This window comes from Segetibacter sp., assembly GCF_025963695.1.
Lineage (GTDB): Bacteria > Bacteroidota > Bacteroidia > Chitinophagales > Chitinophagaceae > Segetibacter.
In genome coordinates, this window is record NZ_JAOQAH010000018.1 from 1 (window position 1) to 44,006 (window position 44,006).

Annotated in this window: 33 protein-coding genes; 12 read left to right on the top strand and 21 right to left on the bottom strand. The window is 40.5% G+C overall.

Annotated features, from left to right (window positions below; genetic code table 11):
* Positions 1–249: 249 nt before the first annotated feature.
* Positions 250–2,400, top strand: coding sequence for an elongation factor G (gene fusA, locus JWR87_RS01985; RefSeq protein WP_297814888.1), 2,151 nt, complete (start codon positions 250–252; stop codon positions 2,398–2,400).
* A 256-nt stretch (positions 2,401–2,656) separates the two neighbouring features.
* Here the strand turns inward: fusA and malQ are convergent, their stop codons facing one another.
* From malQ to JWR87_RS02045, 13 genes are all read right to left on the bottom strand, one after another.
* Positions 2,657–4,165: a 4-alpha-glucanotransferase gene (gene malQ, locus JWR87_RS01990; RefSeq protein WP_297814890.1), complete on the bottom strand. Its 1,509-nt coding sequence runs from the start codon at positions 4,163–4,165 to the stop codon at positions 2,657–2,659.
* Positions 4,166–4,167: 2 nt separating this feature from the next.
* Positions 4,168–6,888, bottom strand: a complete 2,721-nt coding sequence (treY, locus tag JWR87_RS01995; RefSeq protein ID WP_297814892.1) for a malto-oligosyltrehalose synthase — start codon at positions 6,886–6,888, stop codon at positions 4,168–4,170.
* The gene (treZ, locus tag JWR87_RS02000; RefSeq protein ID WP_297814893.1) at positions 6,881–8,719 is read right to left on the bottom strand and encodes a malto-oligosyltrehalose trehalohydrolase; all 1,839 of its coding nucleotides are present in this window, start codon (positions 8,717–8,719) and stop codon (positions 6,881–6,883) included. The genes treY and treZ overlap by 8 nt, the downstream gene beginning before the upstream one ends.
* A gap of 237 nt (positions 8,720–8,956) precedes the next feature.
* A complete protein-coding gene (gene glgX / locus JWR87_RS02005) occupies positions 8,957–11,083 on the bottom strand; it encodes a glycogen debranching protein GlgX (protein ID WP_297814894.1) in 2,127 nt (708 codons plus the stop codon).
* A 434-nt stretch (positions 11,084–11,517) separates the two neighbouring features.
* Entirely contained in the window at positions 11,518–12,612 is a 1,095-nt protein-coding gene (gene ilvC / locus JWR87_RS02010; protein WP_297814896.1) for a ketol-acid reductoisomerase, read from the bottom strand.
* A gap of 251 nt (positions 12,613–12,863) precedes the next feature.
* Positions 12,864–13,454: an acetolactate synthase small subunit gene (gene ilvN, locus JWR87_RS02015; RefSeq protein ID WP_297814898.1), complete on the bottom strand. Its 591-nt coding sequence runs from the start codon at positions 13,452–13,454 to the stop codon at positions 12,864–12,866.
* A gap of 19 nt (positions 13,455–13,473) precedes the next feature.
* Positions 13,474–13,764 carry an antibiotic biosynthesis monooxygenase gene (locus JWR87_RS02020; protein ID WP_297814900.1) on the bottom strand — a complete coding sequence of 97 codons (291 nt, stop codon included), beginning with the start codon at positions 13,762–13,764 and terminating at the stop codon, positions 13,474–13,476.
* Positions 13,765–13,935: 171 nt separating this feature from the next.
* Positions 13,936–15,702 (bottom strand): biosynthetic-type acetolactate synthase large subunit, encoded by a 1,767-nt coding sequence (gene ilvB, locus JWR87_RS02025; RefSeq protein ID WP_297814902.1) that lies wholly within the window; start codon positions 15,700–15,702, stop codon positions 13,936–13,938.
* Between the two features lie 232 nt (positions 15,703–15,934).
* Positions 15,935–16,129 (bottom strand): hypothetical protein, encoded by a 195-nt coding sequence (locus tag JWR87_RS02030; RefSeq protein WP_297814904.1) that lies wholly within the window; start codon positions 16,127–16,129, stop codon positions 15,935–15,937.
* A 2-nt stretch (positions 16,130–16,131) separates the two neighbouring features.
* Positions 16,132–16,284 (bottom strand): ORF6N domain-containing protein, encoded by a 153-nt coding sequence (locus JWR87_RS20215; protein ID WP_366090004.1) that lies wholly within the window; start codon positions 16,282–16,284, stop codon positions 16,132–16,134.
* Between the two features lie 9 nt (positions 16,285–16,293).
* The gene (gene ilvD, locus JWR87_RS02035) at positions 16,294–17,976 is read right to left on the bottom strand and encodes a dihydroxy-acid dehydratase (protein ID WP_297814906.1); all 1,683 of its coding nucleotides are present in this window, start codon (positions 17,974–17,976) and stop codon (positions 16,294–16,296) included.
* A 55-nt stretch (positions 17,977–18,031) separates the two neighbouring features.
* A complete protein-coding gene (gene leuB, locus JWR87_RS02040; RefSeq protein ID WP_297814908.1) occupies positions 18,032–19,144 on the bottom strand; it encodes a 3-isopropylmalate dehydrogenase in 1,113 nt (370 codons plus the stop codon).
* 193 nt (positions 19,145–19,337) lie between these two features.
* The gene (locus JWR87_RS02045) at positions 19,338–20,510 is read right to left on the bottom strand and encodes a 2-isopropylmalate synthase (protein ID WP_297814910.1); all 1,173 of its coding nucleotides are present in this window, start codon (positions 20,508–20,510) and stop codon (positions 19,338–19,340) included.
* 126 nt (positions 20,511–20,636) lie between these two features.
* Between JWR87_RS02045 and JWR87_RS02050 the strand changes: the two genes are divergently transcribed.
* Positions 20,637–22,280: a hypothetical protein gene (locus tag JWR87_RS02050; RefSeq protein ID WP_297814912.1), complete on the top strand. Its 1,644-nt coding sequence runs from the start codon at positions 20,637–20,639 to the stop codon at positions 22,278–22,280.
* A gap of 473 nt (positions 22,281–22,753) precedes the next feature.
* Here JWR87_RS02050 and JWR87_RS02055 read toward each other — a convergent pair whose 3' ends face one another.
* On the bottom strand, positions 22,754–23,044 hold the full coding sequence (locus JWR87_RS02055) for an isoamylase early set domain-containing protein (RefSeq protein ID WP_297814914.1): 291 nt from the start codon (positions 23,042–23,044) through the stop codon (positions 22,754–22,756).
* A gap of 216 nt (positions 23,045–23,260) precedes the next feature.
* Between JWR87_RS02055 and JWR87_RS02060 the strand changes: the two genes are divergently transcribed.
* Complete coding sequence (locus JWR87_RS02060; protein ID WP_297814916.1) at positions 23,261–24,217, top strand: glycoside hydrolase family 5 protein; 957 nt, start codon at positions 23,261–23,263, stop codon at positions 24,215–24,217.
* 184 nt (positions 24,218–24,401) lie between these two features.
* Here the strand turns inward: JWR87_RS02060 and JWR87_RS02065 are convergent, their stop codons facing one another.
* Entirely contained in the window at positions 24,402–25,421 is a 1,020-nt protein-coding gene (locus tag JWR87_RS02065) for an aldo/keto reductase (RefSeq protein ID WP_297814918.1), read from the bottom strand.
* 543 nt (positions 25,422–25,964) lie between these two features.
* Between JWR87_RS02065 and JWR87_RS02070 the strand changes: the two genes are divergently transcribed.
* From JWR87_RS02070 to JWR87_RS02090, 5 genes are all read left to right on the top strand, one after another.
* Positions 25,965–26,963, top strand: a complete 999-nt coding sequence (locus JWR87_RS02070) for a MoxR family ATPase (RefSeq protein ID WP_297814920.1) — start codon at positions 25,965–25,967, stop codon at positions 26,961–26,963.
* Between the two features lie 250 nt (positions 26,964–27,213).
* Entirely contained in the window at positions 27,214–27,351 is a 138-nt protein-coding gene (locus tag JWR87_RS20220; protein ID WP_366090006.1) for a hypothetical protein, read from the top strand.
* A 128-nt stretch (positions 27,352–27,479) separates the two neighbouring features.
* Positions 27,480–28,346: a DUF58 domain-containing protein gene (locus JWR87_RS02080; RefSeq protein ID WP_297814924.1), complete on the top strand. Its 867-nt coding sequence runs from the start codon at positions 27,480–27,482 to the stop codon at positions 28,344–28,346.
* Positions 28,347–29,279: a hypothetical protein gene (locus JWR87_RS02085; protein ID WP_297814926.1), complete on the top strand. Its 933-nt coding sequence runs from the start codon at positions 28,347–28,349 to the stop codon at positions 29,277–29,279.
* Positions 29,279–30,286 carry a VWA domain-containing protein gene (locus tag JWR87_RS02090; protein ID WP_297814927.1) on the top strand — a complete coding sequence of 336 codons (1,008 nt, stop codon included), beginning with the start codon at positions 29,279–29,281 and terminating at the stop codon, positions 30,284–30,286. Before JWR87_RS02085 ends, JWR87_RS02090 begins: the two co-directional genes overlap by 1 nt.
* 100 nt (positions 30,287–30,386) lie before the next feature.
* On the opposite strand, the gene JWR87_RS02095 is transcribed toward JWR87_RS02090, so the two are convergent.
* Positions 30,387–31,295, bottom strand: coding sequence for an LD-carboxypeptidase (locus JWR87_RS02095; RefSeq protein WP_297814929.1), 909 nt, complete (start codon positions 31,293–31,295; stop codon positions 30,387–30,389).
* Positions 31,296–31,974: 679 nt separating this feature from the next.
* Here JWR87_RS02095 and metG point away from each other — a divergent pair.
* From metG to JWR87_RS02115, 4 genes are all read left to right on the top strand, one after another.
* Complete coding sequence (metG, locus tag JWR87_RS02100; protein WP_297814931.1) at positions 31,975–34,305, top strand: methionine--tRNA ligase; 2,331 nt, start codon at positions 31,975–31,977, stop codon at positions 34,303–34,305.
* Positions 34,306–34,379: 74 nt separating this feature from the next.
* A complete protein-coding gene (locus JWR87_RS02105) occupies positions 34,380–35,843 on the top strand; it encodes a DUF6056 family protein (protein ID WP_297814935.1) in 1,464 nt (487 codons plus the stop codon).
* A gap of 49 nt (positions 35,844–35,892) precedes the next feature.
* Positions 35,893–36,714, top strand: a complete 822-nt coding sequence (locus JWR87_RS02110; protein ID WP_297814938.1) for an SDR family oxidoreductase — start codon at positions 35,893–35,895, stop codon at positions 36,712–36,714.
* 259 nt (positions 36,715–36,973) lie between these two features.
* The gene (locus JWR87_RS02115) at positions 36,974–38,005 is read left to right on the top strand and encodes a sugar kinase (protein ID WP_297814941.1); all 1,032 of its coding nucleotides are present in this window, start codon (positions 36,974–36,976) and stop codon (positions 38,003–38,005) included.
* Positions 38,006–38,318: 313 nt separating this feature from the next.
* On the opposite strand, the gene JWR87_RS02120 is transcribed toward JWR87_RS02115, so the two are convergent.
* From JWR87_RS02120 to JWR87_RS02140, 5 genes are all read right to left on the bottom strand, one after another.
* On the bottom strand, positions 38,319–38,765 hold the full coding sequence (locus JWR87_RS02120) for a YhcH/YjgK/YiaL family protein (protein ID WP_297814944.1): 447 nt from the start codon (positions 38,763–38,765) through the stop codon (positions 38,319–38,321).
* Between the two features lie 177 nt (positions 38,766–38,942).
* A complete protein-coding gene (locus JWR87_RS02125) occupies positions 38,943–39,968 on the bottom strand; it encodes a sugar kinase (protein ID WP_297814947.1) in 1,026 nt (341 codons plus the stop codon).
* A 184-nt stretch (positions 39,969–40,152) separates the two neighbouring features.
* Positions 40,153–40,845, bottom strand: coding sequence for a phosphatase PAP2 family protein (locus tag JWR87_RS02130; RefSeq protein ID WP_297814950.1), 693 nt, complete (start codon positions 40,843–40,845; stop codon positions 40,153–40,155).
* A gap of 67 nt (positions 40,846–40,912) precedes the next feature.
* Entirely contained in the window at positions 40,913–41,878 is a 966-nt protein-coding gene (locus JWR87_RS02135) for a phosphatase PAP2 family protein (protein WP_297814954.1), read from the bottom strand.
* Between the two features lie 804 nt (positions 41,879–42,682).
* The gene (locus tag JWR87_RS02140; RefSeq protein ID WP_297814957.1) at positions 42,683–43,627 is read right to left on the bottom strand and encodes an isoaspartyl peptidase/L-asparaginase; all 945 of its coding nucleotides are present in this window, start codon (positions 43,625–43,627) and stop codon (positions 42,683–42,685) included.
* Positions 43,628–44,006: the final 379 nt, after the last annotated feature.

Consider the following 44,006-nt stretch of genomic DNA (forward strand, 5'->3'; position numbering starts at 1 on the left):
AACTTTCGACATTTATTAACGCACGCTTCCTCTTTTTAAACTTCTAATCCTTACCTTTGCGCCTCGAATCTAATTTCCCTTATTTCAGCATACATGTAAATAGGATTGCCGGTTACAAGTACTGCAATTGTATTTTTAAAAAGGTGAGAAAAGATTTTCAGTACAAGGGAGTGACACAACAATGTTCAATTAACAGTTCAATGTTGGTTACGTCAATAACAAGTCAATAACAATTACAAATAAAAAGTCATGGGCGACTTAAGATATCAACGGAACTTCGGTATTGCCGCGCATATTGATGCCGGTAAGACAACGACTACAGAGCGAATTCTGTACTATACTGGTGTGAACCATAAAATTGGTGAAGTGCATGATGGCGCTGCTACAATGGATTGGATGGCACAGGAGCAGGAGAGGGGTATTACCATTACTTCGGCTGCGACAACTTGTTTTTGGAATTTTCCTACCACGCAGGGTGTGAAAAATGACTTGACAAAATTATACAAATTCAACATTATTGATACTCCGGGTCACGTTGACTTTACTGTTGAGGTAGAGCGTTCGTTGCGTGTACTGGATGGTTTATTAGCGTTGTTCTGTGCAGTTTCTGGGGTTGAACCTCAGTCAGAAACTGTATGGCGCCAGGCTAACAGGTATAAAGTACCAAGAATTGGTTTCGTAAACAAAATGGATCGTAGTGGTGCAGACTTCTTAAACGTAGTTAAGCAGGTACGTGAAATGTTGGGCGCTAAAGCAGTTCCGCTTCAATTGCCAATTGGTGCTGAAGATCATTTTAAAGGTGTGGTTGATTTGATTACCATGAAAGGAATTATCTGGGATGAAGAATCTCGCGGTATGACCTTTAAAGAAGTGCCTATTCCTGCGGATATGCAGGAAGAGGTTGATCAATACCGCCAGGAGTTGATTGAGGCAGTTGCTGATTACGATGATAAATTATTGGAGAAATTCTTCGAAGATCCTAATACAATAACTGAGGAAGAAATTCATGAAGCTATTCGTAAAGCGACCATTGATCTTTCTATCATCCCCATGATGTGCGGCTCATCTTTTAAAAACAAAGGTGTACAAACAGCTTTAGATGCGGTAGTAAGATATTTACCTGGTCCTTTGGATATTGCGGCTGTGAAAGGTACAAATCCCGATACTGGTGAAGAAGTGCTTCGTCACGCTGATCCAAAAGGTCCGTTTGCTGCATTGGCTTTCAAAATCATGACTGACCCATTCGTAGGTCGTCTTGCATTCTTCCGGGCTTATTCTGGTCGTTTGGACTCCGGTTCTTATGTGTTGAACGTACGTACAGGAAAGAACGAGCGTATCAGCCGTATTATGCAGATGCACGCTAACAAGCAAAACCCGGTAGATTTCATCGAAGCTGGTGATATCGGAGCTGCTGTTGGTTTCAAAGATATTAAGACTGGTGATACGCTTTGCGATGAGAAGTTTCCTGTAGCTCTTGAAAGTATGACTTTCCCTGAGCCGGTTATCTCTGTTGCAATTGAGCCTAAAACACAGGCGGACGTTGACAAAATGGGTATGGCGATTGCCAAACTGGTTGAAGAAGATCCTACACTTAGAGTGAAGACTGACGAGGAAACCGGCCAGACAATTCTTAGTGGAATGGGTGAATTACACCTTGAGATCATCGTAGACCGTATGCGTCGCGAATTTAAAGTCGAAATTAACCAGGGTGCTCCCCAGGTTGCTTATAAAGAAGCTTTCACTCAAAAAGTGGAGCATAGAGAGACCCTAAAAAAGCAAACAGGTGGTCGTGGTAAATTCGCTGATATCGTGTTCGAGATCGGACCCGCAGATGAAGAATTTTTAAAAGAAGGAAAAGGAAGCTACCAATTTGTAAATGACATTTTTGGTGGATCTATCCCTCGTGAATTTGTTCCTGCAATCCAAAAAGGTTTCGAGCAATCAATGAACACTGGTGTGCTTGCAGCTTACCCTGTTGAAAGCATGAAAGTGCGCGTATTCGATGGTTCATTCCACGCAGTTGACTCTGATGCCATGTCGTTTGAGCTTTGTGCTCGCCAGGCATTCCGTGCTGCTGGTAAAAAAGCCAAGCCGGTATTACTTGAACCAATCATGAAAGTTGAGGTAACTACACCAGACCAATACATGGGTGATGTAACAGGTGACCTTAACCGTCGTCGTGGTATGTTGGAAGGTATGGATAGCCGTGCAGGTTTGCAGGTTATCAAGGCTAAAGTTCCACTGAGCGAAATGTTTGGTTATGTAACCCAACTTCGTTCCCTGTCTTCTGGCCGTGCAACTTCAACGATGGAGTTCAGCAATTACAATCCAGCTCCAAATAACGTTGCTGAGACTGTAATGTCTAAGCAGAAAGGTAAATTGAAAGTAGAAGAAGAATAACTCTTTTAATGGTGGATTATATTTAAGCCCCGCTGGTAAAGCGGGGCTTTTTTGTGTCGTTTTGGTGATTCTAATAATACCATCATCTGCATTTCATAGCGGCGTGGTTGCGTCGCAATCACTTCATCTGTTGTCAATTAAACATCTTCAGTTTTTACTAAAAGGGTGCCGAAAAACCAGATAGTTTCGGCGAGGCATAAAAAAAACTCCTGCCGCTTTGCAGGAGTTTTTTATGCCAGTTTAAGTATTGCATTATTTAGACTCTGTTATACATTATCGTCCATTCCTTAAGTAAGTTTTCCGCATCCCCGGTTACCTGGTTTGGCATCAAACGCCACTGCCAGTTATTGTCACCAGAGGCAGGGGTATTCATTCGGGCTATTTCATCGAGACCTAATACATCCTGAATAGGTAAAATGGCAATGTTTGCAACAGAAGCATACGCAAGGCGGCCAAAAGTTACCGGTATGTCGTCTTCAGTTAATGACCTTCCGACATACTGTTCAATTTGCTGCTGGTTTTTGTTTCCTTCCTGCCGGTACCAACCTCGAATTGTGTTGTTGTCGTGGGTGCCTGTGTAAGCCACAAAGTTTTCAGCATAGTTATGTGGAATGTAAGGGTTCTGAGGCATGCCTTTACCAAAAGCGAACTGCAAAACTTTCATTCCCGGGAATGCAAATTCATCTCTCAATTCATATACTGCATCATTGATCTCTCCGAGATCCTCAGCTATAAAAGGAACTTTGCCAAGCGCTTTATTTACAGCCTTAAACAGGTCACCCCGTGGCCCAGGCTTCCATGTTCCTTTTTTTGCAGTTTCTTCATCTGCGCCAACTTCCCAATAATCTGCAAAGGCTCTAAAGTGGTCAAGTCGCAATATGTCAAACAGTTCAAGGTTCTTTTTAAAGCGTTCTATCCACCAGTCATAATTGTGTTGTTTTAAAACATCCCACAAAAAAACCGGCATACCCCAAAGCTGACCATCTTCACTAAATGCATCTGGTGGCACCCCAGCTACGCCAATCATATTTCCATTCGCGTCAAGGCTAAAAATATCTCGGTGAGACCAAACATCAACCGAATCGTAACTGACATAAAAAGGAAGATCGCCGAAAAGTTTTATGTTTAAGCTGTTGCAGTACTTTCTTAACTCGTGCCATTGCTTAAAGAAAAGGAATTGAAGAAACTTTGTTTTATCTACGTCATCCTTATTTTCTGTTACGATTTTTTTTATAGCCGCCTTATCTCTAAGCTTATAGTCGTCGCTCCACCTGAACCATGGCTGACTTTCATTTTGCTTTTTTAGCAGCATATATAGGGCAAAGTCATCCATCCAGTAGGCTTCTTTTTCACAAAACCTTGTAAAGTCGGCTTCCAAAATCTTTCCTTTCCCCTGTTTGAAGTTTTGCCATGCCTTCTCAAAAATTTCTGCTTTAACCCGTTCTACTTCAGCAAAGTCGGTTTTTCCTGCCTGTGGTAAATGGTATTGCTTAATATCTTCACCATCCAATAGATCATCCTTAACGAGTAATTCGGGGCTTATCAAAAGAGTGTTACCAGCCCTGCTACTGATAGAACTATAAGGGGAATACCCCTGTCCCTGCTCAATTGGATTTAGCGGAAGCAGTTGCCAGTATTTTTGGTTGCTACGGTTTAAGAAGTCAGCAAAGGCGCATGCTTCAGGACCCAGATCACCAATTCCAAATGGAGATGCAAGAGAAGATATATGAAGCAGGATACCCGCCCCTCTTTTATTTTCGGTCATAATTATTTTGATTTAAGTACTGCCAGCGGCAGGCATTTAAAAATTTCTTTAAGGGCTATTTCTTTTTGATGGGTTCCAGCTTTTTTTAAAAAAAGATGTTGATAACTGGTGGGAGCTTCTGTTGGTAAAACAATTCGGGTATCCTTCCAATCAACAGCTAGTATTTCCTGCTGTTGCTGCTTGCACAGGCAGGCAAGATGGAGTGGAACAGCAATTACGTACCAATTGTTTTGAAGATGGCGGGCATAAGCAAGTACGTTTGAAGCATATTCTCCATCGACCGTTAAAGGAATATATTCGGCATGGGCAAAAAACTTGTCATTTTCTTTGCGCTCGTTCAATAAAGCATGCGTCAGCCATAACTTAATTTTCGCGCTGTACCTATTTTCCCATAAATGCGACATCAGGTTTTCATGTTCTTCGTTTGCCTGTGCCTCCAATTCATTCATTAATTGCTGCCGGAGTTCATAATCTACCGGCCTTCGATTGTCGGGATCTACAAGGCTAAAATCCCAAAATTCTGTTCCCTGGTAAACATCCGGAATACCGGGTGCAGTAAACTTAACAAGTACTTGTGCAAGTGAGTTAACAACTCCAAAGTCTGAAAGCTTTTTATGGAATTTTTCGAAATTCTTCCAAAAAGGGGTGTTTGTATCCAATAGTTTTACAGCAAAATCTTTTGTCGCTGCTTCGTATTCTTCGTTGGGCGTTGTCCAGTTAGAATGCGTCTTTGCTTCGCGCAGAGCTTTCTGTAAATATTCCTGAACCCGGTTTTTAAAGTCGTCGTCCCCTTGGGTAGGCATAGGGTAAGCTCCAACAAGCGTTTGATAAATCAAGTATTCATCGTTCGCATCGGGCTTGCCTTGTTCTTTTAATTCTTTATTTAATTCCTTCCATTCTTTTACAGCAGACAGCCATTCGTCGGGTAGATCGGTTAGTACATTTAATCTTGCCCGAACATCTTCGCCACGTTTTGTATCGTGCGTAGATGTTCCATTCATACTTAGCGGCCACTTTTCCTGCCGGTCAAGCATCTTTTGATGGAACTCTTCAGGGCTGTTACCAAAAGCTTCAGGAGAATCGCCGACTTCGTTATGACCAATAAAACGATTGTAGGTGTACATTAAAGTGTCTTCAACCCCTTTGGCCATAAGTGGACCGGTAAATTGCATACATCTTTGATAAAACCTGAGGGCTCGTGCATTGTACGCTTTGTCACCTTCTTTCGGCCGGTGTAGCAATGCAGTTTCGAGCAGAGGAATGGCGGTAGCGAGTTCCGGTTTGCTTTGCTTTATCCTATTTAAGATGTCTTGAACGTCTCCGGCTTCAGTTTCATCTAACGGAAGTCTGTTACCGTAATATCTATATACCGGACATTGAATAAGAAATTCACCAATTGCTTCTTTCAGTATTTCAGGCGTAGCCTTGCTTAACTCATTATCCTCCACCAAATTCATGTCTTCGAAAAGATGGTGCAGGTTTGATAATTCGCCGCCCATATTCTCATGCAGAATATAAGATTTCTTGTCGTGCAGTTGCTGGTGAATTGACCTGTCATCCTTTACCAGGTTCTTATAATATTCTGTAAAATCGTTTTCACTCGCTTTGTTTGTAAATGCATTATTTACTATTCCAAGAAAATCATATCCAGTGTTTCCTTCAATTGGCCAATAGCCAGGTAGGCCCTCACCCGGTTCCAGAATTTTTTCAACCACTATATACGTTTCTTCGCCCACCAGCTCTCTTAACTGCTGTAAATATCGGGTTGGATCAAAAAGGCCATCTATATGATCAATTCTTAATCCCTGGAACACACCTTTATCCAGCAATTCCTTAATGTATTTGTGATAATACAAAAAGACGTCATTGTCCTGCATGTTGAGGCATATCAAGCCATTAACTGTAAAAAAGCGCCTGAAGTTGATTTTGTGATCGGTCTTTTGCCAATTCACCAATTGATATACCTGCTCGTCTGCGATCTTCCTGATCACTTCTTGATCCTCGTTTACTTTTTGCAGGCAGCTTTCCAGGTAGCCTTTAGTCGTTTCGTTTTTAACCAAAGCACTTAACTGTAGTTGAAACTCGTGCAAAGTCTCTTTATACGCTTCGGGTTCTTCTGACCGTTGAATGTCTTTGACCTGGTCTAGTAACTGTTGTACTGCCTGGTTTGGTTCACCAGCCCCTGCCTGCAGGATGGTGATATAAGAACGCAGCCTTAGCGGGTAAGTACTATCATAATATTTTAAAACAAATCGTGGTTCTTCGAAAGATACTTTGAGCTCCCCATTTTTTATCACCTCCTGTAATGGACTGCCTAAAAACGGGATCATTATTTTACCATGATAAATCTTACCCGTCCATGGCACGTCAAAGAATGAAGCATACACCGATTTTTGGCCTTTCTCCAATACATCTTTTAACCATGGATTGTTGGGATCAAAGGCCATGTGATTGGGGACAATGTCCTGTAGCCATTTTATCCCTAATTCCTTCAGCCTTTGGCTAATAGTAAATAGTTGCGCTTCAGTACCTATTTCAGGATTTATTTTATGGGGATTAACGCCATCGTACCCATGTACACTTCCAGGCGTTGCTTCAAAAACAGGTGAAGCATAAATAGTTCCCACACCCAGTTTGGTCAAATAAGGAATAATCTTTTCAAAATCTGAAAATGTAAAGTCTTTATGAAATTGGAGACGATATGTAGATATTGGATTATGCATGACTGTTCTTATAAATTAAAATGGATTCTGGCTGAATGGTAACTGCCGCGCCACTAAGATTTTCACTAGTTGCTGGACCGTTCCAAATTGCGTCGGCAGAGTTCAATAGCTTTTTCCATTCGTTTTTAAATGTAGGCAGTGTTGCCTGTTGCTGTACTTTCGAAAAATTCATGAGGCACAAAATGTGTTCACCTTCGTGCCAGCGGTGCAACAAAAGCGTTTGATTCTGCTCGTTTTCTTCCACATTCAGTTGGTTTCTGCTTAAATGCTTTAAAGCGGGTTCTTGCTTTCTCAAGCTAATCAGCGTCTTGTAGAACTCAAGCATTGTCTTATGTTTAGGCTGTTTCAATAAATCCCATTGAAGCTTCGATTCTTCAAACGTTTTTTCGTCTACCGGATCGGGCGCTTCGCCTTGCGAATGAAACGCAGCAAATTCAGCTTTCCTTCCTTTTCTAACAGCATCTGCCAAGTCAGGATCGGTATGACTTACAAAATATAGAAATGGATGTGGCTCGCTGTACTCTTCACCCATAAACAACATTGGCAGGTACGGGCTTACTATTACTGCAGCCGCCATTAATTTTTGCATTTCAAAGCTTACCAGTGAACTGGTTCGTTCACCCAGCATTCGGTTTCCAACCTGGTCGTGATTTTGAGAAAAGACTACAAATTGTTTTCCCGCATTATTCTCTGCTTTTATTCCAAAGGTTTTCTTTCTGTGAGGAGAGTATTGCCCATCGAAAACATAGGCATCTCTGTAAGACTTGGCAAGATGCGCCAACCCATTAAAGTCACTATAATAGCCACTTCTTGATTCACCTGCTGTAACTCTTAAAGCGTGATGGAACTCATCCACCCACTGTCCATCCATTCCGAAACCCTGCTGCTCCAAAGGGTTGATGAAACGATTATCGTTGAGGTCAAGTTCTACTATTAAATAATGTGTACGTCCTGTTGCCGCCATCAGCTTATTGACGTGTTGTTTTATCTCCCGCAGAATATGGGTTGCACTAAAGTCTTTGATGGCATGAACTGCATCCATCCGCAGCGCATCAATGTGAAAATCGCGGAACCACATCAGCACATTTTCTACAAAGTATTTTCTAACTCCGTCGCACCACTCATCGTCAAAGTTTATAGCATTACCCCAGGGAGTATTGTACTTATCTGTAAAGTAAGGGCCGAAAGCACCGAGGTAGTTTCCCTCAGGCCCCAGGTGGTTGTAAACCACGTCAAGGATAACTGCAATGCCAATATCGTGGCAAGCTTGCACCAGGTGTTTCAACCCGTTTGCGCCGCCATAAGTATTTTGAACAGCATAAGGAAAAACTCCGTCATAACCCCAATTTCTTCCGCCAGGAAACTGCGAGACCGGCATAATCTCTATGGCATTTATGCCCAGTTCTTTTAAATAGGGCAACTTTTCTTCCAAAGCAGCAAACGTTCCCTTGTTGGTAAACGTTCCCGTATGCAATTCGTACAACACATAATCTTCCAGCGGCAAATTATTCCAGTTGTTGTTGTTCCATTTGAATTGCTGAATGTCCACTGCTTCTGAAAAACCATGCACGCCTTCGGGCTGACTTACAGATGCAGGGTCGGGAAAAACCTTGTCTTCTCCCAGCGAAACTTTGTATAAGTCTCCTACTTTAATCTCTTTTGTGACCGTTTTCCAATATCCGAAATCGTCCTTTGTAAGTTTAACAGTCTTATTGTTTTGTAAAATGATTTGAACATCCCCGAGCAGAGGCGCCCAAATGGCTACGTCTGCTTCACCTCTGTCATTAAAATTTACTCCTAATGATCTTCTATTAATGTCTGTTTGAATCATGGGTTTTATACTTCTCTATTAACCATTTTTGTTTTTGTGTAAGGGCTGCCGTTCACTATCAGCCCCGGTTGTGTCACTCACTTTTACTGTATCTTTTCAAATCATCGTCTTTCCACATCATGCTTCCGGCTGAAAAAAGAAAATAATGTTGAAGAGTGCGACGCAAGAATGCTTAATAGTAGCAATACAGTATTGGCTCCCGTATAAAAATTACGATCAAAAACCGCTGAACTATAATTAATCAAGTTGTTTTAAAACTACCACTGACCGTCCTTCGACTACAATTACTTCACCTGCTGCGAAATAGCCTTCCTCAGTCGTCATCGTACTTTTACTTGTATCTATTATCTTGGTCCACTGTTTTCCGTATTTTTTTGGAGGAAGTGCATAATCTAGTCTATCGTGATAGGCATTAAAAATGACATAAAAGCTGTCGTCAATTATTTGCTCGCCTTTAGGTCCAACGGTTCTTATACCATGCCCGTTTAAATAAACTCCCAGTGATTTTGCGTAATCATGTAACCAATTCTCCTGTGTCATTTTAGTACCTTCCGGCAAGAACCATTCAATGTCTTCCACATCTCCCTGCTTGTGTACCGGTTCACCCTGAAACCATCGACGACGACGAAAAACCGGGTGATTTCTGCGGAAATGAATAATCTGTCGCGAAAACTCTAATAACTCTTTGTCGGCATTTTCCCAATCGATCCACGAAATTTCATTGTCCTGGCAGTAAGCATTGTTGTTTCCTTGCTGGGTTCTGCCTAACTCGTCTCCGGCAACAATCATCGGAACGCCCTGCGACAAGAACAGCGACGCCAGAAAGTTTCTTTTTTGCTGCAGCCGTAATTGAATAATATCAGGGTCTTCTGTGGGGCCTTCTGCACCGCAGTTCCACGAACGGTTGTGGCTTTCGCCATCGTTGTTGTCTTCTCCATTGGCCATGTTGTGTTTCTCATTATACGATACAAGATCATGTAATGTGAACCCGTCATGAGCAGTGATGAAGTTGATGCTGGCTGTTGGTTTTCGGTAATCATTCTGGTATAAGTCAGGGCTTCCGGTAAAACGTTGTGCAAATTCGCCAAGCATACTATCGGCTCCCCGCCAGTAATCTCTCAGGCAGTCCCGGTATTTGCCATTCCACTCGGCCCAGCCCGGAGGAAACTTGCCTACCATATAGCCGCCTTCACCAATGTCCCACGGTTCTGCTATAAGTTTTACCTGCGATATAATAGGATCCTGGTGGATGATGTCGAAGAAAGAGCCAAGCCTGTCTACTGCATGCAGTTCGCGAGCAAGGGTCGAAGCCAGGTCGAATCTAAAACCGTCAACGTGCATCTCAAGAATCCAATACCGTAGACTATCCATAATCAGCCGAAGAACGTTGGGCATCATTACATTCAGTGTGTTTCCTGTTCCTGTATAGTCCATACAGAAACGCTTGTCTTCGGTAAGCCTATAATAAGAGGAATTGTCAATACCGCGAAACGAAATGGTTGGGCCCATATGGTTTCCTTCCCCGGTATGGTTGTAAACCACATCGAGAATAACTTCAATTCCTGCTTTGTGCAGTTCTTTTACCATGGTCTTAAACTCAGCCACCTGGCCGCCTTCGGGTCCGTTTCCTGAGTAACGAACGTCGGGGGCAAAAAAGCCGATGGAGTTATAGCCCCAATAATTGCCTAAACCTCTTTCTGCCAAATGCCGGTCGAGTACGAAATGATGAACCGGCATTAGTTCGATTGCTGTTATACCCAGATCCTTCAGATATTTAATGCAAACGGGATGACCAAGCGCAGCATAAGTTCCTTTTATTTCTTCAGGAATATCGGGATGAAGCTTTGTGAAGCCCTTTACATGAGTTTCGTAAATAACTGTTTTGTGATACGAGACTTTTGGAGGTTTGTCGCCTTCCCAGTCATAATTCGGATCTACTACAACTGATTTTGGTACATATGGTGCACTGTCGGTTGTGCTGAAACTAAGGTCAGCATCAGGATGTCCTAACTCGTAGCCAAAAAGTGAGTCGTGCCAGGCGATGGTGCCAGCAATTGCCTTTGCATAAGGATCAATTAAAAGTTTGTTGGCATTATACCTGTGTCCATTTCGGGGATCGTAGGGGCCATGAACTCTATAACCATATAACTGACCCGATTTCGCATTTGGAAGGTATATGTGCCAAATCTGGTGAGTTCTTTCTGTAAGTTGAATTTTCGCTGATTCCTTTTTATCTGTGTTCTTGTTGAAAAGGCATAGTTCTACTGCCGTTGCATTGTCAGCATAAAGGGCAAAGTTTACTCCTTTTCCATCCCACGTTGCTCCCAACGGATACGGGTGACCAGGATAAGCTTTTATATCCATTAAATAAAATTTTAGGATGTTTGGTGAGATTTTTTCCCATACTCCAACAACATTTTTGCTGCTGGAGCCAAACAATAAGGGTTTAAATTATATGTATAAAGGTAGAACAGGCAATCTTTTAGTTGTAAACATAGCCTTTTCTAACTTTCTACACTTTCGTAATTTCTTACGGCTGTTCACTGTAATTCAATATTCCTGCCACTACAATTTTTAGAGATTAAAATGCTTGCGGAGGTATTTCTTGTGGAAATGTAACGATAGGAGAGTTGCCGTGCATGCAGAAAAGATATTTGGCAAACGGCTAGTATGATAACTAGTGGCTGTTAACGTGGCAGTGTAAAAAAAAAATCACGATTTATTAGAGTGCGATTAATATTTCTATCAATTGCTTTACTCTAATAAATCGTGATTCCTATAATCTCTAATCCCGGTTCTTAAATAACCGCTTCTACAAATTCTTCCTGATTTTCTTCAGCTGCAGGTTCCTGGTTTTCTGGTCGTAAACTTCTTACGGTTTTACCTGCACGCCACATTTCGCTATCGCGAAGTTCTGCCAACTCAACTTCTAACTTTTCACGGTAATCTGATTTGCTGTTACTTTCAATTGATTTTGCAGCTTCTTTTCCTGCAGCAACGCTTTCATATAAATCGGTAAATACCGGTAAAGTTGCATCACGAAACTTTTTCCACCAATCCAATGCGCCTCGCTGAGCAGTTGTTGAGCAGTTAGCGTACATCCAATCCATTCCATTTTCTGCAACTAATGGCATCAATGATTGGGTAAGCTCTTCAACTGTTTCGTTAAACGACTCAGAAGGAGAGTGGCCTTTTGATCTCAATACCTGGTATTGCGCTGCAAAAATTCCCTGGATCGCGCCCATTAAAGTACCGCGCTCGCCGGTAAGGTCAGAAAAAACCTCTTTTCTAAAATCTGTTTCAAAAAGGTATCCGCTACCAATTGCAATTCCTAAAGCAACCACTCTTTCGTATGCACGACCTGTTGCATCCTGAAAAATTGCATAGCTGCTATTCAGTCCACGACCTTGTAAAAACATTCGGCGAAGAGATGTTCCTGAACCTTTTGGTGCTACCAGGAAAACGTCAACATCTTTGGGAGGAATAATTCCTGTTTGCTCATTATAAGTAATGCCAAAGCCATGAGAAAAATAAAGGGCTTTTCCGGCAGTTAAATGTTTTTTAACTGTAGGCCATAATTGAATTTGGGCTGCATCGCTAAGTAAGTAGCAGATAATTGTACCACGCTCTAACGCTTCTTCAATATCAAACAAAGTTAGTCCTGGTACAAAACCATCAGAAACAGCTTTATCCCACGATTTTGAATTTTTACGCTGACCAACAATTACGTTAACACCGTTTTCCTTTTGGTTTAAAGCTTGTCCGGGACCTTGAACACCATAGCCAATTACTGCTACCACTTCATCTTTTAAGACTTCCTGTGCTTTAGCCAAAGGAAATTCGTCGCGTGTTACTACGTTTTCTTCAACACCGCCAAAATTTAATCTTGCCATTGTTTTTGAGTTTTTTGTTATGTTATTTTTGGTGGTCCGCAATACTTCGTTTCTCAACTTTTCTTGCGTCGCACGCTTGTACTATTTGTTATTTTATCGACAATTAGGTTAAATTTTTTTGTAGTTCTTCTATTTGATATTGAAATTGGTGGTTGATCACTTGAGAATTTTTTTTGCCAGGGGCTAGAAAATTCTCAAGTGATGAATGTACCGCGATCGTATTAGAGGAGCAATAATTTGTACATTCAAGATCACATACTAAACACCTCTTCCTGCTTATTTAAGTATTCGTTTTCTACCGCTTCTTCACCGGGTTGTGCTTCTTCGAATTCTTTCAATTTTTCGTGGAAACCACTGCTTGCTTTTATGATAGCAACCCTTGCGCTTCTCACAAACTCAATAAGGCCGTAAGGGCTTAAAAAATCTATTAATTTGTCAGTCTCTTCCCTGTGCCCACTTGCTTCAAAAACTGTGTAATCTTTTCTAATCACAACTGCCCTTGCGCCGTATTGCCGAAGGAGGCGTTCTACCTGTACTTTTTCAGCTATTTGGTCGGTGCTTACTTTATACATAGCCAGTTCCTGCCAAACAATTTCGTCGTTAGTATTATAGTAAACTTTTAATACTTCCACCTGTTTTTCAATTTGGCGGGCCACCTTTTTCACTACTTCCTCGGTTTCATGTATAACTATGGTAAAGCGTGAAATGCTTTCAATTTCTGATGGAGAAACATTGAAACTTTCAATATTTATCTTTCTTCTCGAAAAAATAATAGCGATACGGACCAGTAAGCCTACCTGGTTCTCTGAATATATGGTAAAAGTAAATTCCTGGTTTTGCATAAACTCTTTTTTTCTTCCGCTAAAAAACTTTTTTATAATGCTCTACTGTAGGAAAAGGATCGTAAAAATGATGTAATAACTTTTTCCATTCCTGGTATTCGTTACTTTTTCTGAAACCTTCTGTATGATGCTCCAAGGTTTGCCATTGAACCAACAGCAGGTATTTATCCTCTTCTTCAATACATTTTTGAAGCTCGTGGTATTTATAGCCTTTCATGTTCGCTATAATTTTCTGCGCCTCAGAGAAGGCCGTTTCAAAGGCCTCCGATTGTTGATCCCGTATTTTTAGAAGAGCTATTTCTGTTATCATACCCCAACCCCTAAAGGGGCTTTTTACGATGCAAATTAAACTGCTGCTTTTTTTGTTATCGTTCAGGTGTGCGACGCAACGAAAGCTTAATTAAGAAACGGTTGCAGGCTCCACAATAATTCTTCTCATCTCGCCGCTATCATTTCAAATCCTATCAATGGTGGTTCCGAACTACGACAATCTGATCTCGCTCACACTGCACCCCTGCGGAACCATTGGAAATACGTTGTCTTCTTTGCCCACCATCACTTCCAAAAGGTATGAACCGTTGTGCTCAAGCATTGTTTTGATAGCATTTTGCAAATCTGGTCTGGCCGAAATTTTCTGACCTTCTACGCCATAGCCTTTTGCAACCATTATGTAATCGGGGCTAGCGATGTCGACAAATGAATAGCGTTTGTCGTGAAACAATTGCTGCCACTGTCGTACCATTCCCAGAAATTCATTATTCAGAATAACAATTTTTACGTTTACCTCCGTTTGCATTATCGTTCCCAGTTCCTGTATTGTCATTTGAATACCACCATCACCAATGATGGCTATGACTGTGCGTTCTGGTGCACCAAACTTTGCACCAATTGCAGCTGGCAAACCAAAGCCCATTGTACCTGCACCGCCGGATGTGATATTGCTTTTTGACTGATTGAATTTTGCATAACGGCATGTGACCATTTGGTGCTGACCTACATCGGTTACCATTATTGCATTGCCACCGGTCAGCTGGTTAATGACGTTAATAACCTCACCCATGGTTAGCTTTTCACCTTCGGGATTTAGTTCTTTGCGTATTACCGTTTCCTCTTCAATTTGCTTGTGTTCGTTAAACCTTTTTAACCATTCGGGATGTTGCTTTGCTTGGATGAGTTGAGTAAGGATTGGTAAAGTTTCTTTGCAATCTCCCCAAATTCCGACAGTGGCTTTTACGTTCTTGTCAATTTCTGAAGGATCTATATCGAGGTGAATCACTTTTGCCTGTTTGGCGTATTTATCAAGACGGCCAGTAACGCGGTCATCGAAACGCATACCGATTGCAATTAAAACATCGCAGTCATTGGTTAGCACGTTTGGTCCGTAGTTACCGTGCATTCCCAGCATACCGACATTTAACGGATGGTCTGTTGGAATTGCACTTGCACCAAGAATGGTCCATGCAGCAGGAATACCACTTTTCTCAATAAAGGCTTTAAACTCTTTTTCTGCTTTGCCTAATATCACTCCCTGTCCCCAGAGTATAAACGGCTTTTTCGCTTCGTTAATCAGCTTGGCTGCCTCTTCTATATATTCTTTTCTTACAACTGGTTTAGGGCGGTAGCTACGAATATGATCGCAACGTTTGTAACCTTCGTAAACGAATTTGTCTAGCTGTGCATTTTTTGTAATATCTATCAGCACAGGTCCTGGTCGGCCCGTTTTCGCAATATGAAAGGCTTTTGCCATAACAGATGGTATTTCTGCAGCATCGGTTACCTGGTAGTTCCATTTCGTAATAGGTGTCGTTATGTTGATTACGTCCACTTCCTGGAAAGCATCTGTGCCCAAAAGGTGCGCATATACCTGCCCGGTAATACAAACCAGTGGAGTGCTATCGATCATGGCATCAGCTAAACCTGTGACGAGGTTAGTTGCACCGGGACCGCTGGTTGCGAAAACTACCCCAACACGCCCTGAAGCACGGGCAAAACCTTGCGCCGCGTGAATACCTCCCTGCTCATGACGAACAAGAATATGTTGTAGCTTTTTGCTGTAATCATATAAAGCGTCATAAATTGGCATAATCGCTCCGCCGGGATAACCAAAAATGGTATCAACCCCTTCTGCGATAAATGCTTCAAGGACAGCTTGTGAGCCACTTAGTTTTCCCGGCTCTTTGGCTGGTGCTTTTGGAGCGGTACCAGGTTTTATCAGAATTTGTTCTTCTACGTCAAGTATCGAATTCATGTTCTACGTTTTTGTGCCATATCCTAATTGGATAGGAAAATTATAGGTACGTTTCTCGTTTCAATTTAAAAACTCATGGCCAATTGCTTACCCCTTGATAAACCTTCTCCCACGGATTACTTTCAATCTTTTGGTATAACAAGTTTTATATCGCATCGTAGATCAGGTTCAACTTGGTGTCGTGGTTCCCGATCCGTTCCCGCAAATCGATTAATTAGTTCAGTCGGTCGCTCTATTGTGTTGCAAATTTCCTTAAGGCAATAAATGCTCTAACGATTGCAATATTCATCTTTCTTGCTGTTGCACTTTTCAACGCACTTGCTAACATTGTTACTCCGTGCTTAGTAAAGGCATATACTTTCCTGTCCTGTTCTTTTGCAGTTTTTTCATCATCATAATTTGTGATGATGAAATCTTTAGTCCACACCTCTATTCTAAGTGTAAATCCGAAATCGTCGGGAAACTAGCAGGGTTTCGCTTTATCGCTTGATGTAAAGTACTTGTTTCCACTTTATACAGCCTGGCAAAATCAAATTCAGGTATAACTTTTTGACCTCTTATAGCAAATATGTTTTGCCGTATAAATTTTAACTAAGCCTCATCTGTCACACATCCTTCTGCCGCGTTTTTTACACTTTTTGCATATTTAAATAAAATCCCTTTTGTCGCTTTTAATGCGGGTTGTTGCCATTTGGCTTTTCTTTCTGCAATGATTGTGTCATCAACTTTTAAATTGATGGTATTTTTAATTGCATCAAGCTCAATGATATCATCATCTTCTACAACGGCGATTAAACCGCCTTCATAAGCTTCAGGTGTAATGTGACCAACGACGAAACCATGAGTGCCACCGCTGAATCTTCCATCGGTAATTAAGGCAACACTTTTGCCAAGACCCGCGCCTATGATTGCACCTGTTGGCTTCAGCATTTCAGGCATTCCGGGTGCACCTTTGGGGCCAATGTTTCTTATTACTACAACATCACCATGTTTAACTTTGCCGCTTGAAAGACCTTCTATCAAATGCTTTTCTCCGTCGAATACTCTTGCGGGCCCTTCGAAACGCTCGCCTTCTTTACCACTTATTTTTGCTACGCTTCCACCTTCTGCAAGGTTCCCGTATAGAATTTGCAGATGCCCTGTAACCTTTAGTGGTGTTTCAAGGGGCATAATTATTTTCTGCTGCTCAAAATCAAGGTCGGGTGCATTAGCTAAATTTTCTGCAACTGTTTTTCCTGTTACCGTTAGGCAATGGCCATGCAACAGACCTTTACTAAGTAAATATTTCATAACAGCAGGCACACCACCGTATTGATGCAGGTCCTCCATTAAATATTTACCGCTTGGTTTAAAGTCGGCTAAAACAGGAATCTTATCACTGATCTTTTGGAAGTCGTCTTGGGTTAAAGGCACGTCTACACTTTTTGCCATTGCAATCAGGTGCAATACAGCATTGGTACTTCCGCCTAAAACCATAATGACCGTAATGGCATTTTCAAATGCTTCACGAGTCATGATATCACGAGGCTTAATATCTTTTTCGAGTAATATTTTTATGGCCGCACCAACTGCTTCACATTCTATTTGTTTTTCGGGGCTGAGGGCAGGGTTTGACGATGAATTTGGCAAACTCATGCCCATGGCTTCGATGGCACTAGCCATAGTGTTGGCGGTATACATTCCACCGCAAGCCCCGGCACCCGGACATGAATTTTTCACGATGCCTCTAAAATCAGCTTCGCTCAAATTGCCGGCAATCTTTTGCCCCAGCGCTTCAAAAGCACTTACGATATTTAAATCTTCTCCTTTATAATGTCCGGGGGCGATGGTGCCGCCGTAAAGCATTATTGAAGGACGATTTAACCTGCCCATTGCCATGATAGACCCCGGCATGTTTTTATCGCAGCCAGGTATGGCAATAATTGCGTCGTAATATTGTGCCCCTGCATTTGTTTCAATGCTGTCAGCTATCAGGTCACGACTTACAAGGCTATAGCGCATTCCATCTGTGCCCATGCTAATACCATCACTTACGCCAATAGTATAAAAACGCAGACCGAGTAGATCGTCAGTTTTATTGATATTCTCGCGCACCACCGTAGCAAGATCGTTGAGGTGCATATTGCATGGATTACCATCCCATCCCATACTTACAATTCCAACCTGCGCTTTATTAAAATCTTCTTCTTTAAAACCAATTGCATACAACATGGCCTGTGCGGCTGGTTGTGTTACGTCCTGAGTTATTGTTTTGCTGTATTTGTTTAATTCCATGGAGCCAATTGGTTTTAGTTGCCTGTTACCGCTTAACCGGCAACAGGTATCTCTTTTATATTATCGTCGATTTACTTATTACCATATTCTCTTTATTCATCCTTGATGGGATCCTGTTTTCAACGTAGTCAGAAATAAGGTCACCAATTGTTGCGGTTGAATAATTGTTTATAGGGTCGATGTCTTTCGTTACAAATCCATTTGCTAAATTCCACATTACGGCTTCCCTCACAAGTTCGGCTTCTTCTGATAATCCAAAGTGATCCAACATCATAGCTGCGGATAAAATAGAGCCATTTGGATTAGCAATATTCTTTCCCGCAGCTTGAGGATAACTTCCATGAACTGGTTCAAACAAAGCCCGTTTATTTCCAACAGACGCTGAAGGTAATAAACCAATCGAACCAGTGATAACGCCTGCTTCATCGCTAATAATATCGCCAAACATATTTTCTGTCAGTATAACATCAAATTGTTTTGGGTTGATAATTATTTGCATGGCGGCATTATTTACAAACAGGTAATTAACTGTAACATCAGGATATTGAGCAGCAATTTCCTGCACAACTTTTCTCCATAGTCTTGATGTTTCCAGCACATTGGCTTTGTCAACCAATGTAAGCACTTTTTTTCTTCTTTTGGCATAGGAAAAAGCAAGGTGTGCAATTCTTGCTATTTCATCCTTTTGGTAAACGCAATCGTCAGAGGCCTGTGTTTGGTCTTCGTTAAGATGCTTCTTGCCGAAGTATATTCCACCGGTTAGTTCCCGGAAAATAATAAAGTCGACCCCTTCAATCCTGTTACTTTTTAAAGGGGATAAATGATGCAAAGGAGCGTAAGAAGTGATGGGCCTGATATTGGCAAAAAGGCCTAATTCCTTTCTTAGTTTAAGTAAGCCATGTTCTGGGCTTACATGGGCAGAAGGATTATCATACCTGGGATGCGCTGTGGCTCCAGATAAAATAGCGTCACTTCTATGGCACACTTCTAACGTTTCATCTGGTAAGGAATTTCCTGTTTTGTCAATTGCCATTGCACCCATTAAGCCGTATTCATAAAAGAACTGGTGGTTAAACTGACGTGAAACTGCATCCAGAACTTTGATTGATTGTTGCGTTACTTCGGGTCCTATACCATCTCCTAATATTACCGCTATCTTCTTTTGCATATACCTCTCCAGCTCCCCTTAAGCGAAGAGCTTCCGTGTTTTGTTAAGATAAATTAGTTGCCACTCTTTTCCGTTTCACTTGTTTTTGTTCGCTTTGGTAAAAGCTAAATAGGGTTGTTACATATGAACGTATTGCGACGCAACGATGTTTAATAGCAGCAATCTGTTTGTAACTAAAAAAATATAAAATACTCTACAATGCTGTTGACATTGCCGGTTGATATTGTTCAGCGAGTTTACGTAAGTCTGCTTCTTCAATTTCCTTCTTTTTGTCGGCAAGCTGTAAAAAGCTTTGATACAATACATCTATATCGTTACGGGTAAAGTCAAAACCAATTTTTTGAAAACGGTGAGCTAAAGCGCTTCTTCCACTGCGGGCAGTTAAAACAATTTTACTTCCATCGGCACCAACATCATCAGGATTGATGGTTTCATAGGTAGAGGAGTCTTTTAAAAATCCGTCCTGGTGAATGCCCGAGGAATGTGAAAAAGCGTTTGCCCCTACAATCGCCTTGTTGGGTTGAACCGGCACGCGCATTGTATCAGCAACCAAACGGCTTAAAGGATTTAGTTGGGTAGTTTTAATATTGGTAAAAAAGCCAAGGTCTTTGTGCTGTTTTATAATCATCACCACCTCTTCGAGAGAAGTGTTTCCTGCTCTTTCTCCAAGTCCGTTGATGGTGCACTCTACTTGTCGTGCGCCGCTAATAACACCTGAAATTGCATTTGCAGTTGCCAGGCCAAGGTCGTTGTGACAATGGCACGAAATAATTGCTTTGTCTATATTGGAGACATTATTTTTTAGGTATGCGATTTTTGCCCCGTACTGAGATGGAAGGCAATACCCCGTTGTATCAGGAATATTTACAGTGGTTGCACCGGCTTTAATAACGGCCTCAATTACTCTTGCAAGATATTCATTTTCTGTGCGGCCTGCATCTTCGGCATAAAATTCAACATCATCAGTAAAATTTCTTGCCCATTTTACACACTGAATAGCTCTTTGTAAAATGTCTTCCCTGTTTGAGTTGAATTTGCCTTTTATGTGATATTCGGAGGTGCCAATACCAGTATGTATCCTTGGACGTTTGGCATATTTTAGTGCTTCGCCAGCAACTTCAATATCTTTTTGAACTGCCCTGGATAATCCGCAAACCACGGAATTTTTTATGGTCTTGGATATTAAGTTCACAGATTCAAAATCACCGGGGCTCGAGATTGGGAAGCCCGCTTCAATAATATCCACACCTAATTCTTCAAGCCTTTTTGCCAGATCTACTTTTTCATGCGCGTTCAGCTTACAACCGGGTACCTGTTCGCCGTCGCGCAAAGTTGTATCAAAAATATAGACCTGATCGCCTGCCATAAAGGAAATTTTATAAAGATGAAAGCGGGCAGTTTATATTTGCAACAACTCTATAACTAGTTATGTTACAGCTAAACTACTATAATAGCTAAATTAGCGACGATTACATGCAGGGTCAAATTATAGTTGAATCTTTTATACACTAATGAAATAAGCAATACTTCTGCTACAACCCTTGCTGGTATTGGCTTTTATAATAAAAATACTACGATGCCCAACAGGTCGACCGATGCGTTGTTTCAATTAATCCACACATTGGAGAAGTCTGAAAAGCGCAACTTTAAATTATATGTAACGCGAAACACTGCTACAGAAGATCTAAAGATCATACAGGTATTTGATGCTTTAGATAAAATGAGTGAATATGATGAAGAGTTGCTGCTTAAGAAAAACCCCTCTGTAAAAAAGCAACAATTGTCTAATATAAAGGCACATTTGTACAAGCAATTATTAGCCAGCCTAAGAGTATTAAAAACAACAGATAATATACAAATTCAACTGCATGAGCAACTAGATTATGCAAACTTGCTGTACAATAAGGGTCTTTATTTGCAGAGTTTGAAAATGCTTGAAAAGCTGAAAGAGACTGCAAAAGAATATAGCCAGGTAACATTCATGATGCAGGCTCTTTTTCTTGAAAAAAATATTGAGGTACTTCATATTACCCGAAGTCTCGAGGACAGGGCAGAGGTACTGGCCTCCGAAGCGGAGCAGTCTACCCGTAGGCTTGGGAGAATAACACAATTGTCGAACCTTGCATTAAAACTATATAGCTGGTACATAAAACATGGTCATGCAAGGAACGAACAGGATGCGCAAGCCATAAAGCAATACTTTGAGGAGTCGCTTCCGTTTGAGGGCGAGCAGGCTACTGGCTTTTATGAGAAGCTTTACTTTTTTCAAAGCTATAGCTGGTTCGGTTTCATCTTGCAGGACTTTCTCATGTATTACCGGTACACGCAAAAATGGGTAGACCTTTTCGAAAAGGAACGGTTCATGATCGGCATAGAAACGGCCCATTATATAAAAGGAATGCACAACCTGATCAGTGCAAATTTCGATTTGAAGAATGGTAAAAAATTTAATGAGTACCTGGAGAAGTTTGAGCGATTTTCGGAAACAGATCTTGTAACCGGAAATGATAACAACAGGGTTCAGGCTTTTGTGTACATCCATATTGCAAAGCTGAACAAGCATTTTATGGAAGGCACCTTTACTGAAGGTTTAGAACTGGTGCCTCACATTGAACAGAAAATTAAGGAGTATTGGTTATATCTCGACCGGCACCGCATACTTGTCTTTTACTACAAAATCAGTTCGCTTTACTTTGGAAGTGGCGATTACGACAACACCATTACTTATTTAAATAAAATTATTAACTGGAAGGTAGACTTGCGGACAGATCTGCAATGTTATGCCCGCCTGCTGCACCTCATTGCGCACTATGAAATCGGCAATTTTGATATTCTCGAATACCTGATAAAATCGGTTTATCGTTTCATGGCAAAAATGGAGAATTTGAGTATCGTAGAAGAGGAGATCTTCAAGTTCTTGCGCAATTCATTTCACCTTAGTTACCGAAAGCTAAGGCCTGAATTTGAGAAGTTATTGATGAAATTAAAAAGCATCGAGAACAATCGATTTGAAACACGTGCCTTTTCGTATTTAGACATCATCTCATGGTTAGAAAGCAAGGTGTATCAAAAGCCGCTTCAGGCCATTATAAAAGAGAAGAGTGATAAGACATACCAGGGAAGCCAGCAGAATTAGTCTTTGCAACAATCTACTTAGTTATAACCAACGAATTTATGAGCCAAACCAAGTAATACTGTTTAGCATTGTTGCGTCGCGCTCTTGTACCAATTTTTCTATGTTCAGCATTATCTACAAGTAGCAAATGTTCGGGCCTAGATTTTTCAATCGTTTAGTTTGTTGTTTCCCCGGTAACAATTTGCGGCAGAAGAAATTTCTAAGATAGTGCTAATCGTTGCGGTTAGAAACGGATAACGTAACTAACCCCTTAATAAAAATTTCCTTCGCATTAGCAGGCATACTATATACGCCTGAACGCCCGGCAAATAATTATAAAGATTTCAGCAAAGCCATAGAAAAAAAAAGCTGTAAAATAAAGGTCTATGGAACAAACAGTTATTTTACAGCCTGGGGCACTTGCATTCTAAAAATCTTCCTAATACTTCAAGAGAAATAAAAGTAGATTTAGATAAGGTTTAATCTATATATTTTTAGAGAACTATTACGCTGTTAACACCTCCAAATTCGTTGTGGTGTTGACTGTCAGCCTCAGGCTCGTTGATCCACTCAGTCTCGTTCACACGATATTTAAATTCATGCTGACTGTTTTTAGGTAATGAAACATCGGCGCTAAAAGTGCCATCTTTTTTCTTGCTCATTACAACTGAATTTTCCCAATCACTATTTAATCCTAGAATTTCTACGGTTTCCGCATCTTCAAGGTTAAGCGCAAATTTCACTTTACAATAGTCTTTTGTCTTAAAATATGTTTTCTGTACCATTTTTATATGTTTATTAAAGGTTAACTGTTAATACAAATAATAAAAAAAGGTAACCCAAACGTTAAAACGTTTGGAAAGCGAATTTGAAGGAATGTGCGAGCACATCTTCTTACATGTTGTCCATTTTTGCCGAAAAAAGTTTCAAAGCTTCTATTTAACTCATAACTAAACTATTTGTAATGGTGACTTATATTCGCTCCACTTTAATTACTACTTATGAAAATACTTATAACATTCTTTTACCTGCTGATATTTCACTTACAACCTACAGCTCAGCCTGTTAAAGCCCATGGACCGCTACGGGTTGATGGTACTAAGCTGGTGGACAAAAAAGGAAATGCTGTTGTACTTAGAGGAATGAGTTTTGGCTGGCACAACTTCTGGCCGCGCTTTTATAACCCGGAAGCGGTAAAGTGGCTGCATACGGATTGGGAATGTACAGTAGTAAGGGCTGCAATGGGTGTTGAGCCAAAAAATGGTTATATAGAAAAGCCTCAAGAGTCTACAGCCAAGGTAAAAGCAGTTGTAGATGCTGCTATAAAGGAAGGCATTTATGTAATTATTGACTGGCATAGTCATAATATACACTTGAATGAGGCAAAAAAGTTTTTTGCCGAAATGGCTAAAGCATACGGAAAGTATCCAAACGTGATTTACGAAATCTTTAACGAGCCCGACCAGGAGTCCTGGAAGGAGGTAAAGGACTATTCACGGGAAGTTATTTCTACTATCAGGGCAATTGATCCCGATAATATTATACTTGTCGGCAACCCTCATTGGGACCAGGACATTCATACCGTTGCTGACGATCCGCTTACAGGTTTTACTAACCTAATGTACACGGTTCATTTTTATGCTGCTACACATAAGCAGCAATTGCGCGACAGGTGCGATTATGCTTTGAAGAAAGGCATCCCTATTTTCATTTCGGAATCGGCCGGCATGGAAGCCAGCGGCAACGGTCCTTTAAATATGGACGAGTGGGGCAAATGGATTGATTGGTCAGAAAAGAATAAGGTTAGCTGGGTCACGTGGTCGGTGTCGGATAAAAACGAAACATGTTCGGTACTGCTGCCATCTGCCGGTTCAGAAGGCAAGTGGGAGGAAAAGGATTTGAGGGACTCCGGAAAAGAAACGCGGAAGCTATTAAGAAGCTACGCCAACAAAAAATAGGTTAAATTTTTATACAAGGCTAATAACCACAGATGAAACTTTTGTTGCGACGCATTTCGTTCATCTGCAGCACTGCACTCCACTTTGGTTTTAAAATAAAAGGTCGCCCCATTTGTGGCGACCTTTTATTAAGTATACATTAGATTTTTGTAAGTAGCGAAAAGGGGTGTGTAAATGCTCTTTATCACGCTTTTCTATCCTGCCCTTGCCGTTCAAGCATCCAACCCGGGTACTCGGGTTGCAACTGGCTTACTTCGTTCAGCTTTTCAAGTTCTTCTGCTGTAAGCTGTACATCAACAGCCTTAATGTTATCTTCAAGTTGCGCTGTTTTTTTTGCACCAATAATAACGCTCGTAACAGCAGGTTGATGAAGCAGCCATGCCAATGCCAGCTGTGCAACTGAAATTCCTTTTTGTTGCGCTATGGGCTGCATCACGTCTATAATGTCAAATGCCTTTTCTTTATTTACGGGTGGAAAGTCAAAATTAAGCCGCCTGCTGTCTTCCGGTCCTTGCATATTACGTCCATATTTTCCGCTTAGTAATCCCCCCGCTAAAGGACTCCAAACCATTAAGCCAACTCCTTGATCATTTAACAATGGTACAAGCTCACGTTCCAGGTCGCGGCCTGCGATGGTATAATAAGCTTGTAGTGAAACAAATTTTGCGACTTTATTATAGGTTGAATAAGAAAGCGCCTTCATTAATTGCCATGCAGCCAGGTTGCTACAGCCAATGTACCTGACCTTTCCACTTTTAACGAGGTCATCTAAAGCCCAAAGGGTTTCTTCAAGTGGAGTAAGCGGATCGTAGCCGTGTATTTGATAAAGGTCAATATAATCTACATTAAGGCGTTTGAGGCTTTCTTCGGCCTGTTGCATAATGTGTTTTCTTGTGAGGCCCGCACTATTAGGTCCCTCGTCCATTTTGCCCCTCACCTTAGTGGCAATTACAAGGTCATCTCTTTTAAGCCCGAGGTTTCTTATGGCTTTGCCAGTCATCTCTTCGGATAAACCTTCTGAATAAACATTGGCAGTATCTATAAAGTTGATACCTGCATCTACAGACCGTTTTACCAATTCATCAACTGGTTCTTGTGGTACCTGTCCAATTGCAGTCCAGTAGCCTTTTCCGCCAAAGGTCATAGTGCCAAGGCACAGCTCTGAAACTTTCAGACCCGTATTTCCTAAAATTTTATATTTCATTTAATTTCTTTTTAAAATGTTTTAATGAATAGCTAACTGCACAAATATCAGGCTAGGCAAAAGTTTGGGGAATTGAGAGCTGCCTTGTTACACAAAGGTTGGTTTTGCAAAACCTTATCCGTGTCACCGTTTGTTGCCCCATTTGGTTCGTTAGTACACGGGTGCGACGCAACAAAAGATCAATTGTAAAACAAATGCCTGCTACAAAAAATCTCTTTCTTAAATTGCCGGCTTTAATTATTTGATTGCTTAACAACTGTATGTAACGTGGTTGTTAGAAATAATTGAAATTTGAGGGGATTAGGAAAGGTGCAACAAAGAAACATTTTGTTAAGAACAGTAGGAAAGGTTTGGAATGTTTATTGTTAATGGGAAGTACTGGCAGAAAGTAAATTAAATAGGAGAGGATAAGGCGGGCAAATTATATTAATGAAATTTCATAATCTTTAAAATATAGTAAGTATGAGGCCGTGAGAGATCATGGCCTTAGTTATAATGATCGGTTATAACAATAGTTCTAATTTCACCACTTAAAACATTGAAATGCAAACGGCTGAAGATATCAGGTTATTAAATGAACGAATTCAACATGCAGCATTATTTATAGACAGGCTTAGAACCGAGCTGGCAAAAGTAGTGGTTGGCCAGTTGTACATGGTTGACAGGTTGATGATAGGACTATTGAGTAACGGCCACGTTTTGTTGGAAGGTGTACCGGGCCTTGCAAAAACTTTAACCATAAAGTCGCTGGCACAGGCTATACAAGCAAAATTTAGCCGTATACAATTTACTCCCGATCTATTGCCTGCCGACGTTATTGGTACTATGATATATAATCAGCAAAGGCATGAGTTTGTAATTAGAAAAGGACCCATCTTCGCAAATTTTATTTTAGCCGATGAAATTAACCGTGCGCCTGCAAAAGTGCAGAGTGCCTTACTAGAGGCCATGCAGGAAAAGCAGGTTACCATTGGCGATGAGACGCATAAGCTGGAAGAGCCGTTTTTGGTATTGGCCACGCAAAACCCCATAGAGCAGGAAGGTACATACTCTTTGCCCGAAGCACAAGTGGATAGGTTTATGCTGAAAGTGGTGGTTGGCTACCCTTCGAGAAACGAAGAGCAAATGATTATACGACAGCAAGTTCAGGGCGCGGAAATACCAGTCGTAAACCCGGTAGTAAATACATTTGAAATTTTGCAGGCAAGAAGTTTAGTGCGACAAGTGTATATGGATGAAAAAGTAGAGCAATATATTTTAGATATTGTTTTCGCCACCCGTTACCCCGAGCAATACAGGTTGGATCGTTTGAAGCCGCTTATTAGTTATGGTGGTTCTCCCCGTGCAAGCATCAACCTGGCGTTGGCGGCCAAAGCCCATGCTTTCATGAATAAAAGAGGCTACGTTATACCAGACGATATAAAGGCTATTTGTAAAGATGTGATGCGTCACCGTATTGGCTTAACCTATGAGGCAGAAGCCGAAAATATTACTTCCGAAAAAATTGTAGACGATATTTTAAGTGCTATTGCAGTTCCTTAGGATGGGTGGCTAATGATAGGTGATAGATACAGCTGTTAGATGACGGAAGGAGGTTTGGGGGTTATTAATGTCTTTTGTCATTACGAGCTAAACCAGAATTATTAGGACTTCCTACAAAAAACTAGAAGCGTGGAAAAAAGCAATGCTTCTGATAAAGGAGGTCTACTTCGTTTGTAGATCTTATTTAAAGGAAGAACCGGTTGCACTTACATAACAAACTAAGAGAGCGGCAGTTTCTATTGCAGCAATTATTGCGGAAGGGGGTGGCAGAAATTATAAAAAAGATACAATACAGTTTTCGCACGTTGCAAGAGGTTCTTTTATACGAAGTCGAAACGCTTTTAAATATAGCAGTCATGGTGGAGATCGTTCAGGAAGAAAAATTTAGGGCATTCGAAAGTATGGTTGATGAAGAGATAAGAATACTTAATGGTAATAAAAATCGTATGAATTAAGAACAAAACTAAAATAGAGCTATTTCTGCCAACAGTCGCCCAGTAACTGTCAACTTCAATTATGACCACAGCCGACATTCTTAAAAAAGTACGTGAGCTTGAAATTAAAAGCAAGAAACTGACTAATCATCTTTTTACGGGTGAATACCATACTGCTTTTAAAGGAAGGGGAATGTCTTTTAAAGAAGTACGTGAATATGAGCCGGGCGATGATCCGAGGTTTATTGACTGGAATGTTTCTGCAAGGATGGGTCACACTTTCAGTAAGATTTTTGAAGAAGAAAGAGAATTGTCTGTTTACTTACTAATCGACATAAGCGCAAGCAGTTTGTTTGGCACGTTGCGGCAAAGTAAAAAAGACTTGATGACTGAGATGTGCGCAGTGCTTGCTTTCTCCGCCATTAGTAACAACGATAAAGTAGGCCTTATTTTTTTTAGTGACCATGTTGAAAAGTTCATCCCTGCAAAAAAAGGCCGCGACCATGTGCTATATATGGTTAGAGAGATGCTCACCTTTAAATCAAGATCTTCTCAAACTGATGTGTTGAAAGCGCTTCAGTTTTTAAATGCAACTACCCGCCACAAAAGCATTGTTTTTGTGCTTAGTGATTTTGCTGACGCAGGTTATCACGATACACTTCGGGTAGCTGCAAAACGTCACGATGTAATTGGCGTTCAGGTATATGATCAGCGCGACGAACAATTACCGCAGGCAGGGTTAATGAATTTGAGAGATGCCGAAACAGGACAAATGGTGCTGCTGAATACCAACGATCCATATACGCGTTTTAAATACACACAGCAGTTTCAAAAGGTACTGGAAGACGCTAAAAACTCCTTTAGAAAAGCCGGTGCTGACCTGCTGCAGGTAGCTACAGGGCAGGACTATGTGAAACTTTTACAACAATTTTTTATTAGAAGGGCATAAGTGAATAAACAGAAATTATATACGGTTTTCTTTATTGTTGTGATGTTATCATCTGTTAGCTCTCACCTGTTTTCGCAGACAGTTAAAGCCGGGGTGGACAGGAATAAAATATTTATAGGGGAACAAGTACGGTTAAAACTTGCCATTGAGGGAGGTAGGGCAGGGATGAAATGGTTTAGCTTTCCAGATAGTCTAAATCATTTCGAAATTGTAAAGCGAGGCAAAGTAGATACGGTATTAAACGGAAGCTCTACTAACTATTACCAGGTAATCACCATAACCTCTTTCGATAGCGGGCGATGGGAGTTTCCATCCTTATTCCTTCCAGGACTGTCGCAGCCTACTCCTCCAATAGCGATTGATGTTTTGCCTGTAGATGTATCGAAAATGGAGGACTATAACGACATCAAAGACATCGAAGAAGTAACCCAGCAGAACGATCCACTGCTGATAGGCCTCATCGCAGCTATTACGCTTCTTTCTTTATTGATGCTTTATTGGTTATTTGCTAAAAAACGGAAAGTAATCGTGGAACGACGCCCTGCAAAAGGAAGTCTTTCACCATTAGACCGGGCGCTTGCAGAGCTAAATAAATTAAAAGGTCAAAACCTGCAAACTCCCGCCGAGGTTAAAAAATATTACTCTGCGCTTACCGACATTAGCCGAACTTTTTTTAACCAACAGCTACAGCAGCAGTCGTTACAGCAAACTACCGACGAGTGGATGATGACGCTTCATCCGCTTTCTGTGGATAATGAAACAAAAACTTCTTTTTTCCAGGTATTGCGATTGGCCGACACGGTAAAATTTGCTAAGTTTTTACCGCATTCACGAGACAACGAAACATCTGTTGAAGTAATTAAAAATATGCTTCAAAAGGTATCGCTTTTGCATTCACCTATTCATTCAAATTATCAACCCAACCCGGCCTGATGCTTTACCAGTGGTTTCAAAATATCACCTTTCACAATCCGGAGGCTTTGAGTTTGCTTTTCCTAATTCCAATAATTGCCATTTGGTATTATAGCAACAATAAAAAGCGGCAGGGATCTATGCTGGTAACCACCACTCATTTTCTTTCTGATATCCGTAGTTCAAAAACATGGTTTCAAAATCTTCCTTTTGTTTTACGTTGTATTGCTTTGGTTTGCCTGATAGTTGCCCTTGCCAGGCCGCAACATAAGTTTAGCGAGCAGCAGACACAAGGCGAGGGAATCGACATAGTGCTTTGCTTCGACATCAGCGGCAGTATGACAGAAAAAGATTTTACTCCTAATCGCCTCGAAGCCGCTAAAGAGGTAGCGCAAGCATTTGTAAATGAACGTACCGGCGATCGCATTGGCGTGGTTATTTTTAGCAGGCAAAGTTTTACGCTTTGTCCTATCACTACCGATAAAACGACTATTCTCTCTCAAATTGCTAATATTCGCAGTGGTTATCTTGAGGAAGAAGGAACGTCAATTGGGTCGGGTTTAGCCACCAGCGTAGACCGGCTAAAAAACCAGAAAACAAAAAGCAGGATAATAATATTACTTACTGACGGTGTTGATTTTGGTGGGATGATTCCACCAGATATAGCCAAGGAAATGGCGAAGCTTTACGGAATTAAAGTGTATACGATCGGCGTTGGATCAGAAAAGGAAGTGGATGAACAGGTGCAGACGCCGTACGGTAAGGTAACTAGTAGAAAAAAACTAGAATTCAACGAAGGCCTGCTAAAAGACATTGCAGCAGAAACAGGAGGGAAATATTTTCATGCCGTAGACCAGGATGCACTTAAAAACGTATATGCCAGTATAAATAAACTTGAAAAAAGCAAGGTTGAAGTTACCTCCTACGATCGCTTTACCGAAGAGTTTCTGCCCTGGCTTATCGCTGCTTTTGCCCTCCTTATTTTCGAGGTCGTCCTGCGATATACTGTTTTTAAAAAGTTTCCTTAAAAGCTTCTTTTCGTTGTATTAATTTTTGAGCCAGCATCAGTTTTCATGGAGTCATCGTTGTGTCACACCCTTTTACAGCAAAACGTATATGGGCTTAAACTTATTCTTCACTCAACTGTACTTTTTTCTGTCCCACATGTAGGGCGTACTCTACTCCAATTTTTAAAGCATAGTTTTCCTTTATATGCCCCACCGGAAACTGGAAGCAGACAGGGTATTTGTAGTCTTTTACCATCTCATAAATAACTTCGTAAACATCTTTTCCAAAAGGTATGGTGGTGTCTTTTGTTTCACTAAAACCTCCTATAATTAACCCCGCCAGTTTATTAAACTTGCCGTTTCTTTTTAGTTGATACAACATTCTGTCGATGTTATAAATGTATTCCCCTACTTCCTCTATAAACAAGAGTTTACCATCTGTGTCTACATCAGACCGGGTTCCTATAAGGTGGCTTAACAACGATAAATTTCCTCCAACCAATTTTGCTGTAGCGTTACCAATGTTATTGTAAGGAGTTATGGCGCAGGTGTACTTCGTCTTCTCACCTTCAAGGGCCTGTTTTAAAGATTGTACATATTCATTTTTGTATTCCTCGTTATTAAAAGCTGCAGCCATGGGAGCGTGAAGAGATGCAATTTTAAAACGATTGTAAATATGCGAATGCAACACAGTGATATCGCTAAAGCCAACAATCCATTTTGGGTTTTTCTTAAATTTCTTAAAACTCAACTGGTCAATAATTCTTCCTACACCATATCCTCCTCTTGCACATAAAATGGCCTGAACAGAGTCATCATCCATCATCTGTTGTAAATCGTGCAGCCTTTGTTCGTCGGTGCCCGAAAAATAATTGAACTGGCTTCCGGCCGTGGCTCCGGCTTTTACTTTATATCCCCATTCCATTAAAACTGAAATACAAGTTTGAATCTTTTCAACAGGCATAAAGCCGGCAGGACAAACAATACCAATTGTATCACCTTTCTTTAAGTATGGAGGAATAGTTGACATTGGGCAATGTTACGATAAAAATCACGTGAGGCAAATGGGATAATTGATAAAAGGTTTTTATCCCTTTAGTCTAAGACTTTTACATGGTGATGCTACTCTGCATGCAGAAGTTAAAGAGTTTGCCTATTCTAATGGTGCTTCTATTAGGGACTTCTTTAGCTTAACCAGATCGTATAGGGCAGTAACAGTATTTACAGCATTTTGAATAATGAAAGCATCACTGAAGTTAACAGCCGTTTTTAAAGAAGCTCGGGGAAGGTGGCTATATCTCATATTTAGAAGAAATACCCGGCGTAAATACGCAAGGCGAGACTCGTGAAGAAGCAAAAGCAAACTTACCCGAAGCCCTTGAATTAGTACCCGATAATCAAAGAATGCTTAGTCGGCAGCAACTTAAAAATAAAAAAGTTACACGTGAAAATGCTGAAATGGTATAATGGAAACTGCCAGTTTATTAAGTTTTTATATCAAAATAATGGTTTGCTTACAAGGGAAGGAGGTAACCCCTCCGTTTTTCAAAAAACTTCAAATAAAAAAAATACTTCAGTACCCGGGCATAAAGAAGTAAAAATAACCTGGTTAGAAAGATCGGCAACGATCTTGACATTCTGCCTCCTTCAAACTTTCAATAACAACTTCATCTCCATCTTAGCTGCTTATTGGTTATTTTTGCAGCCCTTTGTTATTACGTTTTGTTCCATGTTGTTCGTCGGTAAAAGGGTGCGACGCAACGGTTGACGAAGAAAGTTATAAAGCTAAGTACAAAATGAATTTACCTAAGAGATATATGATTACTTCCGCGTTGCCTTATGCAAACGGATTGAAACACGTAGGTCACCTGGCAGGTGCCTATATACCTGCTGATATTTACGTGCGCTACTTAAGAGCCCAGAAAAGAGATGTTGTGTATGTATGCGGAAGTGATGAACACGGCGCTGCCATAACAATACAGGCAATGAAGGAGGGCACAACTCCGAAAGCCATAGTAGACAAGTACCATGAGATAATGAAGCAGAACTTCGATGACCTGGGTATTAGTTTTGATATTTATCACCGGACTTCTGCATCAATTCATCATGAAACCACGCAGGAGTTTTTTACCGCATTAAACGAAAGGGGTGAACTGGAGCAGCAGGAGACGGAGCAGTTTTACGATGAGGAAGCAAAATCTTTTTTGGCAGACCGGTATATTATAGGCACTTGCCCTGTTTGCGGCAATAAAAATGCTTACGGCGACCAATGCGAGAAATGCGGTACATCTTTAAGTCCTGATCAATTGCTCAGTCCGCGTAGTACTTTAAGTGGCAATTTGCCGGTAAAAAAGAAAACAACGCATTGGTATCTTCCCTTGCATAAGCATGAGGCGTTTTTACGTGAGTGGATTTTAAAACAGCATAAAGATGACTGGAAAACAAATGTACTGGGCCAATGTAAAAGCTGGCTGGATGCAGGTTTGCACTCGCGGGCTGTTACGCGTGATTTGGATTGGGGTGTAAAAGTTCCGTTAACTGAGGCTGAAGGTAAAGTGCTCTACGTTTGGTTTGATGCACCGATTGGCTACATAAGCGCAACGAGGCAATGGGCGCTTGATAACGGTAAAGACTGGAAGCCTTACTGGTATGATAAGGATACAAAACTTGTTCATTTTATTGGGAAGGATAACATTGTATTTCATAGCATCATTTTTCCTGTGATGTTGAAGTTGCATGGAAACGTGTTGCCGGAGAATGTGCCTGCTAATGAATTTATGAATCTTGAAGGTGATAAAATGAGCACCAGTCGTGGCTGGAGCATTGAGATGGACGAGTACATAAACGACTGGATAAAAAAGGATAATGGAGGCGATAGCATGGCCGATGTATTGCGCTATTACCTCACCACCATTTCGCCCGAAACTAAAGACAGCGAGTTTACCTGGAAGGGTTTCCAGGATGCAAGTAATAGTGAGCTCGGAAACATTTTTGGAAATTTTATAAACAGAACCTTTGTGCTGATGCACAAACTATGTAAAGGGAAAGTGCCTGCGCTTCATACAGAAATTTTAGATGATGCAGATCGAAATATGTTTATTGATATTGCAAATGCAAAGTCTGCTATTGAAAACCTGATAGAGACTTTTAAGTTTAGAGAAGCTTTATTTGAAGTAATAGACCTGGCAAGAAAAGGTAACCGATACATGCAGGATAAACAACCGTGGATTGTTGCCAAGCAGTTGGAAGCTACTAGTAAAAAGCTACAAGATGCAAGCGATGAAGAGCAGCGGGAAAGCTTGCAGCTTGAGGCTCACCACCTGCAGCATAGCATTGACAATTGCCTTCATATTTGTCTTCAATTGACTGCTAATCTTGCTATTCTCATTAATCCGTTTTTACCTTTTACCGCAAAAAAGTTATGTTATATGATGAAGGTGGTAGATAAGATGCTGGATTGGGAAAACGCAGGAAAAACGAAATTGCTGAGTGTTGGTTATAGCTTACGCGAGCCGCAGATTTTATTCAGGAAAATTGAAGACGTTGAAATAGCCGCACAAATTGAAAAATTAAAAATTAAAAGTAAAAAAGTGGAAGAAGAAAAGAAAGAAGAAGTTACAAGTTCCCAGGTAGGAGTGGCCGGTGAAACGGCAACTGAAGTAATCGGCGAACAACAGGAAAAAGGAAACGGGGAACCTGAAACTACCGTGAAACCTGAAATCGTTTTTGATGATTTTGCAAAAGTTGATTTAAAAGTTGGAACCATTGTAAGTGCAGAAAAAGTGCAGAAGGCCGATAAGCTTTTAAAGCTGCAGGTGGATTTGGGATTTGAAACAAGAACGATTGTTTCAGGAATAGCAATGCATTTTCGGCCAGAAGAAATTGTTGGCAAGCAGGTAACGGTAGTTGTAAATCTTGCTCCAAGAAAAATGCGGGGAATAGAAAGCAACGGCATGATCTTAATGGCAGAAGATGCAGCTGGTAAATTACACTTCATCAATCCTGAAGATAAAATAGATGCAGGAAGTGGCGTAAGCTAAATAGGAAAATTTTTTATAATCATCCCTGTCCTAACATAAGACAGGGATGATTTTTTATAGCGAAAAACCTTTCTATGATTGCAGCTTCTGTTCTAAAATTTACAAATAATAAAAAGTTTCTTTTCTCTGCTGTTGTAATTTTTTTTATCCCCTTCCTTTTGTTTTGCTTTTGGAACGTGCCCTCTGCCGACGACTACATGATCCTCTACAAAAAGCAGGAGTTTAGTTTTTGGGGCTTACAAAACTCAATTTATCACACCTGGTCCGGACGCTACTTTTCTACATTCGTAAGCACAGCTTTCTCTTATAGCGGTTTTCTTTATTCGAATTATTACCTCCATACAATCCTGCTATTACTATTTACAGTGCTTTCGTGGATTTTTCTTTTGAAGCAAGTGAATAAAAACGCACTATCCAATCAACTATCATTTACAGCCATATTACTCACTTCATTAATTCTATTAATTTTAGAGGTCAATATTATTCCCGAACCTGTTACAGCTTTTTACTGGTTTTCGAGTGCTATCACTTACCAATTGCCACTTATATTGTTGGTTCTTCTAGCCGGGTTAATCTGTAAACTATTTTTTGAACCGCATCATCAAAAATTCTACTTTTTCGTGGCAGCCTTAATAGTTGTATTATTTAATGGCTGCAATGAAAGTATTACTCTTTTTGTTCTCATAATTTCTACTTTCTTTATAGGGTATCATTATTTTACAGGTAAAAGCGTTCCAGGTATTTTTCTTAGCCTGTATATTATCAACGTTATCAGTTCTTGCTTTTTACTTTTTGCTCCTGGTATTATACACAGAGGTTCTTTGCACGATACAAGCCCGGTTTTATCAATTATTTCAATAGCCTTTATTAAATTCATTGTGCTCAACTGGTTTTTTTTAAAGGAGCCTTTGTGGTGGTTTTTATTGTTGTTTGTAATTGCCTTTCTTTCCAGAAACAATAGGTCAGCAAGCGGGGTTTTGCAGCTTTTTCATCAGGTAAAAAGTACCTCTTTACTACTCGTTTATTGGGCGAGCGGTATGCTAATATATATCCCTATCTTATATGCTACCAATGGCTCGCTTCCTTTGCGAACAGAAAATGTTATTTGTTTTTTATATAGTCTTATGCTGTTAATAATATTTACAGCCTTTATTGTAAATAGTACAAAGACTACGCACGCCCCCGCTTTTTTGTATAACTATCGATACTTGCTTTTTAGCATTTTCATCTTTTCATCATCTAACATGAAAAGGGTTACAGATACCTTGTTATCAGGCTTTTTTTACAAACAGGTAATGCAGGAAAGACTAAGCTTTTTTGAAGAGGCAAGACGAAAACAATTACATGCGGTAGCCTTTGATGAGTATGAACTGGCAGTTGATAAACGAATAAAAGAGTACCCGTTACTGGATAGAAGAGCTTTGAAAAATATATTGGTTAAACCACCACCCATTATTTGTTTTGAAAGTGACTTGTATGATATTGAATATATGAAGGAGTTTTACGGCGTCAAAATTATAAATATCAATAAAAGATAGCAACTAACTTTAATAGAAACCTACATCTATAATTATAAAAAGATATTGTATGAATGCCAGCAACATGTTTAGTTTACAAGATAAGGTTGTAGTAGTTACCGGTGGAACCGGAATACTAGGAAATGCTTTTGTAGATGCAATTGTAGAAGCCGGGGGAAAAGTCGCCATTCTTGGCAGAAAGAAAGAAGTGGCTGATGAAAGAGCAGGAGCTATCAACGCGAAAGGCGGTAGTGCAATAGGAGTGGTAGCAGATGTATTGGATGAACAACAACTGTCTGATGCAAAAGATAAAATTGTGGGCAGGTTTGGAAGAATCGACGGATTGGTAAATGCTGCTGGAGGCAATATTCCGGAAGGTGTTTTGCAGCCTGAGCAAGACATTTTTAAAATGAATATAACAGGTATGAAAAAAGCGGTAGAGATCAACCTGTGGGGTACAGTAATTCCAACCCAAATTTTTGGGGAAGAGATAGCAAAAACAGGAAAGGGGAGTATCGTCAATATATCCTCAATGAATTCTAAAAGGGCAATAACAAAAGTGCTTGGGTATAACATGGGCAAAGCCGCCGTGGATTGCTACAATCAGTGGTATGCAGTAGAATTATCAAGAAGGTATGGAGACAGTATCAGAATGAACGCTTTGGCACCAGGGTTTTTTCTTACTGAGCAAAATAAAAACCTGCTTACAAAACCCGAAGGCGGATATACTGAAAGAGGGGAAATGGTAATCAGGCAAACGCCCTTCAAACGTTTTGGTCATCCTGACGAATTAAAGGGCGCTTTGGTTTGGCTGCTGAGTGATGCATCGCAATTTGTAACGGGTACTATGATTTGTGTTGACGGAGGCTTTTCAATATTTGGAGGCGTGTAAATTATGCTGCTAAGTGGAAAGACTTTTTTGAAGCCGACGTCTTAATCCTTGAACCGAAAGAGGGCTATTTTTTAAACTCAAGCAAAGCGCTGTTAGTACGTTTTTTGGTACTGGCAGCTGCGCGTATGGCAACATTGTTGCGTCGCATTTCGTTCGTCTTCAAATCTTTTGGCTACTTTTTCCAATGCATTTATTTTAGAACATATAATATTTGTAGCGTGGCATTATTGTCGTTAAAAGACTTAAACGCTTTGTTAGCATGAGTAAGAAAGTACTTTGTTTTGGAGAACTGCTGTTGCGGATTTCACCGGCATTGGGAGGAGGGAAATCAGGCGATCAACCTATGCAGGTGTATGTGGGTGGAGCAGAAGCAAATGTGGCTACAGCCCTGGCCGGTTGGAATGTTCCTGTTAAGTATTGCACCGTTTTGCCTGACAACTTTATGTCTAAACACGTGCGGCATTATCTTGAGTATAATAACGTTTTTGCTTCGTCTGTTTTACTTGCAGGTAACCGCATTGGTGTGTATTATCTGGAGCGTGGTGCAGACTTAAAAGGAAGCGTTATTTACGACAGAGAACATTCTGCATTTTCAGAAGTGAAGCGTGGAATGATTGATTGGGATACAGTACTGCACGATGTAGAATGGTTCAATTTTTCAGCTATTAGTCCGGCATTAAATGAAAACGTTGCTGACGTTTGCCTTGAAGCTTTAGAAGCAGCTTCTGACAAAAACATAACAATTTCAGTGGATCTCAATTATAGGTCAAGATTATGGAAGTATGGAAAAGAGCCAATAGAAGTAATGCCAAAGCTTGTAGCATATTGTGATGTGGTAATGGGAAATATCTGGTCTGCAAATACTTTATTAGGTACGGCTGTCGACGAACATATTCATGAGAAAAAAAGCAAGGAGGCTTACCTGGATCACGCCAGGACAACCTCGAAAGAGATTGTTGAAAAATTTCAGAAGTGTAAGGTGGTAGCTAATACTTTCAGGTTCGATCAAAAGGAGTTGTTATACTATACAACCATGTATAAAGATCAGCAGCAATACGCTTCAACAGAGTTTACAACGGATAGGGTAGTAGATCGTTCGGGAAGCGGTGATTGCTTTATGGCCGGCCTTATTTATGGTTTATATAATGATCATGCTGCACAGGATATTGTGAATTATGCAGCGGCAGCAGCGTTTGGTAAATTACAGGAAGAAGGAGATGCAACAGGTCATGATATTTTAACCGTAGCGAAAATTGAAACAGAAAATAAAGATGCAGAACGGGGATTATAGCTATAATAGATTATGCTTTAAAAGGATGCCTAACTAATTTGATTTTTTGTATAAGCCAATATAAAAAACAGCCGCAATCGCGGCTGTTTTTTTATTCCCTCTCTCTCTCTTCAATTCCACGATAGTGTCAGTTTGATTAAGCGCTATGTTAGTAGAAGAATGTGTAAAATTTAGATTGAGCTCCGTAGGAGCGGAATGTAAAATGTTCCGCTCCTACGGATATAAAAACTTCTTATTTTTTTCTTTTCTACTGATATATCGCTTAGGATGGAGCTAATCCTAAACTAAGCGACATCGTCGTTTATGGAAGAGACTACAACCTCACTTTCACGACTAACTTCTTAATCATACCCTCTCCGATTTGCGGGGCGTGTACATCTTCGGGATAAAAAATGGCAAACTGGCCGGCTTGTAGAGTAAAATAGGTGTCGGGCTTATCGTTATAAAAAGTGACATCCTTCTCAGCATTGTATTCTTCTTTTGGTGAAGAAACCCGTTCTCTTGCGCTCCATCCTATTTGTTCTTTGCCTGTTGGGCAAACCTGGATGTCGAGCCAGTGGTTGTGACATTCAAACTTTGCTTCTTCCCGCGAATAACCTTGCCGGTCTGTTACGCCAGCGTGTAATTCGGGTCCCTCAATAGGATATTTTCCGGGTTCAATAGCTTCTAAATTTTGGCTTTTTATAAATTCAAAAGCTTTAGCAAAACGGGGATGCAGGTTAATGTATTTATCGGAGTTGGATAATGTGTCGATGATCATGGTTATGGGTTTTAAATGATAAGTTTTAAGTTATGAGTATTGGTGTTTGTTGCTGAAAAAGGTTATGTAGTACAAGAGTGCGACGCAACGATGCAACAGAAAGTTATAAAAGCCGGTAACAAAAAAAATCCGCCAAAAAGATAAGCGGATTTTTATTTTTTAGTTTTTCATTTTCAATTAACGTTGAACGCGGCCGGAAGCATCTCCTTTTACAAGATCCATTACTTCTTTACGTGTTGCGTGATTAAGGTCACCCGGAATGGTATGCTTTAACGCAGAAGCGGCTACGCCAAACTCAGCGGCCTGGTTTAGAGGCATGTTGGTGACAAGCCCGTAGATAAAGCCGCTTGCAAAAGAGTCTCCACTACCCACACGGTCAACAATGCGAACTTCATATTGTCTTGTGTGGTAGAACTCGTTGCCGTCATACACCAAGGCGCTCCATCCGTTGTCAGACGCACTGTGGCTTTCGCGCAAAGTAGAGGCAATGTATTTGAACCCGAATTTTTCTTTCATTTGCTGAAAAACGCTCTTATAACCTTCGAGGTTAAGTTCGCCTTTAGTGATGTCTGTACCTTCTGCTTTAAATCCAAGGGTTGTGTCTGCATCTTCTTCGTTGCCGATGCAAACATCTACATACTGGCAAAGATTGGTCATGATCTGACGTGCTTTTTCTTTGCTCCATAATTTCTTTCGATAGTTGAGGTCGATACTTGTTGTGATGCCTTTTGCTTTAGCGGCCTTTAACGCAGCCTCAGTAAGCGCGGCAGCTTTGTCGCTAAGTGCCGGGGTGATACCTGTTGTATGAAACCAGTCAGCGCCATCAAATATTTTGTCCCAATCAAATTCACTAGCATCCACTTCGGCTATTGAAGCACCCGCCCGATCATACACTACCTGCGATGCACGCATAGATGCACCCGTCTCAAGAAAATAGATGCCTAACCTGTCGCCGCCGCGAGCTATAAATTGCGTATTTACTCCATACCGGCGTAGGTGATTAATTGCTGACTGCCCAATAGGATTGTCAGGAACTTTAGTGACAAATACACCGTTTTCTCCATAGTTACAGATTGCAGCAGCAACGTTGGCTTCGCCACCGCCGTAGGTAACATCGAAAGAGTCGGCTTGTACAAATCTTTTAAAATCAGGAGTTGACAATCTCAGCATTATTTCTCCAAGTGTCACAACTTTTTTAGGCATCGTTATTTATTTTTTTTGGTGGGTTTAATAATGTTATTATTAAAAGGTGGTCAAAGATACTTCTCTACTTTGCAATAATTTAAATAACGCGGTTATTTTGTAGAGATCTTCTACCTCCTTACAAAGGGTTTCTTAAACAGTAGGCAACTGCTATTAAAGTTAGCCCTGCTTTAAGCAATAATTCTTATTGGATGTTTTTGGCAGTTTTTGCCACGGGTCTAAATTTCTCCAGAATGTAAAAACATAAGGCTAACCAAACGAAGCTTAAGCAAAAACCTGCAATGACGTCGCTGGCATAATGCACTTGCAGATAAACCCTGCTAAAAGCTATTATAGTGGCAAGAAAAAATAAGACAGCAGTGCCCACCCACTTCCACGCCAGAGACCACTTTGACTCCCAGAGCATATAAATAATTATCCCTGCAAGAGTAAATGATGAAAAGGAATGGCCACTTGGGAAACTAAAACCGCTAACATTTGCAATTAGTGGATTAGGTGGCCTGTGACGTTGAAAAATATTTTTCATTAAATACAAAAGTATACCGCTTGAAAGGCCAATTGCGGCAATATTAAAAGACCAGAAACTATTTTTTCTGAAAAGAATAAAGTAAAGAGAAAGAAGAATATGTGCGGGCAACAGAAAGTTGAAAGAGCCAAAAAAAGTAAAAAAAGTAAGTACGTTAGTTATACCCTGTGATCGGTAACTACCAACAAATTTAAAAACAGAAAGATCGAAACCAGTTTCATTTTGCAATACAACTTCGTTGGTTAGAAATATCAGCACCAAAAGAAAGAGCGCTGTTATGAAGAGAGCCACCAGCACTCGTATTGAAATTCCTTTTACTTTTTCCTTAGTTGCTACAGGTTCATTTTGCATTGGTTATGTTATTTGTAAGAATAGCTCTTAGTACCACAATATTTCACAACAATAAATATACCCTGTATTAAAAGGTATAAGTCAGGCCAGAGAGGAATTGTTTGTTATTGTACTGCAGGTTAAATGAAAAAGACCCTGCAGTTTCTTTTGCATGTTTTGACATAGAGTAGCGGTGGAAGTTGTTTACGACCTGCCTTCCGCTTAAATAACCTAACATAGCACCCACAAGAACATCTGTTGCCCAATGTTTATTTTCTGTTATCCTGCTTAGCCCGATTAAGGTTGCCGCAGTGTAAGAAACAATTGGAATGAATGGCTTGTCCTTATATTCCAGGGCATAGACAGTGGCTGCTGCAAAAGCCGCCGTTGTGTGACCGGAAGGAAAAGAGTGGTAATCCTGGGCATCCAGTCCTTTTATGAAAGGGTAAAAAGGGCCGTGAAAAACGGGTCCTTTTTTATTGTAATTCGGATCAGTATAATAAGGCCTTTGCACGCCTGATAAATATTTTCCAAACGTAGATAGTACGGCTGCGGTTACATAAGCTTGGGTAGCAAGAGCGGTGGTGGTCTTTTCTTTTTGGGTTTTGAAAATGAGGCCATAGGCGTAAAATCCTGCAATTGCATACACCTCGTAGGTGCCGCCAAACCTGGTTACATATTTACTTATGTTTGCTACAGTTTTATTTCTGTTATATAACTTGTTTGCAAAGCCTGTAATAGGTGAATTTGTAAGAGCAACTGCTCCGGTCAATAGCGCGAAGCCCCCCACCTTTAGCCAATCTTTTTTCTGCGTGTGAAAAGGGCTGGTAACCTGTTTTTTAAAATCATCCTTCAGTAAGAAAAAGTAAGTTTTAAAGTCAAGCTTAGCATCTTCGTAAGTAACAGAGTTGTTGTTATTGTTTATGCGATTGGGCAAACTGTCTGCCTTTATGCCGGGACTACCAAGCTGATTTAGCAGCGTATCTTTTTGTTGAGACAATACGGTAATCGGTATAAAAAATATGAGCGTTAAAAGCTTGCCTGTTATTTTCATCTACTCTTGATTCGTGACAGAAAATTCCTTTGCCATTAAAATAATGATTTATTCTTTTCGTGCTAAATGTACTAAACATTTAAAAAAAGAATGTTGGTTGCAGGATCAGTTGACAATAGTAGGATGAATTTAATTACTGGAAGTGAACCCTTGTAATTATTAAATCGGCGCCTGCCGGTACATGCGTTACGCAAAAAAGGAGAGGGTATGAAAGCGATTGATTATTGAAACGCTTCTAAAACAAAAAACCACCATATTGGTGGTTTTACATTTTTTATGCTTTTGTAATTACGACTTTTTATCTAATTTTTTAACTGTATTGTAGTTGTTTATACTTATGTAAGCCAGCGTGAAAACAGATGACGCAATTAGCAAAATGACAATTAAAGTGATAATTTCCATAGTGCTTATTTTTAAACCGTTATAAATAAATAATACCTAAAAAACATGCCAAATAACGTGGTGTTGTAATTACGAAATTTTATAGACGGATGATACGAAAAAGGAGTAAAAACGAAGTACTTATTTAAAGTACAAGTAGTATAAATGAACTCATTAAACTTACAACTTCTACCTCTTAAACCCCTTACCAAACAACCACCGCGAAGCTTTCTTAATCCGTTACAAAGTTACCTCTAAGCTTCGGGGATGCATGTTTGAAAGTTGTTAAAAGCAACGACGTAATAATGCTTTAACCTTTGATTTAGTTTGATGATTTGCGAACGATTATTTTGCAGGTGAGAAATATAAATACAGCGGGTAAAATAGATTGAAGGAGTTAAACGTAAAAAAGCATATTCTGTATTATTGATAGATAGCTACCTGGTTTGTACCATCGCTGCTTTTAACGCCGCGGTACATGCCCGCACTATTAAAAGTCATTGCATAGTTTCCTTGCTTATCTACTGATATCAAGCCGCCCTCGCCTTCCATTTTTACCAGTTTATGTAATACCACTTCGTTGCATGCTTCTTCCAGGGTTAGTCCCTTGTATTCCATTAGGGCACTTACATCATAGGCTGCAACTGCCCTGATAAAAACCTCGCCATGACCTGTACAACTGATAGCGCAAGTCTGGTTATTTGCATAGGTGCCGCTTCCAATAAGAGGGCTGTCTCCAATACGTCCGTATTTTTTGTTGGTCATTCCTCCTGTACTTGTTGCAGCAGCAATATTACCTTCATGGTCGCAAGCAACGGCACCAACAGTGCCAAATTTTTTTTCTTTTAGTTCGTTTATATCGTGAAGCGTATGGTCTAAAGTATAGTTGTCAGAGTCTCGAACAGCCTTCCATTGGTCGTACCGAAATTGCGAGAAGAAATACTCGTCGGGTTCTAGTTTTACCCCTTGTTTTATAGCAAAGTCGTTCGCTCCTTTACCACTTAAAAATACATGGTTGCTGTGCATTAAAACTTCTGTTGCCAGTTCTATAGGGTTTCTTACATTTCTAACTCCTGCTACAGCTCCTGCTTCCAGGTTTCTTCCATCCATAATTGCGGCATCCATTTCCTGCAGCCCTTTTTTGGTGAAGACGGACCCCCGGCCTGCGTTGAAAAGAAGATTGTCTTCTAAAATAACTGTAGCAGCTTTCACAGCATTAACTGCTGAACCCCCTTCCGCTAACACAGCAAAGCCTCCGTCAAGCGCATCTTGTAGTCCTTTCAGATAAGCTCGCTCAAGTTCATCCGACATTTCTTCTTTGTTGATTGTACCAGCACCTCCATGTATAACGAGTGTAAGCTTTTGCATAAGTAATAACCCCAACGTTTAAGGCAGCGAAATTAAGAAAAATAAATACCACGAGTTTTAACAAAGGGATTTATAGAAGGTTGCAAAACTTCTATATTAGGTTAAATAGAGAAAGCTTATTACACTTTGGATGTAGATAGTCCTTAAACAATTACTGTTAGAAATGGAAGAAACAGTGATCCGGTAGTATTACAAAAAATGAATTGATGGCGACACTGGAAAGCTTGGAGGGTGTACCGAAGCTATGCAAATGAACTTTAAAGGCAATCATTTATAGCTCAAGCCGCATAGCTTCGTTATTGCAACAGGACTGCTTCGCTTGTTTCTGAAACTGCTTCGCTGGTTTCAGAATGCCTGCGCCTTCGCTTGGCACCAACCG

Excerpts from the sequence above, each read along its gene's own strand:
- JWR87_RS02090 (WP_297814927.1), top strand. The coding sequence starts at position 29,279 with ATGCTTTACCAGTGGTTTCAAAATATCACCTTTCACAATCCGGAGGCT.
- JWR87_RS02140 (WP_297814957.1), bottom strand. The coding sequence starts at position 43,627 with ATGCAAAAGCTTACACTCGTTATACATGGAGGTGCTGGTACAATCAAC.
- JWR87_RS02125 (WP_297814947.1), bottom strand. The coding sequence starts at position 39,968 with ATGCCTAAAAAAGTTGTGACACTTGGAGAAATAATGCTGAGATTGTCA.
- JWR87_RS02060 (WP_297814916.1), top strand. The coding sequence starts at position 23,261 with ATGAAAATACTTATAACATTCTTTTACCTGCTGATATTTCACTTACAA.
- JWR87_RS02080 (WP_297814924.1), top strand. The coding sequence starts at position 27,480 with ATGACCACAGCCGACATTCTTAAAAAAGTACGTGAGCTTGAAATTAAA.
- ilvN (WP_297814898.1), bottom strand. The coding sequence starts at position 13,454 with ATGCAAAACCAGGAATTTACTTTTACCATATATTCAGAGAACCAGGTA.
- fusA (WP_297814888.1), top strand. The coding sequence starts at position 250 with ATGGGCGACTTAAGATATCAACGGAACTTCGGTATTGCCGCGCATATT.
- JWR87_RS02130 (WP_297814950.1), bottom strand. The coding sequence starts at position 40,845 with ATGCAAAATGAACCTGTAGCAACTAAGGAAAAAGTAAAAGGAATTTCA.
- JWR87_RS02135 (WP_297814954.1), bottom strand. The coding sequence starts at position 41,878 with ATGAAAATAACAGGCAAGCTTTTAACGCTCATATTTTTTATACCGATT.
- JWR87_RS02055 (WP_297814914.1), bottom strand. The coding sequence starts at position 23,044 with ATGGTACAGAAAACATATTTTAAGACAAAAGACTATTGTAAAGTGAAA.
- JWR87_RS02110 (WP_297814938.1), top strand. The coding sequence starts at position 35,893 with ATGAATGCCAGCAACATGTTTAGTTTACAAGATAAGGTTGTAGTAGTT.
- malQ (WP_297814890.1), bottom strand. The coding sequence starts at position 4,165 with ATGACCGAAAATAAAAGAGGGGCGGGTATCCTGCTTCATATATCTTCT.
- JWR87_RS02045 (WP_297814910.1), bottom strand. The coding sequence starts at position 20,510 with ATGGCAGGCGATCAGGTCTATATTTTTGATACAACTTTGCGCGACGGC.
- JWR87_RS02070 (WP_297814920.1), top strand. The coding sequence starts at position 25,965 with ATGCAAACGGCTGAAGATATCAGGTTATTAAATGAACGAATTCAACAT.
- JWR87_RS02105 (WP_297814935.1), top strand. The coding sequence starts at position 34,380 with ATGATTGCAGCTTCTGTTCTAAAATTTACAAATAATAAAAAGTTTCTT.
- JWR87_RS02020 (WP_297814900.1), bottom strand. The coding sequence starts at position 13,764 with ATGATAACAGAAATAGCTCTTCTAAAAATACGGGATCAACAATCGGAG.
- leuB (WP_297814908.1), bottom strand. The coding sequence starts at position 19,144 with ATGCAAAAGAAGATAGCGGTAATATTAGGAGATGGTATAGGACCCGAA.
- ilvD (WP_297814906.1), bottom strand. The coding sequence starts at position 17,976 with ATGGAATTAAACAAATACAGCAAAACAATAACTCAGGACGTAACACAA.
- treY (WP_297814892.1), bottom strand. The coding sequence starts at position 6,888 with ATGCATAATCCAATATCTACATATCGTCTCCAATTTCATAAAGACTTT.
- ilvC (WP_297814896.1), bottom strand. The coding sequence starts at position 12,612 with ATGGCAAGATTAAATTTTGGCGGTGTTGAAGAAAACGTAGTAACACGC.
- glgX (WP_297814894.1), bottom strand. The coding sequence starts at position 11,083 with ATGGATATAAAAGCTTATCCTGGTCACCCGTATCCGTTGGGAGCAACG.
- JWR87_RS02115 (WP_297814941.1), top strand. The coding sequence starts at position 36,974 with ATGAGTAAGAAAGTACTTTGTTTTGGAGAACTGCTGTTGCGGATTTCA.
- treZ (WP_297814893.1), bottom strand. The coding sequence starts at position 8,719 with ATGATTCAAACAGACATTAATAGAAGATCATTAGGAGTAAATTTTAAT.
- JWR87_RS02065 (WP_297814918.1), bottom strand. The coding sequence starts at position 25,421 with ATGAAATATAAAATTTTAGGAAATACGGGTCTGAAAGTTTCAGAGCTG.
- JWR87_RS02095 (WP_297814929.1), bottom strand. The coding sequence starts at position 31,295 with ATGTCAACTATTCCTCCATACTTAAAGAAAGGTGATACAATTGGTATT.
- JWR87_RS02120 (WP_297814944.1), bottom strand. The coding sequence starts at position 38,765 with ATGATCATCGACACATTATCCAACTCCGATAAATACATTAACCTGCAT.
- ilvB (WP_297814902.1), bottom strand. The coding sequence starts at position 15,702 with ATGAATTCGATACTTGACGTAGAAGAACAAATTCTGATAAAACCTGGT.